At 37.7% G+C, this 57,671-nt stretch carries 45 protein-coding genes and 5 pseudogenes; 45 read left to right on the top strand and 5 right to left on the bottom strand.

The annotated features are described in order from the left end of the window. Positions 1–297 precede the first annotated feature (297 nt). The 8 genes from solA to rpiB all read left to right on the top strand — a co-directional run bounded on the left by solA (position 298) and on the right by rpiB (position 8,718). On the top strand, positions 298–1,437 hold the full coding sequence (gene solA, locus BALCAV_RS03095; protein WP_003321748.1) for an N-methyl-L-tryptophan oxidase: 1,140 nt from the start codon (positions 298–300) through the stop codon (positions 1,435–1,437). 465 nt (positions 1,438–1,902) lie between these two features. Beyond that, on the top strand, positions 1,903–2,874 hold the full coding sequence (gene alsB / locus BALCAV_RS03090; protein WP_003321749.1) for a D-allose transporter substrate-binding protein: 972 nt from the start codon (positions 1,903–1,905) through the stop codon (positions 2,872–2,874). Between the two features lie 29 nt (positions 2,875–2,903). Beyond that, on the top strand, positions 2,904–4,415 hold the full coding sequence (locus tag BALCAV_RS03085; RefSeq protein ID WP_003321750.1) for a sugar ABC transporter ATP-binding protein: 1,512 nt from the start codon (positions 2,904–2,906) through the stop codon (positions 4,413–4,415). Positions 4,416–4,429: 14 nt separating this feature from the next. Beyond that, on the top strand, positions 4,430–5,380 hold the full coding sequence (gene alsC, locus BALCAV_RS03080) for a D-allose ABC transporter permease (protein ID WP_003321752.1): 951 nt from the start codon (positions 4,430–4,432) through the stop codon (positions 5,378–5,380). Positions 5,381–5,408: 28 nt separating this feature from the next. Beyond that, the gene (alsE, locus tag BALCAV_RS03075) at positions 5,409–6,095 is read left to right on the top strand and encodes a D-allulose 6-phosphate 3-epimerase (protein ID WP_003321753.1); all 687 of its coding nucleotides are present in this window, start codon (positions 5,409–5,411) and stop codon (positions 6,093–6,095) included. 77 nt (positions 6,096–6,172) lie between these two features. Continuing rightward, positions 6,173–7,111 carry an allose kinase gene (alsK, locus tag BALCAV_RS03070; RefSeq protein WP_003321754.1) on the top strand — a complete coding sequence of 313 codons (939 nt, stop codon included), beginning with the start codon at positions 6,173–6,175 and terminating at the stop codon, positions 7,109–7,111. Positions 7,112–7,225: 114 nt separating this feature from the next. Then, positions 7,226–8,209: a LacI family DNA-binding transcriptional regulator gene (locus BALCAV_RS03065; protein ID WP_003321755.1), complete on the top strand. Its 984-nt coding sequence runs from the start codon at positions 7,226–7,228 to the stop codon at positions 8,207–8,209. Positions 8,210–8,280: 71 nt separating this feature from the next. After that, positions 8,281–8,718, top strand: coding sequence for a ribose 5-phosphate isomerase B (gene rpiB / locus BALCAV_RS03060; RefSeq protein ID WP_003321756.1), 438 nt, complete (start codon positions 8,281–8,283; stop codon positions 8,716–8,718). Between the two features lie 164 nt (positions 8,719–8,882). On the opposite strand, the gene BALCAV_RS03055 is transcribed toward rpiB, so the two are convergent. The 3 genes from BALCAV_RS03055 to BALCAV_RS03045 all read right to left on the bottom strand — a co-directional run bounded on the left by BALCAV_RS03055 (position 8,883) and on the right by BALCAV_RS03045 (position 12,249). Beyond that, entirely contained in the window at positions 8,883–9,236 is a 354-nt protein-coding gene (locus BALCAV_RS03055) for a hypothetical protein (protein WP_003321757.1), read from the bottom strand. A gap of 40 nt (positions 9,237–9,276) precedes the next feature. After that, on the bottom strand, positions 9,277–10,683 hold the full coding sequence (locus BALCAV_RS03050; RefSeq protein ID WP_003321758.1) for a hypothetical protein: 1,407 nt from the start codon (positions 10,681–10,683) through the stop codon (positions 9,277–9,279). A 507-nt stretch (positions 10,684–11,190) separates the two neighbouring features. Next, positions 11,191–12,249, bottom strand: coding sequence for a helix-turn-helix transcriptional regulator (locus BALCAV_RS03045; protein ID WP_003321759.1), 1,059 nt, complete (start codon positions 12,247–12,249; stop codon positions 11,191–11,193). A 144-nt stretch (positions 12,250–12,393) separates the two neighbouring features. Between BALCAV_RS03045 and BALCAV_RS03040 the strand changes: the two genes are divergently transcribed. From BALCAV_RS03040 to BALCAV_RS23490, 10 genes and pseudogenes are all read left to right on the top strand, one after another. After that, entirely contained in the window at positions 12,394–13,503 is a 1,110-nt protein-coding gene (locus tag BALCAV_RS03040; RefSeq protein WP_003321760.1) for a class II histone deacetylase, read from the top strand. Positions 13,504–14,250: 747 nt separating this feature from the next. Beyond that, positions 14,251–15,383, top strand: a pseudogene (tnpB, locus tag BALCAV_RS23365) (IS200/IS605 family element RNA-guided endonuclease TnpB). Positions 15,384–15,878: 495 nt separating this feature from the next. Next, positions 15,879–16,103 (top strand): hypothetical protein, encoded by a 225-nt coding sequence (locus BALCAV_RS03030; protein WP_003324695.1) that lies wholly within the window; start codon positions 15,879–15,881, stop codon positions 16,101–16,103. 1,146 nt (positions 16,104–17,249) lie between these two features. Beyond that, positions 17,250–18,203, top strand: a complete 954-nt coding sequence (locus tag BALCAV_RS03025; protein ID WP_003323719.1) for a type II toxin-antitoxin system SpoIISA family toxin — start codon at positions 17,250–17,252, stop codon at positions 18,201–18,203. A gap of 53 nt (positions 18,204–18,256) precedes the next feature. Further along, positions 18,257–18,442, top strand: coding sequence for a hypothetical protein (locus tag BALCAV_RS03020; RefSeq protein ID WP_003323718.1), 186 nt, complete (start codon positions 18,257–18,259; stop codon positions 18,440–18,442). Between the two features lie 105 nt (positions 18,443–18,547). Continuing rightward, the gene (locus BALCAV_RS23015; protein WP_268746790.1) at positions 18,548–18,673 is read left to right on the top strand and encodes a hypothetical protein; all 126 of its coding nucleotides are present in this window, start codon (positions 18,548–18,550) and stop codon (positions 18,671–18,673) included. Between the two features lie 277 nt (positions 18,674–18,950). After that, the gene (locus tag BALCAV_RS03015; RefSeq protein WP_003323717.1) at positions 18,951–19,136 is read left to right on the top strand and encodes a hypothetical protein; all 186 of its coding nucleotides are present in this window, start codon (positions 18,951–18,953) and stop codon (positions 19,134–19,136) included. Beyond that, the gene (locus tag BALCAV_RS03010; RefSeq protein ID WP_003323716.1) at positions 19,136–19,321 is read left to right on the top strand and encodes a hypothetical protein; all 186 of its coding nucleotides are present in this window, start codon (positions 19,136–19,138) and stop codon (positions 19,319–19,321) included. Before BALCAV_RS03015 ends, BALCAV_RS03010 begins: the two co-directional genes overlap by 1 nt. A 70-nt stretch (positions 19,322–19,391) precedes the next feature. Further along, positions 19,392–19,568 (top strand): annotated as a pseudogene (locus BALCAV_RS23360) (IS200/IS605 family element RNA-guided endonuclease TnpB); the annotation flags it as partial. Continuing rightward, positions 19,489–19,779, top strand: coding sequence for a zinc ribbon domain-containing protein (locus tag BALCAV_RS23490; protein ID WP_081939199.1), 291 nt, complete (start codon positions 19,489–19,491; stop codon positions 19,777–19,779). The pseudogene BALCAV_RS23360 and the gene BALCAV_RS23490, both read left to right, overlap by 80 nt. A 139-nt stretch (positions 19,780–19,918) precedes the next feature. Here BALCAV_RS23490 and BALCAV_RS03005 read toward each other — a convergent pair whose 3' ends face one another. Together BALCAV_RS03005 and BALCAV_RS23350 are read right to left on the bottom strand one after the other, a co-directional pair. Continuing rightward, a complete protein-coding gene (locus BALCAV_RS03005) occupies positions 19,919–20,419 on the bottom strand; it encodes a sigma-70 family RNA polymerase sigma factor (protein ID WP_040323462.1) in 501 nt (166 codons plus the stop codon). 236 nt (positions 20,420–20,655) lie between these two features. Further along, a complete protein-coding gene (locus tag BALCAV_RS23350; RefSeq protein ID WP_136446168.1) occupies positions 20,656–20,733 on the bottom strand; it encodes an LPXTG cell wall anchor domain-containing protein in 78 nt (25 codons plus the stop codon). A gap of 475 nt (positions 20,734–21,208) precedes the next feature. On the opposite strand from BALCAV_RS23350, the gene BALCAV_RS03000 reads away from it, so the two are divergent. From BALCAV_RS03000 to BALCAV_RS02865, 27 genes and pseudogenes are all read left to right on the top strand, one after another. After that, positions 21,209–22,312 carry a Fic family protein gene (locus tag BALCAV_RS03000; protein WP_003324708.1) on the top strand — a complete coding sequence of 368 codons (1,104 nt, stop codon included), beginning with the start codon at positions 21,209–21,211 and terminating at the stop codon, positions 22,310–22,312. 433 nt (positions 22,313–22,745) lie between these two features. Next, positions 22,746–23,207, top strand: a pseudogene (locus BALCAV_RS02990) (RNA-guided endonuclease InsQ/TnpB family protein); the annotation flags it as partial. Between the two features lie 41 nt (positions 23,208–23,248). After that, a complete protein-coding gene (locus BALCAV_RS23345) occupies positions 23,249–23,590 on the top strand; it encodes a type II toxin-antitoxin system PemK/MazF family toxin (RefSeq protein ID WP_081939198.1) in 342 nt (113 codons plus the stop codon). Positions 23,591–23,753: 163 nt separating this feature from the next. Further along, complete coding sequence (locus BALCAV_RS02985) at positions 23,754–24,005, top strand: hypothetical protein (RefSeq protein WP_003324699.1); 252 nt, start codon at positions 23,754–23,756, stop codon at positions 24,003–24,005. Beyond that, entirely contained in the window at positions 23,995–26,718 is a 2,724-nt protein-coding gene (locus tag BALCAV_RS02980; RefSeq protein WP_003324698.1) for an MBL fold metallo-hydrolase, read from the top strand. Before BALCAV_RS02985 ends, BALCAV_RS02980 begins: the two co-directional genes overlap by 11 nt. A 259-nt stretch (positions 26,719–26,977) precedes the next feature. Then, positions 26,978–28,675, top strand: a complete 1,698-nt coding sequence (locus BALCAV_RS02975; protein ID WP_003324697.1) for a SulP family inorganic anion transporter — start codon at positions 26,978–26,980, stop codon at positions 28,673–28,675. Positions 28,676–28,775: 100 nt separating this feature from the next. Then, a complete protein-coding gene (locus BALCAV_RS23340) occupies positions 28,776–28,883 on the top strand; it encodes a putative holin-like toxin (protein WP_235836304.1) in 108 nt (35 codons plus the stop codon). Positions 28,884–29,437: 554 nt separating this feature from the next. Further along, the gene (locus BALCAV_RS02965; protein ID WP_040323481.1) at positions 29,438–30,343 is read left to right on the top strand and encodes an ABC transporter permease; all 906 of its coding nucleotides are present in this window, start codon (positions 29,438–29,440) and stop codon (positions 30,341–30,343) included. Positions 30,344–30,361: 18 nt separating this feature from the next. Beyond that, on the top strand, positions 30,362–31,264 hold the full coding sequence (locus BALCAV_RS02960) for a carbohydrate ABC transporter permease (protein ID WP_003324015.1): 903 nt from the start codon (positions 30,362–30,364) through the stop codon (positions 31,262–31,264). Positions 31,265–31,318: 54 nt separating this feature from the next. After that, positions 31,319–32,887 (top strand): extracellular solute-binding protein, encoded by a 1,569-nt coding sequence (locus tag BALCAV_RS02955; RefSeq protein WP_003324016.1) that lies wholly within the window; start codon positions 31,319–31,321, stop codon positions 32,885–32,887. A 181-nt stretch (positions 32,888–33,068) separates the two neighbouring features. After that, positions 33,069–35,303 (top strand): helix-turn-helix domain-containing protein, encoded by a 2,235-nt coding sequence (locus BALCAV_RS02950; RefSeq protein WP_003324017.1) that lies wholly within the window; start codon positions 33,069–33,071, stop codon positions 35,301–35,303. A 91-nt stretch (positions 35,304–35,394) separates the two neighbouring features. Beyond that, positions 35,395–36,438 (top strand): Gfo/Idh/MocA family protein, encoded by a 1,044-nt coding sequence (locus tag BALCAV_RS02945; protein ID WP_003324018.1) that lies wholly within the window; start codon positions 35,395–35,397, stop codon positions 36,436–36,438. 1,017 nt (positions 36,439–37,455) lie between these two features. Continuing rightward, positions 37,456–42,270 (top strand): S8 family serine peptidase, encoded by a 4,815-nt coding sequence (locus BALCAV_RS23485; RefSeq protein ID WP_052044331.1) that lies wholly within the window; start codon positions 37,456–37,458, stop codon positions 42,268–42,270. Between the two features lie 652 nt (positions 42,271–42,922). Further along, positions 42,923–44,057: pseudogene (tnpB, locus tag BALCAV_RS02930) on the top strand (IS200/IS605 family element RNA-guided endonuclease TnpB). A gap of 163 nt (positions 44,058–44,220) precedes the next feature. Next, positions 44,221–44,583: pseudogene (locus tag BALCAV_RS21445) on the top strand (glycerol-3-phosphate responsive antiterminator); the annotation flags it as partial. A 147-nt stretch (positions 44,584–44,730) separates the two neighbouring features. Continuing rightward, the gene (phoU, locus tag BALCAV_RS02920) at positions 44,731–45,378 is read left to right on the top strand and encodes a phosphate signaling complex protein PhoU (protein ID WP_003320971.1); all 648 of its coding nucleotides are present in this window, start codon (positions 44,731–44,733) and stop codon (positions 45,376–45,378) included. A gap of 102 nt (positions 45,379–45,480) precedes the next feature. Beyond that, positions 45,481–46,290, top strand: a complete 810-nt coding sequence (locus BALCAV_RS02915) for an HAD-IIA family hydrolase (RefSeq protein WP_003320972.1) — start codon at positions 45,481–45,483, stop codon at positions 46,288–46,290. A 137-nt stretch (positions 46,291–46,427) separates the two neighbouring features. Further along, positions 46,428–47,168: a Na/Pi cotransporter family protein gene (locus BALCAV_RS02910; protein ID WP_040323458.1), complete on the top strand. Its 741-nt coding sequence runs from the start codon at positions 46,428–46,430 to the stop codon at positions 47,166–47,168. After that, positions 47,155–48,024, top strand: a complete 870-nt coding sequence (locus BALCAV_RS02905; RefSeq protein WP_040323456.1) for a Na/Pi cotransporter family protein — start codon at positions 47,155–47,157, stop codon at positions 48,022–48,024. The genes BALCAV_RS02910 and BALCAV_RS02905 overlap by 14 nt, the downstream gene beginning before the upstream one ends. A 439-nt stretch (positions 48,025–48,463) precedes the next feature. Continuing rightward, positions 48,464–50,056 (top strand): glutathione ABC transporter substrate-binding protein, encoded by a 1,593-nt coding sequence (locus BALCAV_RS02900; protein WP_040323455.1) that lies wholly within the window; start codon positions 48,464–48,466, stop codon positions 50,054–50,056. 29 nt (positions 50,057–50,085) lie between these two features. Next, positions 50,086–51,009 (top strand): ABC transporter permease subunit, encoded by a 924-nt coding sequence (locus tag BALCAV_RS02895; RefSeq protein ID WP_004427235.1) that lies wholly within the window; start codon positions 50,086–50,088, stop codon positions 51,007–51,009. Between the two features lie 12 nt (positions 51,010–51,021). Further along, complete coding sequence (locus tag BALCAV_RS02890) at positions 51,022–51,915, top strand: ABC transporter permease (RefSeq protein WP_004427233.1); 894 nt, start codon at positions 51,022–51,024, stop codon at positions 51,913–51,915. Between the two features lie 13 nt (positions 51,916–51,928). Next, complete coding sequence (locus BALCAV_RS02885; protein WP_004427232.1) at positions 51,929–52,903, top strand: ABC transporter ATP-binding protein; 975 nt, start codon at positions 51,929–51,931, stop codon at positions 52,901–52,903. Next, a complete protein-coding gene (locus BALCAV_RS02880) occupies positions 52,903–53,877 on the top strand; it encodes an ABC transporter ATP-binding protein (protein WP_004427231.1) in 975 nt (324 codons plus the stop codon). Before BALCAV_RS02885 ends, BALCAV_RS02880 begins: the two co-directional genes overlap by 1 nt. A 27-nt stretch (positions 53,878–53,904) precedes the next feature. Continuing rightward, the gene (locus BALCAV_RS02875) at positions 53,905–54,822 is read left to right on the top strand and encodes a sugar phosphate isomerase/epimerase family protein (RefSeq protein ID WP_004427229.1); all 918 of its coding nucleotides are present in this window, start codon (positions 53,905–53,907) and stop codon (positions 54,820–54,822) included. After that, positions 54,819–55,853, top strand: a complete 1,035-nt coding sequence (locus BALCAV_RS02870) for a Gfo/Idh/MocA family protein (RefSeq protein WP_004427227.1) — start codon at positions 54,819–54,821, stop codon at positions 55,851–55,853. The genes BALCAV_RS02875 and BALCAV_RS02870 overlap by 4 nt, the downstream gene beginning before the upstream one ends. A 162-nt stretch (positions 55,854–56,015) precedes the next feature. After that, a complete protein-coding gene (locus tag BALCAV_RS02865; RefSeq protein WP_004427225.1) occupies positions 56,016–57,176 on the top strand; it encodes an ROK family transcriptional regulator in 1,161 nt (386 codons plus the stop codon). Positions 57,177–57,671 lie beyond the last annotated feature (495 nt).

Genomic DNA, 57,671 nt, shown 5'->3' with positions numbered 1-57,671 from the left:
TAAATGATTTTCCGTTTTCTTGCTTGCACGATTTTTCCTTGATGTTATTTGTGGTACATTCTTATTGAGTGTAATCAATTGTCATCTAACAGTTACATTGTATTTTCCGCTGATTATGATCAATGAAATATACCACCTCTGACATAGTTTTTACCACCGAATGACAGACTGTTTACCACCGCCATTCATCTGGTGATCAAAGATAGAAAACCATACTTTTGAGAATCAAAATGTTATAATGCCTATTATCATTTATGAAAACTTGAATAATTAGAATTTTTATGGAGGTTTAAGAATATGAACTATGATGTAATCATCATTGGTGCTGGTTCAATGGGCATGGCAGCAGGTTATTATTTATCTAAGAGTGGAAAGAAAACTTTATTATTAGACTCCTTTAACCCACCACATAACAAAGGGAGCCATCATGGGGGGACAAGAATTATTCGATATGCCTATGCGGAGGGGGAGGAATATGTACCCCTTATTCTAAAAGCTCAGGAATTATGGAGAGATTTAGAAAGGGCTAGCGAAAAGGAATTATTGATTCAAACAGGAGTGTTAGGGGTTGGAAAGGAACAATCCGATTTTATCCAAAATATTATCACGAGTGCTAACAAATATTCGTTACCACTGGAGGTTATGGATTCAAGTGAAGTTCAGCGTCGGTGGTCTGGAATTTCGTTACCTAACGATTCTGTTGGTTGCTTTGAACCGACATCAGGTGTCTTAAAATGTGAGGAAAGTATTAAAGCCTATCAAGAACTTGCCGAAGTACACGGTGCTACGATCGTTACAAATAGCAAGGTAAGAGAAATGTCTGTTGAAAGGGATCGTGTGACAATCAAGACGGACGAACAGACCTTTTATTCGGAAGCGTTAGTCGTTTCTGCAGGAGCAGGGTCTAGGAATCTACTAGCTATGCTCGATTTAGATCTTCCGCTTACACCAGTAAGAAAGACGTTTGCTTGGTTTGATGCGAATGAAAAAATCTATAATCATCAAAGCTTTCCAGCTTTTGCATTTGAGACATCTCACGGAATCTATTATGGTTTTCCGAGTATTGATGGGGCAGGGATCAAAGTAGGTCGTCATGATGGCGGAGAGAAGATAAATCCAGATATTTCAATGAAAGAATTTGGTGAAGTCTCAGAGGATAAAGGAGATTTGGTCCAATTTTTGAAACAACATATCCCGGAGATTGATCAATTGAAATACGGAAAAACATGTATGTACACCCTTACCCCAGATGAAAAATTTATCATAGATTTACATCCGAAATATTCCAATGTTGCGATAGCAGCAGGCTTCTCCGGACATGGATTCAAATTCAGTAGTGCCGTTGGACAAGCCCTAAGTCATTTAATTATGTCAGGTAAGAATGACATCGATCTTTCTCCGTTTTCCATTAATCGATTTTTGGATGAAGAAAAATAATTAACATAACAAAGTCACTGCTGCACAAAGATTCGATTCAATAGAAATAGCTCTTCCACAATTGGAGCGATTGCGGAAGAGCAAAGCTTATTTTCTCGTTAAAATAATGTTTATGACCCTGCTCAAAGATACTGTTCATCACACAACACTCACTCCGAATGTCAGCCAACTTTTCTTTTATTTAGAATTTTCTTAAATTAACAGTTGACACAAATAAACGTTTACCGTTATTATGAATCTTGTAAAGGGTTACATTTTGGATGATTGATTCCTAATTTACTAAATAGCTCGGCAATATTGGTTAATCGATTTCTCAAATAAACAAAGTAATGGTTAATCGATTACCTTGATTTAGTAGTAAATGTAATCAATCGAACAAATTAGGTTTGGTTAATCGATTTCTCAAAAGGGAATCAACATGATTTGGTTTTGAATTAACAATCAAAAATGAAAAGGGGAATTTAAATGAAAAAATTTAGTCTTATGTCAATTGCTGTCCTGTTTTTTATGCTTTTAGTTGGATGTAATTCTTCTGCAACGAGTACGGATGAAGTAAATGCAGATAGTTCGGAAAAACCAATTAAAGTCGCCGTCGTTTTGAAAACGTTATCAAATCCGTTTTGGACAACAATGGAACAAGGTATTTTAGAAGAGGCGGAAGAGCTTGGTGTTGAAGTGGAGATTTTAGCTTCGCAATCAGAAGAAGATTCTCAAGGGCAACTTCGCATTTTTGAGGATTTAATCAATAAAGAGTATGACGGCATTGCTTTTGCTCCATTATCTCCAGTGAATCTAATTTCACCAACCGTGACAGCAACTAGAAATGGAATTCCAACGGTCAATATTGATGAAAAGGTAGATATGGATGAACTGCACAAAGCGGGTGGAAATGTGAATGCTTTTGTAACGACCGATAATGTTCAGGTTGGTGAGCAAGCAGGAACGTTTATTGTTGAAACGATTGGTGAAGGTCAAGTGGCGATCGTTGAGGGTCGATCTGGGAATGCGTCTGGTGAAGCGAGAAGAAGCGGAGCGGCATCTATTTTTGAAAGTACGGATGGGATTGAACTTGTCACAAGCCAACCAGCTGATTGGGATCGAAATAAAGCACTGGATGTCGTTTCCAACATGATTCAAAGATACCCTGATTTAAAAGCGATTTATGCAGCGAACGATACGATGGCTTTAGGTGCACTTCAAGCTGTTAATAATGCGGGATTACAAGAGCAAATCATTGTAGTTGGGACGGATGGACAGCCAGAGGCCATTGAGTCGGTGAAAAATGGTGGCCTTACAGCTACGGTCGCACAAGATTCATCTGAAATTGGGAAAGAGTCTTTGCGTCTTTTAGTTGAAGCGATTAAGAATAGTGAAATTTTAGATGCTGATGAAGAACCCGATTTTGTGACCGTCTCTTCGTATATTGTAAGTGAATAATACATGGAAAAAAGTTAGGAAGTGTTTTCATGAACTATCTAGTCAATATGGAGAAAATTACGAAGGAGTTTTCTGGTGTAACCGCATTAAAAGAGGTCGATTTTACTCTCTTGCCTGGAGAAGTGCATGTGCTATTAGGAGAAAATGGGGCCGGAAAATCTACCTTAATGAAAATATTATGTGGAGTCTATGAACCTACATCAGGTTCTATCACGGTTGATGAGAAGAGTTATAGCGCTTTAACTCCTAAAGATACAGGGAGTTTAGGAATCAGTATTATTTATCAAGAGTTAAGTGTCATTGATGATTTGTCCATTGCTGAAAATATCTTTGTTGGCAAACTCCCGACAAAAAAAGTACTAGGGATGGAACTGGTTGATTGGAAATATATGAAAAAAGTAACGATCGACCTTTTAGAACGTGTCGGTCTGAAGCGGAATCCTTTAGAGCTAGTAGGAGAATTATCAATCTCTGAAAAGCAACAAGTCGAAATCGTGAAAGCTCTTGCGACGGAAGCGAAAATATTAATTATGGATGAACCAACTTCTTCTTTAACCGATGGAGAAATCGCTAAGCTTTTTAAGGTTATTAGGCAATTAAAAAGTGAGGGTGTAGGCATTGTCTACATCTCTCACAAATTAAAAGAAATCAAAATGATTGGCGATCGGATAACAGTTCTTAAAGATGGCAAGTTTGTTGCGACTAGAGATTTAGCAACAATCGAAACAAATGAGCTGATTACGTTAATGGTTGGGCGTGAATTGCAATCAAAGTATACCGCAAGAAATCAATCACAAGGAACTTCTGAAGTGGTGTTGGAAGTAAAAAACTTCACGAGAAAAGATGAAAAGATTAAGGGTGTCAACTTTCAATTGTATAAAGGGGAAATATTAGGTTTTGCTGGTTTAATTGGTTCTGGTCGAACAGAACTCATGAATGCAATTGTAGGGTCTGCCCCTATAAAGTCTGGTGAACTTATTTTAAATGGCCAGCGATTAAAGATAAAAACGCCTTATGATGCGGTCAAAAATAAAATTGCTTATATCACAGAAAATCGGAGAGAAAGTGGCTTTTTCCCTAATTTTGAAATCTGGAAAAACATCTCGATATCTTCGTTAATTGCGAATTCGAATTATGGCGGTTTGTCCGGGTTATTAAATCGCAAGGAAGAGTTAAAGTGGGCTGAAAATCAAACAGAAAGATTAGCGATTAAATGCTCATCAATCTATCAAAATATCACGGAATTGTCAGGTGGAAATCAACAAAAGGTGATTATCGGAAGGTGGCTCGCAGCGGGTTCTAATTTATTCATTTTTGATGAGCCAACAAGAGGAATTGACGTAGGAGCTAAAAGTGAAATTTATAAAATTATGAGGGAACTAGCTGATAAAGGGGTTGGGGTCTTGGTTGTTTCTTCCGAATTACCTGAATTATTAGCTGTATGTGATAGGATTGCTGTTTTTCAGGAGGGAGAACTTCAAGGGATTCTCACAAGTGAAGAAGCAACAGAAGAGAATATCATGGCAAAAGCAACATCTTAAGGAGAGGGATTCAAATGAAAAGCAACCAATTTAATTCACTTTGGCAAAAATATGGTACTTTCGGAATACTTGTTTTGATCATATTTATATTAGGCATTATTTCACCACAATATTTCTTTACGGGTTCTAATTTAACACAAGTTATTTTACAGAGTTCTATTAACATCATTGTTGGTGTGGGAGAGTTCTTCCCGATTTTAATTGCTGGAATTGACCTGTCAGTTGGTTCAATTATGGCCTTAACAGGCATGATTACAGCGAAACTTTTAGTAGCTGGTGTGCCGGTCGTTCTTTCCGTCCTAATTGGTGGGCTTGTCGTTGGTGCCTTGCTTGGTTTTATTAATGGATACCTTGTCGTGAAAACGAATTTGCACCCCTTCATTATTACATTAGGGACATTATCGATATTTAGAGGGTTAACGCTCATCATCTCGGATGCCCGTCCGGTATACGGGTTACCGATTGAGTTCACTCAAGGGATTGCTGGTTATATTTGGTTTATTCCTATACCAGTCATTATTGCCCTATCCTTGGCGATTGTCTTAATCTTTGTCACAAACAAAACAAAGCTTGGAAGAAATATATATGCTATTGGTGGAAATACGCAAGCGGCTTGGTTCTCTGGCATTAATGTGAAGTTATATACGATTGTTGTTTTTATGATATCAGGAGTTTGTGCTGGGATAGCAGGGGTTGTGTTAACCGCTCGTCTAGGTGCGGCCGAGCCACTTGCAGGTACGGGGTTTGAACTTTTTGCGATTGCTGCGGCGATTATTGGAGGTACTAGTTTCTTTGGTGGTAAAGGTAGAATCATTGGTGTCGTAATGGGAGCTTTAATTATCGGCGTTATTAATAATGGATTAAATATTTTAAATGTCCCGACTTATTATCAACAAATTGTCATGGGTTCCTTAATTATTGGAGCTGTTGCTTTAGATAGATTTTTTGCTAATAAGAAAAGTTGAAAATTCAAAAAAGAAAGAAGGAGTTTACATGTATAAGTTTTCACCGTCATTAATGTGTATGGATTTATCGAGGTTCAAAGAACAAGTGGAGGTATTAAATGATAAAGCTGATTTTTATCATGTTGACATTATGGATGGTCATTTTGTTAAAAATATCACGCTCTCCCCCTTTTTTATTCAAGAATTGAAAAAAATTACGGACGTTCCGATTGATGCACATTTAATGGTAACGAATCCGGCCGACTTTGTCGAAATGACGATTGACGCGGGTGCGGACTATATTAGCTTACATGCAGAGACGATTAATGGGAATGCTTTTCGTTTGATTAATCAAATTAAGGAAAAAGGGAAAAAGTTTGGAGTTGTCCTCAATCCAGCCACACCACTAGAGTCGATAAGACATTATATTCAGCACGTTGATAAGTTAACGATTATGACAGTGGACCCAGGATTTGCAGGTCAGAAATTTGTAGAAGAAATGATTGGAAAAATAAAAGAAGCAAAAGAATTAAAAGAGAGAAATGGCTATAAGTATTTGATTACAATCGACGGCTCTTGTAACAAAAATACTTTTAAAAAGCTTGTAGAAGCTGGTGCGGAAGTATTAATTGTTGGATCTTCAGGGTTATTTGGACTAGATGAAGATGTCAATATTGCCTGGGATAAAATGATGGATACGTTTCATCTTGAAGTTAAAGACATTTCACAAGTCTGATAGCTTTTTCCAATCTACTCTAATCTTTTAACCTACTTAAAAATGGTTGGAAGCAAAACTAAGGTGAGGAAATTCATATGGAGATAAAAAAACAAAAGTATGTCATAGGTGTGGATATTGGTGGTACGCATATTCGGATAGGAGCAGTCACTCACGAAAATAATCTTTTCTACTACTTTAAGAAAAAAGTAGTTGATGTGATTAATGTTCATGAGCCAATTGAATCTTTAATTCGATTTTTAGAAGAATATATCCAAGAGCATATGGGGATTAAACAAGTTATGGCTATTGGAATGGGGTTTCCATCCGTTATAAGTAAGGACAAGAAGAGTATTCATTCCACTCCGAATTTAGAGTGTTTAAGTAATACGAATATAGTAGACGATCTTCAACATTATTTTAAGATACCGATATTTATTGAGAAAGACGTCAATTATTTATTACAATATGAACTCTCTAAAAGAACGATTTCAGAAGAGGACATCGTTTTAGGATTCTATATTGGAACAGGGTTTGGCAATTCAATTTACTTAAACCAAAATTTCCTCAGGGGTAAAAACGGTGCCGCCGGAGAACTAGGGCACATACCCGTAATGGGAGATGAAAGTTCTTGCCAATGTGGCAATTCTGGTTGTATTGAAGTACATGCATCTGGAAAAGCGTTAGTCTCTCTTTATCAACAGTATTTTTCGGATGTTCCATTTGAACAAATTTTTGTGAAATATTCAGAGGATAAGCGTATACGTGATTTTATTCGGACGCTTTCAATACCCATAGCTACTGAAATTAATATTTTCGATCCAAATATCGTTATTCTTGGTGGAGGGGTTTTGGGAATGGTCGATTTCCCTAAGAAACAATTAGAAGAGTCTATCTTTCATTACACAAGAAAGCCATGGCCTGCTAATGGATTAACGATTGAGTATGCAGAGGATACAGATGCTGCAGGTATATTAGGAGCAGCAAGGAGTATATACGGAAGACTCTATCTGAATAAAGGTAACCTAGTTTGTTAAGCCTTTGATATTTTTTAATGCTTTCGCTAAGATGTTAACTATCATAATTGATTTGATTATGAATGAGGTTTATAGTTGTAATATATATTCTAATTTAGAATCGGAGCAATTGAGATGGGAAAAAAATTAACGATCAAGGCTATAGCAGAGATGGCAGGAGTTTCAAGTGCAACAGTATCAAAAGTACTGAATAACACGGGTCGATATTCCGAAGAAACAAAGCAAAATATACTTGATATTGTTAAGAAATATGATTATCGTCCAAATGCTGTCGCAAAAAGTTTAAGAACGAGTAAATCCAAAACAATCGGTGTCATTGTCCCTGACATTACGAATGAATTTTTTGCTCAAATTGTTTTAGCGATAGAAAATCATTGTGGTGAACTTGGATATTCTGTTTTTATTTGTAACTCAAATGAAAATGAAGAAAAAGAATTGAAGTACTTTGAAGAGTTGGAATTGAAAGGTGTAGACGGCTTAATCTATTTATCGGCAAGCGATCAACTTTTTCAAATGAAAACACAATTACCAATCGTCTGTATTGATCGAAAACCTAAATTGCACAATGTGGCAATTGTAACATCTGACAATTTTAATGGAGGAAGTATAGCAGCGAGAGAGTTACTACAAAAAGGTTGCAAAAATTTATTAATCATCAGTGATTACCGTGACGTTTTTCCAACAATGGAAAGATTAAGAGGTTTCCAGAAGGTTATGGAAGACAATCAAATACCGTTTAGTCATGTTAAAGTGGAAGTAGGAATTAAACAAGCACAAAAGGCGATAGATTTTTTGATTAAAGATCAAGGGTTTCAATATGACGGTATCTTTGCTACGACGGATTGGTTAGCATTTGGTGTAAAACTAGCTTTAGAGCATCATCAAATAAATGTGCCCGAGAAAGTTAAAATCATTGGCTACGATAACATTAGTTTAGCTGAATATATGTCGATTTCTTCTATTGACCAAAATAAAGTCGCTTTAGGCACGTTAGCAGCTAAAAAGTTACTAAATATGATTGATAATGGTGTGAGTGTCGATAAAGAAACAACGATTCCAGTAAAATATATTGAGAGAAATTCAACTCTTAATTTTTAAATTAGAGATTTTTTGTTGGAATATATCAGGTTAATCGATTACCCGAAATCAAAAAAAGGCAGGTATTTTTTATGAAAGTAGCCATTGCATGTGACCATACCGCTTTACCGATGAAGGAAGAAATAAAGAAGCAATTAGAAGAACTGAAAATTACAATTATAGATTTAGGAGCTTATTCAGAAGAGCGAGTGGATTATCCAGATTATGCATTAGAAGTTTCTGAACAAGTCACAACAGGAAAAGTAGATAGAGGAATACTCATATGTGGAACAGGTATTGGGATGTCTATTATGGCCAATAAAGTTAAAGGTATCCGCTGTGCCCTCGCCCATGATACCTTTAGCGCAAAATACACTCGTCTACACAATAACAGTAATGTATTAGCCTTAGGACAAAGAGTACTAGGGAATGGATTAGCTCGAGAAATAGTGAAAGTTTGGTTAGAAACCGAGTATGAAGGCGGACGTCATGAGCGACGAGTTTGTAAAATAGCAGAGTATGAGAATTAGTGGTAGTAACTGTCACTTGTCGGTATTTGTTAGAATATGACGAAAAGCATCCTCGTAGTGAGGGTGCTTTTCGGTAAAGTTCGAGGATTGACAGGCACCGACCTAAACTTCTGCTCAAAAGTCATCCAAGACACTACTATATTCAGAGTAAGAAAGATAACTATTTACATTCCGAGCACTTTCGAAAGAATATTGACAATCAATCCCGCATTAACTCCCGTTGCTATATCATATAAAAGTTTTGATGCTTTGTTTTTTAGGTCATTAGTAATTTCCTTGATTGTACCTTCACCAGATAAATTAAGTAAGTCATACATATCTGATACTAGTATCTTTTCTTCGGTACTTTTGATTTCTTTTTTCACTAGGAAGTCTACTATTGATTTTATCTCTTCTTGTAATTTTTGAATATCCATTTCATACGAATGCATATTGTTCACGGTAAGACTAATATTATTTAATTGATTATTGTCGCCAACAACAGATACTTGAGAGTTAGTTATTTTATATTTCTCCATTTAGTGGTCTCCTATCATCAGTTCATTATTGAATTTTATTTTAATTATCTACTTTGATGTTCGGGTTTTCGAGATGATTATTATGCCCAACTGTCATTATATTACTGTTGGTTATATGAACTCCATTTGTTTTTTCACTCTCTCTTTTTTTTATAATCTCCTTAACTTGCTCTTTCGTAAGTTTAACAGACTCAATAAAATTAGTATTATTTTGTATGGAGAGTTTAAAATACTCAAGTACATCGTAAATTTCCTTATGGGATAATTTATCTAACAAGATGAATTCTACTTCTGTTCCGAACTTTTCCCATACGAAAATGGCTGGTAACGTTACATCTGCTCTTTGGAAACTAGGTTGTAACTGATTTAATCGTTTATACCCACTAACATTAGTTTTGAAGTCTTCTTCTGTATAATAGATGTCCATAATATCGTGAGTCATATGATGAATATCTTCCCAATATAGATTTAAAAATTCAGATAGTTTATTGTGTTTTGGAAATAAAATAAGACTGTGCGCTTTAGGGAGATTCACTCTATCGAAATCAAAATCGGTTCCTTTTTTGTTACGATTCCATAATGATAATATTTTACTAAATAGATTGTCTTTTTTATTAATACTTTTAGCAAATTTAGTGAGGGGTGCCTTTTTTTGACCTGTTTCGTTACAGTACATTTCAACATATCTCATTAAAGCGGGGTAAGTTAAATGTTTATTGATATTAATATTATGTCCTACAAGGTAATGTAAAAAATTAATATACTGAAAGTCATCATCAGGTTTAATGATATCACGAGATATTAAATTTTCAGAAATTTCATCGCGTGGAGTATAAACTAAATGTCGTAATCTGATGCGTCTTTCATCAAATGAAAAAAAATTTGTCGAATCACCATTGTAAGGGGGGGTTGATAATTGTTCTCTTTTATGGCTTCTCCAGTTGTTAAAATCATAATAATAATGGTGATAGTAAGTATTACTCATGAATTTATTGAAATAAAAAGAAAGAATAGTAGAATATCTTTTTGTAACTGCATTAAACCAATTGTCCAAACCTAGATTACGATGGTAACTTTCAGTAGCCATATGGATGAAATAATCGTTAATAACCTTATAATCAACCTCGTTTTTCATCAAGTACCAAAATTGAAGTAAATAAGGATTTAAGTAAGGTCTTTTGTTAATGCTCTCAGGTGAAATGAACTGTAAAGAATCTGAGTTGGTGCAAAAATCTTCAAATAATTCTATTAGAGGTTTATTTTCTTGGTCTGTTCTCAAAAGGAAATCTTGGAATAACTTCAGGAAAAATTTCAAATCCCAACTCTTACAATTGTATAATAAATAATCTTCAATGATTTTTTCTGTATTAAAATTAGAGTTAGTCCTTTCCGATTTTTCAACAAATCTTATAAATGATATTTCTGCATAATCATTAATTCTAATCATTTGTCCTCCTCAAAGTAGTATATATAAAATATCCAATAGTTGTATTTGTAATCATAATACCTAATATATAACTTTTTATCCAATCTATTTTTATTTAGTAACAACTCTTTAGCTTTTTCGCTATATTACGAGGATTGACAGGCACCAAAAAACAAAGATTAGTTAGTCCTTCAAGTTGTTTCTTTAATCCGACAATCGATAGTTTCCGTTCACTTGTCGAATAGTAAGGTGATGCTTCCTGAGATCTGTTTGATAGTTTTGGTGCCAGGAACGACCTGAAGATTGCTGGTTTTTATCGGACAGATTAAGTTAGTTAGAGGCTGTTATTTTTAAGTATCGCTTGGCTCTGCTAGGCTATTTATATCCACTACATAAGCTGGTGGGTGGTTGGCACTTCCTAAGGAAAGAGGGGAATAGTATGGTGATATATGAAGCAATGAAAGGAAGCATGAGAACCGTCCCCGTGCTTCCCCTTATTTTTTTCGACCATAGGTTTAAAAAACTAGCTTATTGTAACAGCAATTGCAATGAAGCTCTACTGTTAACGTTTGTTTTTTGATAGATATTTTTGATATGCTTTTTCACCGTATTAATACTTATATACAGCTCTTTCGCTATTTCTTCATATCTGTATCCTTTACAAAGGAAATAAGTAACTTCTCTTTCGCGACTTGTTAAATGTAAAACTAAATTTTTATTTGTATCACAATCATGCGAAGATTCCTTTTCTATGATAATTGCAAAGCGATCAATATGAGAAAGGGAGTTATCAAATTGAGATACTAATCTAACGCTGTAGCTGTCAAGAGCCGAAGTGTACAGCTTAGAGCTCCCTATAACAGAATGTATATCTTTGTTCAAAAGTTTTTGTAAAAAGCCATTTAAATCATTATTTCTAGTTGTCATTCTAAAGATGTCCCATGCAGCATTATTCATATACTGAATGGAATAATTTTTATTAAGTAAAATTAAACCTGCTTCACTTTTATTAGTAAAATCCTCAAAAACTTTCCTCTCATAACGCTCTTCTTCTTGCTCTTTTTCTATACATAAAAAATTGGCTATAATAGGGGCTAGAGCTTTAAACCGGTGACAATCGTTTTCAGAAAAACCTTCTTCAGCTTCCTCACGAGTCACCCCAAGTACCCCTACAAGTCTTTGTTTAAAGTAGAAGCTCACAACCATTTCATGATAATAGTTATATTTTTTCATGAATTCTTTATAATAAGTAGATTTTCTATAGCGTTCGAGAGGGATAATATCTTCAAGCCTTAGAGCTATTTTATTCTTAAGTAATTGACCTTGATTATTTGGATGTAAATAATCAAGGTGATGATAATCTCTTAAATATTCCTCTATTGAATAGTCTGACAAGCGATGAGTTTGAGGTGAATTTAAATTTTCATTATCATCCACTTTCCATAAAACTGTAGAATGGTACCCGAAAATTTCAGATAACTTACATTGTAGTTCTCTCGATATGTTAATGGAAGGGGTCGATAACGAAGATACTAGCTTCATCATCTCGTTATAATCTTTCTTATTTAAACTGTGTCCTTGAACCATTCTATATCACCTCAAATATCAAGTTGGTACCCTTTTGGGTACTTTTTCTTTTATAAAAAGAACGAGTTTGTGTAATTGCTGTAAACGCTTGCAACTAACATAATAATATCATGAATATTAAAATAATTTAGAGGGGGATTTCCAATGAAAACAGGTTTTATTTGTGACGAGAGTTATTTTTGGCATGACACCGGTAATGGGGCATTATTTTTATCACCAGGTGGATGGGTAGAAAGTGACATTCATTCAGAGAATCCAGCAACTAAACGTCGCTTTAAAAATTTACTAGAGAGAAGTGGACTATTAAAGCAAATGAAATCCATTGCACCACGCCCTGCCACTGAAGAGGAAGTTGCTTTATTTCATACAAAAGAGTTAATTCAGAAAACGAAGGAAGTGAGTGATAATGGTGGAGGAGAAACTGGTCCTCTGGCGATTGTTGGGCCAGGCTCTTATGAAATAGCTTTATTGTCTGCTGGAGGCGCATTAACTGGTGTTGATGCAGTAATGAATGGGGACGTTAAAAATGTCTATGCACTCACTAGACCTCCTGGGCATCATGCTGAAGCTCATGAAGGAAGCGGTTTTTGCCTATTTAATAATGTTGCAATCGCTGGTAAGTATGCTAAAGCAAAATATGGTTTAAAACGGGTATTGGTTCTTGATTGGGATGTACACCATGGAAATGGTACGGAGTCAGCCTTCTATGAAGATAATGAAGTGCTCTTTATATCGCTTCACCAAGATAGATATTACCCTGCAGACCGAGGGTTTGCTGAACACGTTGGAAAAAATGGTGCTGAAGGATATACAGTTAATATTCCACTACCTGCAGGGACTGGTAATGCTGGATATATGTATGCATTCAAAGAAATTGTAGCACCAATTGTAAATGAGTTTAAACCAGAGTTAATCATCGTTTCAGCAGGACAAGATCCTAGTTTATTTGATCCTCTAGCTCGAATGATGGTTACTCGTGATGGCTTTTATCAATTTGCAGAAACAATGAACGAGCTTGCAAAAAACCATTGCGATGGAAAACTTGTTTTATGCCATGAAGGAGGTTACAGTGGTGCTTATGTACCTTTTTGCTCCTTAGCTATTGTAGAATCAATTAGTGGTATCTCAACTAATATTGAAGATCCTTTTGCACCCGCATTCCCAGGATTACCAACTAATGAACTGCTTACCTCTCAAAAAGAAGCAGTAGATCACGTAAAACAGATTCAGTCATCTTACTGGAATTTATTATAGGAAACTGCGAAATTTTATACTTCGTATCTCAAGAAAAGTCCTAGCGATTACCGGCGTTACGTCTATGCAAGACATGAGACGAGTAATTGCAGAAGCAAACAAGCCATCGTTGCCTTGTAGTGGAGTTTGGATATGTTTAACGAACCGAAGTTAAATTCGGTCCCTGTCACCACTCGAATTTTGTTAGGTTTTGTTGAGAGAGTAATTGATGGAAATGGAACTAAACTGAATTTGATTTGAATCAGAATTTGTTGACAGTTATATGTGCCTAAATCAAGAACAACGAAAAGCATCCTCATCACGAGGATGCTACTTTTCGACATTTAATATCGGGTGCTTGTTATTAACCGAATTTAAAGCGACCTAGCAGGCTCATTTCCATTTAGGGGGGCATTTTTTACGTTCTATAAGGGATCATCTGTCTTTAGTCTTTACAAAGGGATACAGAGCGGTTATTGAAAAGTGAACTGAGCGATATAGTGCACTATATATAGTAAAAAAGTAACAACAATAAATTTTCAAGCACATCCATTGAATAAAATTGTGGTATAAAACATACATCGTAAGCTCGTTAATCCTGGGTGCAGGTCTTCCAATTTTTATCATTTCCCGACAGAAGACTCCCTCTTCCATCGTGTGAAGGGAGAAGCCCAACGATAAGGGGGAGATGAATGGCGGTTGGTGGTAGCCAAAGAGATTCTTGTTAGGGTATAATAGGAACATATATTCTTATCGGAGGTGAAAACAATGCTCATCAACAAAGCGTACAAATTTCGTCTCTATCCAACCAAAGAACAGGAAACCTTCATTGCTAAAACAATCGGATGTAGCCGTTTCGTATTCAATCGCTTTTTAGGGAAATGGAACGATACCTACCAAGAAACAGGCAAAGGGTTAACGTATTCTTCTTGTTCGGCTGAATTAACCCAACTAAAAAAGGAATTCGTATGGCTAAAAGAAGTGGACAGCATTGCCCTTCAATCCTCCCTGAAAAACCTTGCTGATTCCTATACTCGATTCTTCAAGAAACAAAATAAAGCGCCGCGTTTCAAGTCTAAAAAGAATCAGGTACAATCCTACACCACGAAAGTAACAAATAGCAACATTGCCATAGTAGACAACAAAATCAAATTGCCGAAGCTGGGTCTTGTTCGCTTGGCCAAAAGTCGTGAGGTTGAAGGGCGTATTCTGAACGCTACAGTCAGACGAAATCCAAGCGGAAAGTTCTTTGTATCCATTCTAGTCGAAACAGACGTACAGCCCTTGAAAAAACGGATTCATCTATCGGTATAGATTTAGGCATCACGGACTTTGCGGTTTTTTCGGATGGTCACAAGATGGACAATCATACGTTCACAGCCAAAATGGAAAAGAAATTAAGACGTGAACAGCGAAAACTTTCCAGACGTGCCTTACAGGCTAAAAACAAGGGGATGAACCTTCTTGATGCCCAAAACTATCAGAAGCAAAAACGCAAAGTGGCTAGATTGCACGAAAGAGTCAGGAACCAACGTGACGATTTCCTTCACAAATTAAGTACAGACATCATCAAAAACCACGATGTGATCTGTATCGAAGATTTGAACACCAAAGGAATGTTGCGTAATCATAAATTAGCCAAATCGATCTCGGATGTATCTTGGACTGCTTTTGTATTAAAATTAGAATACAAAGCGAAATGGTACGGGAAAACCATCGTGAAAATAAGCAGGTGGTTTCCCTCTAGTCAAATCTGTTCCGAATGTGGACATCAAGAGGGCAAGAAATCTCTTGAAATAAGGGATTGGACGTGTCCTATTTGCCATAAACATCACGCTCGAGATATCAATGCCAGCCAAAATATTCTAGCTGAAGGGGTAAGAACCTTCAACTTGGCTTAAACAACAGACAGAACCGTAGGAATCGACGGGGATAGCTTGGTCCATAAGAGAAGCCTCTGTTGGCAAAGAAATCCGCTGGCAAGTACGCTCTGTTCCCAAGAATCTCCCACTTCAAGCGTTAGCTAAGTGGCGAGTAGTTCAAGCGTATGTTCCACAATCACCTTAGTAACTACTATTAAGCAAAATTCAACAAGTCAAATAATGTTATTTGGTACGAAAAATCATATCAACATAATGAGAAGTATCTAAAGTATTTATGAAGTGCGGGGGACGGTTCTCGTGCTTCCTTTTTCCGAACAAGGCCACGGTTTAGTCCTACCTCTTTGTGTAAAGCAGCGATTATTCATAGATTAGGGCATGCACTTAATTGCCATATGATACATTTTTAAAATGCCATAAACAAACTCACTTGGTATAAAAGTGATTGCTATTTTTCTGAATCTTTCTGTGTTAAATATTCGTATATAGTAAGGAAACGTGAAGGAGGTGGGGAGAATGTCAATAAGTGTAGAAGATGTCCTAGGAAAGATACATTTCGGTATCGGCAACCTCACGGAAAGTGATTATGAGGTTTTGAGAAAGGATGTAAAACATACAAGTGAATGCATGTTAAAGAAGGTAGAATTGCATGGAAGGTATCTTGAAATGAATAACATTGAAACAGAAATGTATCACAAATCTTGTATAAACGAGATAATAAAGCTTGAAGAACTTTTATAATTCATGAATTACTTTATTAGGTGACTCTTTCCTTCTATGTTCTCTATATCAGTATAAAGCCTGTTCCCATTCCGAAATCGAAATACACAATAGGCGGTACATTGCATTTGTTTTTCTAATGTGGAGAATGAAATTGGATCGAGTAAGGTTTACAGTTAGTGGGAAGTGCGGTTCTCATGTTTTCTATCAGCAGGAATGACAAACTCCTTCTATAATAAAGCGGAAACAAGCGAGTTTCTCATTTATAAAGAGGGTTTCTTTACGATTTTATATCTGAATATTCAACCTTTTTGTTTGCCCGCTTTTATCCAAACCTTAAATTAACGTTTATGTTCTCGCTACTAGCTAAAGAGACGTGTCAAATTTGAAAAATATAGGTAAGGAACAGGCGTTAACTTTAGCTGGAGTTATGGGGGTAGAGGTGAAGCAGGTGCTCTATCTGTGTACTAATAATTTTATAAAGGATACCCTCTATTTTTGTCGAATCATATTAAGACAAAAGAAGGGGGTATTTTTTTGTGAGAGGAATTGTTATTGCGCCAAAGTATATTCTTAAAAACAACGGAGAGAGTATATATTTTCCTGGAAGTACTGGAATTGAGGATATTGATTTAATGTAGAATTAGGCTATTCATTAAAGCTTAAAAACTTACCAAATGATATAAGCGCGTATGCTTATTAATATAATGCACAGTGAGAACATAATTAGCATTCCTGTAGGATATTTTTTATCATTTCCCGACAGAAGACTCCCTCTCCAATCGTGTGAAGGGAGAAGCCCAACGAATCAGAGCCGCAAAGGGAATCAAAGCCTATCAATGATTCCAAAAGCAATCGAATAAGAGCCGCAAAGGGAATCAAAGAGCCTCAATGAAGTCAAAAGCGATTTAATAAGAGCTGCAAAGGGAATCAAAGCCTGTCAATGAAGTCAAAAGCGATTGAACAAGAGCCGTAAAGGGAATCAAAGCCGGCCAATGATTCCAAAAGCAATCGAATAAGAGCCGTAAAGGGAATCAAAGAGAGCTAGAGAACCATACTCATGCTTGACAAGTTAGGCAGACACCGTATTTTTGGAGAAACAAGTTGGATATAAAGATATGGGTACTTTATATTTAGAGTAGTAATATGGAGGGGGAACTGAAAAAATTGAATTTGAAAGATGTATTAAATACGAGTAGAAATCGGATGAAAAAGCTTTTTAACCTTAATGTCTTATCCTTTTTAGGAGTTTTTGTAGCTCTGCTTCTAATACCAATAACTGTATCAATTACTTTAATCTATCATTCCGATATTTCCTTTTTATTTCTTTTATTAGGAACTACTTCAATTATGTTAATCTTTATATTGGCCTATTACTGGATTAATAGTAGGGGATTTTATAATAATTTAGGAAGGATAAGAAGAACTTATTATACAATGTTTATTGTCCTTATAGTGGTAGGTTTTATTTTTAAAGAAATTGAATTTAGCAATTGGATTATGCTTATTCAATTAACTTTTTTTGCAATATTTATTGATCTAGCGGTGTTTCAGAATCCGAATATATTAAAAATTTGGAATGCTGAATTAAAGCATGAGGATGAAATAAGAGAGGCTTTGTTAGAGAGTAAAGAAATAATTGTTAAAAATTCAAAGAAGGTAGAAAAGTTTTCAGATGTGATTCAAAAAACAGATAGTTACTTACTTGAGAGACCGATCCCTAAAGATTCAAGAGAATATGAAGAGCAATTAAAAGAGTATACACTTCAATATTCCAGCAGTTTAGGGTTTAAAACAGGTTTATTTTTGTTTGAATCAACTGAAAATCAGGAAACTAATAAAGAAAACATAGATAAGAAATTTCAAGATATTTGTGTTAGACATGGCAATGATGTATCTCAAAAAAACAAAAATGATATGGTTGAGACGTTGTTAAGTGGTCAGACTATCATATTAAAAGAAAATAAATTAATAGCAATCCCATATTATGGGGACATCTATAGTATGCTCATAACGATTGAAGGAGTTGACGTAGTTGTTGATGGTGTAGATGCCTCACATATTTTAAATATGATTGTCATATTTGATTGGTATATGATTGATGCTACTGATGACTTATAATAATCTATTTATGGTATAATTGAATTAAATCTGATAATAGAGAGGGTGGTTTTATGACCGAAAAAACGGTGACTACTTCTAGGGGTACAGCTAGTCTACGAACAAGGCGGAAAAGTTCTAAAGCAGTGACTAGTTATAAAAGCGTAAATCGAGCAACAAAGGTTCGTGTTGTAGACGGATTTAAGGGCGTTCTCTCTGATAATGAAAAGGCAATTGATATAACTTATAATAGACAGTGAATATGATTCTACGTAACGCTAAAATATAGATTTTCGTTTTATTTGTTTGAAACGGTTACTTCCTGGGGAAGATGGATAATAATTTACCTTCAGGAGGTAGTAGTAATGGGCTTAAAAAGAACTAAAAAGAGAAAAACAAATCACCCTTACACAAAAGTATCAAACTTTGGATTTGGAAAGACATTAAATAAGGTTGATAAAGCAATTAAATTATTAGAAAAGAAGAGATAAGAAGCAAGGGGACGGTCCCCTTGCTTCTTTTTGCTTCGTCCTTCATCCCTATTCTCTCTACTTTGTATATGATTCTAAAGTCGCCTTTTTCCTTTTGTATTATTTCGGGGAGTGACAGGTACTAAAATATGCTTAATTTACTTCGTTTGTCAATAGTTATTTATTGCTTTTTTTAGAGCCGTGTTATAATAGCTGTAATCACTGGATAAGCTTCTAACAGAGTCTTTAAGTTCTGTTAGGTGATGAAAAGTGTGAGTAAGAAAGAGGAGGGGAAAAAATGAGAACTCCGACTAAAAGAGACATGAAGCCAATTGATATTGAATTTGAAAGTGAAAGAGAATATGAAAAATTTAAACATTGGGCAGAATGTACCGAACGTTCTAAAAACCCTAAGATGAATAAAGTGCACAGAGGAGTCAATGAAGCAGCAGAGATGATTAGAAAGGGGAAATATAAATTCTAATGGATGTGAGACCGATTCCAATTACATTAGTGGATCATGAAGCGATCGAAGCATTTGATTGTAATGATGCTAATGTGAATAATTTCTTTCATGAAGAAGCTCAAAGAATGCATCATAGCAATTTAGTTAAAAAAGACAATGAATTTATTATCATGGCATATAAAATGAGCAGTGATATTGCATAATACTTGAAAATTTATAATTTTATTTATTAAATTCTGAATATTAAGTCTTTATTCTACGGACAATCGCCTCCATTCTTCTTGTTCGGCCCAATTAACCCAACTAAAAAAGGAATTCGTATGGCTAAAAGAAGTGGACAGCATTGCCCTTCAATCCTCCCTGAAAAACCTTGCTGATTCCTATACTCGATTCTTCAAGAAACAAAATAAAGCGCCACGCTTCAAATCAAAAAAGAATCAGGTACAATCCTAAAGCAAAATGGTACGGGAAAACCATCGTGAAAATAAGCAGGTGGTATCCATCTAGTCAAATCTGTTCCGAATGTGGACATCAAGACGGCAAGAAATCTCTTGAAATAAGGGATTGGACGTGTCCTATTTGCGATAAACATCACGATCGAGATATCAATGCCAGCCAAAATATTCTAGCTGAAGGGTTAAGAACCTTCCACACGGCTTAAAACAACATCCAGAACCGTAGGAATCGACGGGGATAGCTTGGTCCATAAGAGAAACCTCTGTCGGCAAAGAAATGCGCTGGCAAGTACGCTCTGTTCCCAAGAATCTCCCACTTCAAGCGTTAGCTAAGTGGCGAGTAGTTCAACTCTCTTCGTTAACTAAAATCATACGTAGTTTTTTTAAAGTTGATTTTCTCCAGGATGATACGGTGTTTTTGGAGACTCCGTATTTGGTGGCGATTTCTGAGAGCTTCATGTCTTGATAGATGGTTTCGGTGAGCCATGTTTGTTCTCGGTTTGACAGGAGGTGGTAGTAGGGGGTGAGGAAATCTTCAGTTGCTTCTACGTTTGTTGTGCTTAACTGAATCGTTTGCTCGGTTTGGTGGTCGACTAATTCGTAACGTTCCTCGTATTTATGTTCTTTTCTTAATTGGTCGATTAAGTCGCCGCGCACTCGTTGTAGGGCATAAGCGGCAAAGTGACCTTTTGTCGGGTCGTAATGCTCGTAGGCTTTCCATAACGATATTTGGGCGATTTGGTAATACTCATCAAAGTTTTTGTAAATAAGCAATTTCTTGATTTGTCCTTTGATTAACGGTTGAAAATCTTCCAAAACAGATTGAAACGAGTCTTGATACAACATGATATACCCTCAATTTAGAAAGCTAGCTTTCTCTTTATTCCGCGGTACATACAATGTAAATCAATTGTATCGTGCCGTCATATAACCATTTCGACAAATCTAGTCTTTCGTTAAGGCTTGTTTTAAAGAAATGATGATCAGGAAATGACCGTTTTCATAGTTGGAACAAGTCGATATCGAGAAAATGCTTATTTTTAAGGAAGCACGAGAACAGTCCCAGTGCTTCCCCATGTTTCTTACATGATTAATTGCTTTCTTCTTGCAATAAAGAACACAGTTGCACCTATTAATAATAACAGTCCACCAATGACCATGTAATTATACAGAGTCGTACAACAAGCAATCTCAATAATTCGTAAAATATCAAGTAGGTTTCTAGAAAAAAATTTTGACTAAGTTCTACAATCAAATCAATTTAGTAGAAGATTATAAGGAAAGCATTCAAAAGAAAGGGGAGCTATAAAAAATGAACTTATTGCTTTGTACTGTGGTTTCATAATAATCGGATTTGTTGCTCTCATTTCTATGAAGGAAGGTATGGAAAGTAAGGTTGCTTTTAATACGGTGCCTGTCACTACCCGAATATTGTTGGAATATGTCGATTGTTAATGAGTAAATAAATTCATAAACAACGAAAAGCATCCTTGCTGTGAGGATGCTTTTTCGACAAATTTCAGGTGGGATTTGTTGAACTTAATACGATATTTTTATGTGGATAAATATCGTATATTTTAATATAAGCTTATTTGGGGTATAATTCTAATAATAAATATTATAGGGGGGAGCCTCATGAAGAAACCTTATCATTTGCCGTTATTGCCAATTGAATTTAATACAGAGGCAGAACTTTCTTTTTATAAAAAGGTCGTTCAAGCAACAGCTGGCCTTGAAAAGTTGAAGCAGAAGTTACGATATTCCCTCGTAAATGAATCTTTTATTCAATTAATGACCTTACAAGAATCTGTGCAGTCTACACGCATAGAGGGGACGCAAGTGACATTTAGTGAAATGCTTGAAGACCATATTGAGCAAAAAGAGGATTTCGAAAGGGTAGAAGTTCGTAATTACCAAGAGGCTTTACGTCATGGTGTTGATATTGTTCATTTAGGTTATCCGATTACAGAACGTCTTATTAGAGACTTGCATAAAATTTTAATGAAAAATGCACGTGGTTCTACGAGTGCAGCTGGAGAGTACCGTAAGATTCAAAACTTTATTGGTCCGACAACGAATATTAAAGATGCGTCGTATATTCCGCCAGAGCCCCAGATGATGGGTGACTATATGCGTAATTTAGAGTTCTATATCAATGGAAATCCATATGAAAAGGCTGAGGTTGAAGAGTTGCATCCACTTATAAAAGCGGCCATTGTTCATGCTCAATTTGAATCGATTCATCCGTTCTTAGATGGAAATGGAAGACTTGGACGTATTTTAATCGTGCTATATTTGTTGGAAGCGAATTTAATTGATTCTCCTCTGTTTTTCTTGAGTGAAGAATTGGAAAAAGAGAAGTTCAAATACTATACAATGCTTAATGGTGTTAGAGCGATTGGAAGAGCTGAGCCAGACTGGGAAAGTTGGATTCTATTCTTTTTAGATGCAGCGATAAGAATGGCCAAACAACAATATGAAAAGCTAGATCGAGCTGAAGTCTTGTATCAAGAAGGCATTAAACGCCTAGAGCAACCATCACATCATAAGATTTGGAGAGCTCTTTTTACTTATCCTATTACGACAGTTCATCAAATTGAACAAGCAACGGACCTAGCACCATCAACCATTCGTAAAGGGCTCAATCACCTTGTCGAGTTACGCATGGTCTACCAGGATGATCGCAAGCGGAATAGACGTTACTTCCACTACGATTTGATACAGGCGATGAATGGCTAAATAGATGGTACCTGTCACTCCTCTCAGTTTGGAAGAATTTGTTGAAAAATCGGGCGGTGCCAGGCATTTGTCCATGTTATATTTACTATAATAAATAAATGCGTGGAGTTGATTAAGATTGAAGAAATCTTAAAACAAATCCTAAACGAGATGAAAGGTTTAAAAAACGATGTTAAAGAACTAAAAATGGATGTCACTGAATTAAAAACGGATATTGAGTATCTAAGTTCGAAAACAGGTAAGCATGACACAGAAATTAATAATATAATGCACAGACTTAGAGGCTAGCATTCGGGTTGCCTGTCACTAGCCGAGGTTTGCTAGCCCTAAATTTTGCTGAAACTTAAAGGAATTCCAATCCCTTTATCGAATAGAACAAATACCCCATTTATCCGTCATTCGCTTTATTCCTTTATTTAACTTACTTCCGAAAGAAGTCTCCCGTAAACTTTCTCGTAAAAAGAAAGGCTCTTCGAACTGGAATAAACAACGAATTCGTGTAGCTAAAATGCAAGAGAAAGTCGCAAATCAACGCAAAAACTTTCTTCACCATCAATCAAAAAAAATAGTAACTAACTATGATGCGGTTGTGATGGAAGATTTAGATATGAAAGGGATGTCAAAGGCTCTAAAGTTTGGTAAAAGTGTCACTGATAATGGGTGGGGAATGTTCACTTCTTTCTTACAGTACAAACTAAAAGAACAAGGGAAACAGCTTGTGAAAATTGATAAATGGTTCCCATCTACAAAAACTTGTTCGAGATGTGGCTCAGTAAAAGAAATCAAATTATCAGAACGTACGTATCAATGTACTTGTGGACTAAACCTTGATAGAGACTACAATTCAGCACTCAATATCAAAAAAGAAGGCATGCGCTTATTAGAAAGTGCCTAATGATACGATAAACTCTTGGAACAAGAGGGTTAGCTTGGTCCATTTCGTCAGCTACCAAAAGTGGTGATTACCCAAGAAGCCCCCACTTCAAGCAACCCGTAAGTGGTGGGAGTAGTTCACGAAAGCTCTCATTTTTCATTACTTATTACCAAAAAACGCCATTTACAATTGTTTGTCCGATTACGTCCAATAAAAAAGGGAATATCTTTGAAGTATTATTACCAGAAAGTGATGATGAACATAAAGTCCAAGGTGTTGTCCTCGTTCACCACGTAAAAAGTCTCGATCTTATGTCAAGAAAAAGGAATGTACGTGTGGTAGATGAAGCTCCTAATGAAGTAGTACAGGAAGTATTAAATAAACTAAAACCTTTGATAACGTGAAGCTGGTGCGTGTCACGACTCGGAATTTGTTAGAATATGTCGGCAGTTAATAGAATCATGAATCGAAAAGCATCTACGCTGTGAGGGTGCTTCTTCGACATAAATCGGGGAGTGACAGGCACCAAAACCAGATTAAGATGAAAACGGGGTTATTCCCGGAGAAATGTGGGAAGACGGAAGTGGTGAATATTCCCCAAGTATTCATACAAGGGTTTATCAGTTAAGTGTTCCCGCTTTGGCGGATAATCTAATAGCTGATTTAATTAAAAGATATAGCTATGAATATAGAGCTGATGATTTTGTCGAAACGAATCATCCAGAAATGGAGAGTTTGATTGTTTATGAAAATGAGCATTCTAAAGAAGTATTTGCTTCTAAAGAAAAAACGGGGGGAGTAGAGGGAAATGAAGATTAGTATTTTAGGTGGAGGAAGTGAGGTTGGGGCTTCCTGTTTGCATATCGAAGTAGCTGATACGAATATATTAATTGATGCGGGGATGCGCATGCATGGCGACGAGCCATTACCTGCGCTTGGGATGTTAGAAGGTTTAGCTGCTCCAGAGGTGATACTTGTCACTCACGCCCATGCCGATCATATCGGGGCTCTTCCAATTGTTCACTCGTTTTATCCAAATACGCCGATATATACGACACCACCTACTGCCGATTTGATGCGAGTTATGATGAAGGACTCTTATAAAATTTTAGAACAACGCTCAAGCTTACACCAGACACTTGTTCCGTATACAGAAGAACAAGTAAACGATTTGCTTGATTCACTACTTTTACTTCCCGCAAATGGTGTACTGCAGATTGGAAATGTTAAGATCACGAGTTTTCGTGCGGGCCATATTTTAGGAGCGGTCATGTTTCTAATTGAAGGCGGAGGGCAGAAACTATTTGTTACCGGTGATTTAAGTTTTCAAGCAGGTAGAACGATCCCGGGTGCTCATGTTCCACAGGATCTTGAGCCCGATGTTGTCATTATGGAGTCAACTTATGGAAATCGTACCCATACCGATCGGAATACAGAGGAACGTCGTCTTGCAAATGATGTGGCTAACATTATAGCTAATGGAGGGTTTGCCCTAATTCCAGCATTTGCACTTGGGCGAGCACAAGAGGTACTACTCGTTCTTCAAGATTACATGGATAAAGGGCTAATACCAGAATTTCCAATTTATGTTGATGGACTTGTGACGCCAATTAGTCGTATATACAAAAAATATCCTCATTTTTTGAAAGGTCCAGTCGCCTACCGAATTAAAAATAATGGTGATGCCTTTTTAACGGATGGGCGATGTAAGGCTGTCGGTTCCTCAAAAGAACGCGAGGAAGTTTTGCGAGGAAAACCTGGATGCATTGTTGCATCTTCTGGGATGTTAATTGGTGGTGCTAGCTCTTGGTATGCGGAAAGGCTTGTTTCGAATGAGAAAAATGCGATATTTATTACCGGCTATCAAGATGAGGAAAGTCCGGGGCGGAAGTTGCTACAAGTTGCAGAAGGGGTAGAGAACCAGCTTGAGTTAAATGGGACAAGCCATGAAGTGAAATGTCATATTGGGAAGTATGGCCTCTCCGCACATGCTGATGCTAATGAGATGAAGCGGTTTATTGAGAAGTTGAATCCGACCCATACACTTCTTGTTCATGGTGATGATGACGCAAGGAACCAGTTAGGGGCTCAAATCGATCCGATGTATCACCCGATCCTAGTAGAAAACGGGGAAACCTACCCGTTTGAAAAGAGAGCATCAGGTAATGGAATCAAAGGTAAACGAGTTCTGCAAAACCGTTCAAACATAGAACTACAAGATAAAGTAGGGTGTATGCTCCTTTATCAAAAGGATAATGGACAAGAGTTAAAACTGGCTCTTTGCACGGGAGTCCAGATGAAATCTAACATCTTATTATGTCAAACTCCTAAAGGGAAGTCATTAAAGTTACACTTGGGACAGGTAATTGAAACGATTGGTGGCTGGAACCGTGCAATCGACGAATTGGCTGATGCAGTCGCTCAAGCCTTTACTTTTAATCGTCCTTTTTTAGAAAAAATAAATTGGGCTAAGCTCCCGAATCGTTCCCTCACGATTCAAGAGATTTTTCAATTTCTGCAAATTAGCACGATTCAAGAACAATTAGCCGTAGTGATTGCTCTTCAAAGTTTATCTAACGAGAATCGTCACACGAACAACTTTGGATTTGGAATTTATACAGTCGATGAAAAAGTCAAAAATTCATTAATTAGTTTGACATTGCCGATTCAAGGACTTCAAGTTAATCCAGCACATGCGATGGAAGTTGTTCGTACTTATTTAGCTAGCAACCCAAGATTTATCAGATGCGGAGTAGAGGATTTAGGTTCGCCAAGAGAGAAGATTATAATTTATTTTGACTTTCCAGATGTTGTCCGAGATCAAGAACGTCAAGACATAATTCATTATGTAAAAGAAAACACAGGCTGGGATACCGACTTCTCGGCTTCGGTACGTCAAGATTTACTGCAAGCTAAGTTAGCCGGACTCATTGGTCATTCGACAGGTTCACCCTCTATCCATCTTCATGAACGTAAAGTAGTGATTACAGGGGGGGAACCTGATGACGTAAAAGGACTTAGCAGTCAGTTTAAGGAGGAGACGGGATTTTCTTTGCAATTTAAAGAAGGTTCTAAGAAAGCACCTGCCGAAGATGAACAAATTTATCGCTCGACTATTCATACAAAAAGAATGGAAAATAATCAAGCGATCGCAGAGGCAAAGAAATGGGCAGCAGACAGGGATATCATCATATTTAAGACGAGTATCAAACAACAAAACCAAGAACCATTGATGGAGGTCCATTTTATCTCACCTGAAATTGCGAAAAAGCATCTAATTGATTTAGAAGAGCTTTCTTTTCGTATTGGTATGCCGGTAACGTACGCCAAACATCCGAAGCAAAATGAAATTATTCGCCATACGCTAGAAGTACTCCCGCCAAGTTGGGAATTGAAGAAAAACCCTTCTATCCATATAGAAAAAGCGACCATTGCGATAAAAGTAACCACCCTTCCGCCCGAAGTCGAACTCAGTGAAATTAGAACGGTGATTGCCAAGAGCACAGGGTATGGATTAATGGTTGAGTGCTGACTTTCATCACCATCCATTAGGAGGCTAATAAAAGAAGAAAAAAGATAAAATAGATTGGGAGAGAAGAATGATGTCTAAATTAGGAACAAACCAAAAGCCCGCAACGGTTCACAAGAAGTGTTGTGGAAGGTAAACCAAGAGAACTAGGTGCCTGTCACTTGTCGAAAAGCATTCTCACAGCGAGGATGCTTTTTCGACATAAAACGGCAGGTGACAGGCACCACTCTCTCCTATAAAATTGGAGGGGGAGGGGTGTCTAGTGTTTAAAGATAAAATGGAAAGTTTAAACACCTTCTATCATCAAAAGTTGTTTCGGAGAGATTTACTTGCAGGACTTACTCTGTTTGTGATGCTTATTCCTCAAGGGTTGGCTTATGCGATGTTGGCAGGGCTTCCGCCGGTTATGGGTTTGTATGCGGCGACGATTCCGCTATTTATATATGCTTTATTTTCTTCTTCCAAACATTTGTCGATTGGTCCAGTAGCGATAACATCGTTGCTTGTTTTTTCTGGTGTCTCGACTTTGGCAGAACCGGGTTCTGGGCAGTACATTTCACTCGTTTTAATGTTGGCTGTTATGGTCGGGGCTGTTCAGCTTTTGCTCGGTATTAGTAAACTCGGGTTTATCGTCAAGTTTATTCCTCATTCGGTAATGAATGGTTATACCTCCGCCGCTGCGATCATCATTGGATTAAGCCAGATGAATCATCTGTTAGGAATCCAAGTTGGAAATCATTTGCAAGTTCATTCTATTCTTATCGAAATTTTTGAAAAGATACTCGATCTTAATTTTGTAACGTTGCTCATTGGAATCATTAGTATCCTTTTTCTACTTATCTTAAAACAGAAAGCGCCGAAGCTTCCTGGAGCGTTAATGATTATCGCTTTGTCGATCTTAATCGTTTTCTTTTTTCAGCTAGATAAAAGTGGTGTGCAAATAATTGGTGATATTCCTCAAGGCTTCCCACAACTTGTTATGCCTGAATTTACGTTGGAGGCGGCCAAGCTTCTTTTTCCAATGGCGGTGACGATTGCATTGCTAGGGTTTATGGAATCATTATCGATTGGAAAAACGATTGCGAAAAAAGAAAAATATAAGCTTAATCCAAATAAAGAGTTGAAAGCATTAGGACTTTCTAATATGATTGGGGCTTTCTTTCAATCGTTTCCGGTTAATGGTAGTTTTTCGAGAACCGCTGTTAATCATCAATCAGGTGGTGCCACCCAAATGACCTCTGTAATAACCGGTGCTTTGGTTATGGTGACGTTATTGTTTTTTACGTCTTTCTTTTATTATTTACCAAACGCTGTGTTAGCTTCGATTATATTAGTCGCGGTTTATAAATTAATTGACTTCAAAGAGATGAAACATCTTTTCCAAGTGAAGCCGTTTGAGGGTTGGATTTGGGTAACAACCTTTCTCGTGACCTTATTTGTCGGCATCCAATGGGGCATTTTGATTGGGGCGATTTTTACGTTAGTATTGTTATTAAATCGTAGTTCCAAACCAGCGATTGTCGAATTAGGCTATGTCAAAAGGGAGAAGACATTCCGAAACATTAAACGCTACCGAGAAGCAATTACGTCAGATGAAGCTGTTATTCTCAGAATTGATGCCAATCTTCATTTTGCGAATATCTCTTTTGTAGAAGAAAAAGTGAAAGAGGTGCTCAAAACAAGGAAAAAGGTGAAGTGGTTAATCATCGATATGTCAGGAGTTAACGATGTCGATACAGTTTCGGTGGATACGTTAGAGGAAATGATTAATTTTTACCGAAGTAAAGGAATTGTCACCTTGTTTGCAAGTATGAAAGGCTCAATCCGTGATACAGTCAATAAGGTACATTGGGATCAGAAGTATAAAGAACAGCGTAACCACTTGCCATTAGAACAACTTTTGAAAGATAAAGGGATTAGGATGGAGAAACAGGAAGAGTATTTGGATTGGATGATTTAATTCAAATTCGACAGGTGACAGGCACCTGTCGAATTATAATAAAAGGTAACTATATAGTAAGGTGGCGGTTGAACTCCCTTTTGAAAGGGGGTGAGGCAAATTGACGACATACGAAGCTTTCAGTTTACTAGCTCAGTTCAGCTTAGTTTTATTAACAGCTTTTACACTAATTATAACGATTGTCGTCCATTTGAACAAAAAGAAATAGCCACCTGACCTCCAAGTAAGGTGACTATTTCAAATTCAGTTTACTTAGGTCAGCCGTTCTTCATACGGCAATGTAGTTACATTGATCGAGTGTTAGCCGCACTCGATCTTTTTTAGTTTAACTTGATTATAGTCATATTATACAATATACCATGTAATTATGTACATGATACTTATAATCGGGGTATAAAAGTCAGAAAATTCAACCTTTTTAATGAGCGTATTTATTTTAACAAGGGTAATAGACTCGACAATTGACAGGTATTTGTCGGACTTATCAAACTATATTCAATTCTTGAACACTATTCAATATTTGAAAATTCAATAAATGAATGGTTTTTAGAAATGTGAGCGTTTACATAAAAACTCCTGAAAGATAATATTCTACTCATCACCACGACCTGGTTTGCAAACTAGGTGCTCATCATTTTGAAGATAGAGGGGGTTAATGAGGCTTTTGAATTAACAATCTTTTTTATAGAAGGGAGTGGATACTTTTTGTTAGAACGACCGATTAACGATAAGAAGAGCTTGACCTTAGAAAAAAAGAGCTTTATGCCTAGGTTAGTTAGCCATATTAAATTATATTATCAACTTTATCTAATGGTCTTACCTGCTTTTCTGATTATTCTCTTGTTTAATTATGTTCCAATGTATGGGCTACAATTAGCCTTTCGCGAATTTGATCCATCTAGAGGAATTACGGGTGGTGCCTTTGTAGGGTTAGAATACTTCCAAAGGTTTATCAATTCTCATCAATTTTGGGATTTAATGAGGAATACGTTTCTGATTAGCTTTTATTCTTTAATTGTAGGGTTTCCGATTCCTATCCTAATCGCGTTAGTATTTAATCAAATTAGGCATGCGGGTAGAAAGAAATTTATCCAGACGGTAGCGTATATGCCACATTTTATTTCGGTCATTGTTGTCGTAGGGATGATTATGATTTTCTTATCTCCATCATCTGGGCTTCTTGGCAATCTATTTAGCTTATTTGGACTAGAGCCTATCAACTTTATGGGGAAGCCGGAGTATTTCCGCTCGATTTATGTGCTTTCAGATGTGTGGCAGCACGCGGGATGGAATAGCATCATCTATATTGCGGCATTAGCTGGTGTCAATCCACAGCTTTATGAGGCCGCCAAGATTGATGGGGCCAGCCGGATGCAGCAAATTAGAAATATTGATATCCCGCATCTGCTCCCGACGATTATCATTTTATTGATTTTAAATGCTGGAAGTTTACTAGGAGTAGGGTTTGAAAAGATATTCTTAATGCAAAACGCTATGAATTTACCGGTCTCTGAAGTACTTGAGACCTACGTATACAAGATCGGGATTATGTCAAACCAAATCAGTTATTCCACGGCAATCGGCCTATTTAATACGATGATCAATTTCACGATTCTTCTTATCGTCAATAGAGTTGCTAAAAAAACAAGTGAAACCAGTCTTTGGTAGAAGGAGGGAATCTTATAAATGAATACGACCATTAAGGACTCTTCCTCCGATCTGTTTTTCAAAGTCATGCTCGCATTGATTTGTACGGGCTTGCTTATCGCAACTCTGTACCCTGTTTATTTTGTAGTAATTGCTTCTATCAGCAACCCTGCATCTGTTGCCAATGGGGATGTTTGGTTATACCCAAGAAATATCACGTTTGCTGGGTATCAGGAGATATTGAGTGATGAAAGGATTTGGAGAGGGCTCAAAAATACGCTCATTTATACAATTGGTGGAACGTTATTTAGTTTACTTTTTACGATTCCAGCAGGGTATGCCCTTTCAAGAGCGGATTTTAAACCAAGGAAATATTTAATGATATTCTTTGTATTTACGATGTTTTTTAGTGGGGGGTTAATTCCAACGTACTTAACCGTTCAGCAGTTTGGTTTAACGAATACGATTTGGGTGATGTTAATTCCCTTTTCTGTTAATGTCTTTAATCTAGTCATAACAAGGGTGTTCTTTCAAACAAGTATTCCAAAAGAGTTATTAGAGTCAGCAAAACTCGATGGCTGTTCCGATTTTCAGTTTTTTATTCGAATTGCTATTCCGCTTTCTAAAGCCCTTTTGGCTGTGATGATGCTCTATTATGCTGTTGGGTATTGGAATGAATATATGAAAGCGTTGATTTATTTAAATGATTCGAAGTTGTATCCATTACAATTAGTGTTAAGAGATATCCTTGTCATGAATCAGACATTTAGTAGTGGTTCTGGGGGAGCGATGATGAGTACAGGCGATGTGACCGCACAGCAAAAAGGAGATTTAATTAAATACGGGGTTATTGTCGTTTCCTCTGTGCCAATTATTGCGTTATTCCCGTTTGTTCAGAAGTATTTTGAAAAAGGCGTCATGATTGGCTCTTTAAAAGACTAATGAAATGTTGGCAAGGAAGCATATATAAAAAACATAAAAGAGAGGATTGTTTTAATGAAAAAATCTAAGAAAATGCTCACAACAATGTTAGCGGCTGTAATGACAAGTGCTTTGATTGCGGGATGCAGTCCATCTTCTACAGAGGGGAATACAGAAGGTGGAACAACTTCTGATGAAAAAACGAAGCTAGAAGTTTTGGCCGTCCTTAATTCGTTAACGAAGAATATGGATGAAATTCCTTATATCACGGATATTTCGGAGCAGGCTGGAGTGGAGATTGAATGGACAGAAGTTAGAAGTGGTTGGGATGAGCAGAAGAACCCGATTCTTGCTAGTGGAAATTTGCCTGATGTGTTTATAAGTGCAATTGGAAATGATGATATCGCGACTTTTAACAGTCAGTTCCTTCCTCTCGGTGATCTAATCGAAGAACATGCTCCTAATATTAAAAGGATGTTTGAAGAGATGCCAGAAGTGAAGGAGCTAGCGACAACGATAGATGGAGAAATTTATGGATTGCCCGCTGTTCTTCCGCATCGCCCATCAAGTAGTGTCATACCGATGATGAATCAAGAATGGTTGGATAACCTTGGACTTGAGGCACCAACGACTTTTGATGAATTTTATGAAGTATTGAAAGCGTTTAAAGAAGACGATCCTAATGGAAATGGAAAAGCCGATGAAATTCCTTTTGACTGGGCACCAGACCAAGGACCTTATAGTGCGATGGCATTAATCGGTGCATTTGGTAATTATGCTGCACATACAGATTGGTATAATACCGTTAAAGATGGCGAACATGTCTTTTTACCGGAAACAGAAGATTACAAAGAGCTTGTGACGTTTCTGCATAAACTCTACTCTGAAGGATTGGTGAATCAAGAGGTTTTCACCCAAGATTGGGCTCAGTTTTTCTCGCGTTCACAGAATACCGAAGCAGCCACAGTTGGTTTTACAATTGGCTGGTCGTTTGAGCAGCGTGTAGGGAACTGGAGTGAGCAATATGAAGTGGTCGCCCCTTTTGCAGCAGAAGCAGGCTTGGCACCATTATGGCCAGCAGATCCTTTAGGAATGAAAACACAAACCAACAAAGCGGTCATCACAGCAAGTGCAGAAAACCCAGAAGCAGCGATTAAATGGTTAGATGGCTTTTATTCCGAAGAAGCGTCTGCCCAAGGATACTATGGTTCTTTTGGAATTGGTGTAGAACAAAATGATAATCAATACACAGTTCTTGCCCCTCCTGAAGGTACGAGTGAGGACGAGTGGAAATGGACCAATGCTCTTGTTGATCATGGATTAATGTATGTTCCAGATGAATTAGATGAAAGAATTGCCGCACCACCAACCGTTGCGGAAAGAATGGAACAGGATCAAATTTTAACTTCCTATTATCCAGATGGAGACAATGTCCTACCTCCATTAAAGTTTACAAAAGAAGATGATAATGAATTAAGTATCATTCGAACCGATCTAGATAATTTAATCTCTAGTAAGTGGGCGGAGTGGATTAGTGCTGGTGGAATTGAAGCTGAATGGGATAACTATCTAGAAAACCTAAATAATATGGGATTAACTAGATATAAAGAAATCTATCAAAACGCTCTCGACAGCCAATATTAACAGTCAAGAAATAAGGGGCTCCCATAAGGTTATGCTGATGACCTTATGGAGTAGCTCCTTTTAAAATAGCGCTCAATTTTTAGCGAAATGAAAGAGTTTTCTCGCTTATAAATATAGTAAAATGAACGTATTAATCTGTTAAATAAATGCTGTGTGTGCAAAGTAGAAAGAGGGGGTATATTTGGAACTATGGAAAAGGTATAAAAATCAAAAGGGCCTTTTAAAGTATCTTGTTTCTTATATTGTTGTCTTTTTATTGCCTATCCTTTTTTTATTGTTTTACTTTTATCCCCAAACTTCTACTATTATTCAAGAGACTGCTATTGATAATTCGAATGCTATGCTCTCACAAACCGTTAGCAACATCGATAGACAGATGGAGATTTTTTGGAATTACCCGGATGCGATTCATAAAAATAATCACTTAAATAGCCAATTATTTTCTGAAGCTAATAGTTTTAATACGTATCATATTATGCAAGAGATGGAAAAAATGTTTGGTTATAATTCATTTGCTGAAAAGACGCTTTTATATAGTAAGGAATCGGGAATGTTCTATTCTTTTCCTGGAAGCTATAGTAAGGAAGAATTTAGTGAACGACAGAGTACCTACTATTATTCAGACTGGGATAAAGAAGAGATGTTGCGGGAATTGAATGAAATCAATGAAATTGTCATTCGACCAGCAGAACAAGTGAATGTCGGAGGGAGATTTAATAGTTCCTACGATGCGGTGACGATTATGATGCCGGTTCCGTATCAAAACCTCTACTCATATGCAGTTCTGATGTTGGTTATTCCTGAACAGAAGTTTTTCCTCAATCAGAAAGGGAAGGAAGATATTCAACCCGATTTTTTTGTGTTTGGAAAAAATGATGATCTACTAGCCATGTCTAATAGTGAAATCGAATTTACCGAAAATGATTTTATCAAAATATTAGCAGATACGAATCACTTGATTGAGCGTGTGACCATCTCTGGTGAGCATTATTTGGTCAATTTTCAAGAATCGAGATTATATGGTTTAAAGTTTATAAGTTTGACTCCATTAGAAAGTATTTTATATAAAATCAATCAATTGAAAACGGTTACTTTTTTGCTTGTTTTATTAATTCTAACAGTCGAAGCTATTTTAATCTTTCTGTTTATGCGTACCAATTATGCTCCTATTCGTAAGTTACGCCAAAAGGCTCTAGCATCGGTTCAATCTATGCCTTCTAAGGAATTAAATGAATTTGAAATCGTTTCTTATGCTTTTGATAGTTTGCATAAAGAGAACTTAGAGTTAGTCAGCAAAGTGATGTTGAATAAGAACATTTCAAAAGAATATTTTTTGATCCAGTGTTTGAATGGAACCTTGCCTAAGGATGACGAGATGATTCAGCAAGCACTTGATCACAATATTCAGTTGAGGAAAAAGGTGTGTTGTGTCACTTTTTATGCAGAAGACCGTAATATTATTTCGTTATTAGCACTTTTGAAAAGTATGATGGATTTAAATAGCGAGTTAGACCATACATTTAGTTATATGGTTAAGGGAATGAGGCATGAAGATTTTATCCTGATTTTGTCCTTTGATGAAGAGGAACGGATTAAACCTTATCATTATAAATTACATGAAGTGGAAGAAAATATTCGAGTTGGGATTGGAACAATTGAAGAGGTTGAGCTCCTGAATAATAGCTATATTCATAGTTTAGCAGCATTAGAGTCGGCTATATTAAACAAGGATTTAAAAGTAGTGGGCTACGATCATATCGATGTCAAAAGTTCCAATGTACTGAGTCAGCTGTTTGATATTATCCAAGTCATTGAATTGAGTATTACTCGCCGAGATGAAGATCAGTTTAAAGCCCAGTTAAATAAGCTTATCGATTTAATGAGCACAAAGGTTAGTAGTATTTTTATTTTAAAAGTTATCTTTATTAATACTTATAATGTATTGGCGAAAGAATTAAACAAATTTGGAGTCAAAGAAGAATATTGCTATGCGATGTCTGAAAAGGAATTAAACGTTGAACCACTTGAGGAAAAGCTCAGAAAAATGGGGCAGAAGCTTTCGAGCGAGTTGCAAAAAAGTGATCCTATTAAAGGTTCAGTAGATATAAAAGAAGTGCTTCATTATTTGGATCAGTATTATATGGAAGCGAGCATTTCCATGCAGAGACTTGCTGATGAGTTCAACTTATCCTACTCCAATTTCAGCCACTTTTTCAAAAAGAAGACGGGAGAGAACTTTGCGGCTTATTTAGAAAGACTTCGAATCAATAAGGCAAAGCAGCTGTTGGTTGAAGGGAAGGACCCGATTAAATTGGTTGCCGAACAGGTTGGATATATTAATGCTAATAGCTTTACACGCTCATTCAAAAAATTAGAAAACATGGCACCCGGAGAATACAGAAAAGCGCAGAAGTAGAGTGGGGTTAGGAGAGGTGCCTGTCACTTGTCGAAATATGTTTAGACAGGTGACAGGCACCACCCGAAATTTGTCGACAGGAGGAAGAGTTATGAAGAAGAATGATGTCATAAAAGTTGGGTTAATTGGTCTTGGAGGCATGTCAAATGCACATCGTCATTTTATTTCCGAAATAGACGAGCTCCAACTGGTTGCTATTTGTGATGTGAACCAAGAACAGTTAAATAAAGTTGGGGAACTAGAGAGAATTGGTTCAGAGAAGAGATTTCAAGAGATTGAAGACTTAATTGCCAATCCAGATGTCGAGGCAATTGTCTCGGTAGTGCCAAATAACTTGCATGCGAAAGTTATTGAATTATGTATTCGCTATCAAAAACCACTTATGACAGAAAAGCCCTTTACTTTAAACTTTGAAGAAGCAGAGAAATTAGCGGTTTTATATGAAAAGCAACCAATCCCGTGTATGGTCGGTTTTAGTTACCGTTATATTCCCTCTTTTCGTTATGCGAGAAATTTAATAAAAGAAAATAAAATTGGAACGATTCGTCATGTGGATATTCGTTATTTACAGTCTGGTGGAGCCGCCCTATTTGAAAGTCCCTATGCTTGGCGCTTTAATAAAGCGAGTTCAGGGACGGGGGCATTAGGGGATCTAGGGGCTCATATGATTGATAGTGCTAGATTTTTAATTGGCGAATTTCGTTCTGTGTCGGCATTAATGGGAACCTTTATTCATGAAAGAAGAGACCCAATCAGTGGAGAAATGAAAAAAGTGGATGTCGATGATTATGCGAGTTTTCAAGCCATACTAGAAAATAATGTTTTAGGTAATTTTGTAACATCGAGAAATGCGATTGGCTCGGGGAACCAACATGAGGTCATGATATACGGTGATTATGGGACGATTCATATTAACTGTGAACGTCCTGATGAGATCGAGCTTTGTATTAAAGAAGAGAATGAAGTAAGCCCCTCCTTTCGAACGAAGAAAGTTCCTGAACTATATCGAAAACAGCAATGGCAGGATTTTCTCGATTTAGTAAAGGGCAATCAACAAGAAGGAACACCGACATTTTATGATGGTTACCAAAATCAAAAAGTACTCGAGCAAATTATCGAATCAGCCGAAAGGTAATTTAAGTTCGACAAGTTCAAGTTCGACAAGTGAGCACAGGCACTTGTCGAACTTTTTTTGCTGTGAAGAGTGTTGATGAGCGGGATTGGTAATGAAAAAGTGGCCCTGAGGAAATTAAGGTGCGAAAAATGGAGGATAAGGAATGAAAATTCTCCCTGGTGAAAATAGGGTACGAAAAACGGAGGATAAGGAATGAAAAATTCTCCCTAGCCAAATTACGGTACGAAAAACGGAGGATAAGGAATGAAAAAGGCTCCCTGGCCCAAATATGGTGCGAAAAACGGAGGATAAGAAATGAAAAATTTGCGCTGTCGAAAATACGGTACGAAAAACGGAGGATAAGGAATGAAGAATTCGCCCTAGCCAAATTAAGGTGCGAAAAACAGGAGATAAGTAATAAAAATGTCGCTCTACCCAAATTACGGTGCAAAAAATAGGAGATAAGTAATAAGAATGTCGCTCTACCCAAATTAAGGTGCGAATAAATGGAGATAGGTAATAAAAAGTCGAAATGGCCAAATTAAGGTGCGAAAAATAGGATATAAGTAATAAAAAAGTCGAGCTAGTTAAATGAAAGTATGGTTTACCACAGTCTAGAATAAAAACCATATGAGTACCAATCATCAAATGAAAATTTACATAAATAACAAGAAACTCACAAAATTTCACATAGTGGCTCTAAAATTGATCATTATTCGACATAAATCGAGAGGTGACAGGCACCGGTCTAGAACTAAGTCTATCAACCTAGTTCTTTATAGTATTCTCTTATGTAAGCTGCTTTGACTGCTTTCATTAGTAAGTCACTTTATTATTGGAAAATAGGTAAATAGTATCTATTTTCTTTTTAATCAAAAGGTTATAAGTATTCTGAAAAAATATTTACTCATGTATTATCCATATGATACCATGTGATTGTTCTATTTTTTACCAATGTATAAAAATAGGGGAGGGGTCGGAAAAAGCATAAAACTAGCAGTATTTGTCATTAGTTTATATTTAAGAGGGGGAAGAGTTTTGTCGAAAAAGAAGTTTAGTAAACTATTTAGTAGTTTTTTAATCTTTACTCTATTATTAACGGTTTTAAACCCTATTATAGTATCAGCAAATGTTGATCGAGATGCTCGGGAATTTGTAGGTGTTGACGAAAGCATTTTGCAGATGAAAGAAATGATTGCTGAGCAGGAAGATATACTTGCACAGGTACCTAAGTTACACCCTGAACTAAAGGACTTAAGTGGGGACAAGGAAGTTGCGGTTATTGTTCAATTATCGGAGCCTCCAGTCGCACTAGAGCAGGGAAAAAAAGAAGTTGAAGGAGAAGTCTTCACAGTTGCTCAATCTGCAAGTGTTAAGAATAAAGTGGAAGCTCAACAGGATTCATTTGAAAAAGAATTAGCCAAAAAGAAAGTAGACTATAAAAAAGAGTTTACATATAACCAGACTTTTAATGGGATGTCCATGAAGGTGAAGGCGGATGAATTAGAAACTCTTTTAGAAGCTGAGGGCGTCGTAAGTGTACAGCCTGATTATGAAGTGCACGCATTAGAAGTGATAGGTGGAGATGAAACAGTAGAGGCACAGATGAGTGATAGTACTCCTCATTTAGAAGTACCAACGCTTTGGGATATGGGGTATGAAGGGCAAGGTGTAAAAGTAGCCGTGCTTGATACCGGAATCGACTACCATCACCCAGAATTTGAGGGTGTTTATAAAGGTGGTTATAATTTTGTCCCACATACAGGTAATGATTATGCCCGTGAAAGAGCAGATGATGATCCTTATGAGACATCACCATTAGATCGTCCTGATCATCGACCAGAGTATAACTCGAATGGTGGTTCTTTTTATACTTCTCACGGGACCCATGTAGCTGGTACGATTGCGGCTCAAGGGAATAATAGTTACGGGATTACGGGAATTGCTCCTAAAATTGAACTATATGCTTACCGTGTGTTAGGGGCATATGGAAGTGGTGCCACTTCTGGTATTATCGCAGCGATTGATAAATCAGTAGAAGAAGGAATGGATATTATCAATCTATCATTAGGTGGTGCTGATAGTAGTCAAACGGCACCAGGGTCGATTGCCGTTAACAATGCGGCTTTAGCTGGTGTGACAGCGGTCGTTGCAACAGGAAACAGCGGTCCAAATCGTGGAACAATCGGCAGCCCAGCCTCTGCGGCTTTTGCAATATCGGTTGGAAATTCAACTGTTCCAGAAACATTATTACAAGGTGAAGTAACCGTTGGAGCTGGAGATTACAGCCAAACGAGTGAACTGCCTATGTTTGGTTGGACATATGGTGATGATCCAAGAGATTCATTAACAGGAACTTACGAGGTCGTCGCTATTGATGGCATCGGTAATGCAGCTGATTTTGAAGGAAAAGATGTAGAAGGGAAAGTCGCCCTTATTTCTCGTGGAGAGATTCCGTTTGTAGAGAAAATTGCAGCAGCTAAAGAAGCCGGTGCAGTGGCAGCGCTTATTCATAACAATATAGAGGGAGAAGGTCCAGTACGCGCTTTTTTAAGTACTTCATTGGAGTTTATCCCTACGTTTGATATGTCGACAGCTGAAGGAAAGGCCTTAAGGGAGGCAATTACTGAAACGGACTCGCAAACAGGAACCGTCACTTTTGGTTCTTATACAGAGAGTACAACATCAGGAGATGAGATTAATTCGTCTAGTTCTCGTGGACCTTCAACACCTGATTTTGACATTAAACCAGATGTTGTAGCTCCTGGAACGAATATTATGTCGGCTATCCCTGCATACGAAAGAGATTATCCGGAAGCTGATTATACGAATGCTTACAACCGAGCAACGGGTACGAGTATGGCTACCCCGCACGTAGCAGCGATTGCCGCCTTATTGAAACAGAAAAATCCAGATTGGACGCCTTTTGATATTAAGGTAGCTATTTCGAATACGGCAAAACAATTAGATACAACTAGATTTGATGTCTTCGCCCAAGGGCCAGGTCTCGTTCAACCGGTAAAAGCAGCCACTACGAATGCTTTGGCTTATTCCCTAGGGACGACTGAATTTCAAGATGAAGAACACGATAACATTAAGGGGACAGTCACATTTGGAAAAGTGGAACCAGACCCTGAAAATGAAAGAACCGTCACGAGAGAAATTTATGTCAAAAATTTAGTAAGTACAGAGAGTGAATTTGATGTATCTGTTGAAGTGACAAAAAATGGGACAGGCGATATGGCTGGAGCGAACGTAACGGTCGATGCCAATTCCTTTACTTTATCGGATGAGCATTTGCTTACGGTTACGTTAAACGTTCCAAGTGGAGAAGGAGCTGCAGGCAATGAACTTCTCGGCTATATTCACTTAAAAAGTGACACAACTGAGTTACTTCTTCCATTTGCAGCAGAATTTTCTACAGAACAAGGCCCAACAGGTATCGCTTATTATGAGCTAGTAGATGATGTGATTTCACCAAATGGAGATGGGAAACGAGATACGACCTCTCTTGAATTTGAACTGTACAATGAGCACCCAGCCATGATTATTGAAGTATGGGATTTAGCAAACCCTCAAGGTGGTCCATATGGTGATGGGTATATTGGTTACTTAGCGAGTGGAAATATTTCAGCTGGGGCATGGACACTTCCGATTAATGGGACATTCTATGACTGGGAAGATGAAGAGTTAAAACCAATTCCAGATGGAGTCTATACAGTTGATTTCAATCAGTATTCATCGGGAGCACCAGATCTATTAGCGTGGGATGGCCCCTTATTTGTCAAAGCCTCTTCACCTGAAGTTGTCTTTGATACGGTCGACGAAGAAATCGAAGGAACGGAATATGAGCTAACAGGTACGGTTTTGGATAAGTTTGTTGATTTCGGAAATAACATTGATTGGGGCATGCATGGCATCCCTTATGACGTGAATGACATGATAACGGTGACTTACGAATTAGCAGATGGAGCCGGAAATGATGAAGGGAACGGAACGCTTGCTTTAGAACGAGATGGTACATTTGCGATTCCACTTACCGATTTAACACCAGGTGAAAAACAATTAACGTTAACGGTTTATGATGCTGGTGAAAATAGTACCGAAGAAATCATCACTTTTAATGTAAAAGAAGAAGAGGAAGAAGTGGTAGAGGACTTTACGGTTACCTTAACTCCTTCAACTACAGAACCAACAGAAGGTCCCGTGACGATTTCAATTGAAACCGATAGTGTAGTCGATTTGACAGAATTAAAATGGTTGCAAGGTGAAAAGACAGCGGGAGATTTTGCAGAAGCTGGAAATGCCATTGATTTTGACGCAAAATCGTTTGAAGTAAGCGAAAATGGAGCTTATACGGTTTATGCTAAAAATGAGCAAGAGGTAGAAGCGGTCAAAGTAATAGTCGTTGACAATATTACGGAGGCACAAGAGCCGGTAGCTGTCACGTTAACACCATCTACTGTTGAACCAACAGAAGGACCATTAACGGTAACTGTTGAAACTGACAGTACGGCTGAATTAGTCGCCATGAAATGGTTATTAGGTGAGAAAACCGTTGAAGATTTTGCTCATGAAGGAGAGAACATTTCTCTTGAGGAGAGTTCATTCGAAGTGACGGCAAACGGAACTTACACAGTTTTTGTAGAAAACAGCTTAGGAGTTCAAGCGGTTCAAACGATTACGGTCGAAAATATTACAGAGCCAAATCAAGAGAGCTTTTCAATTGATTTAACCGCTTCGACAAAGGAACTGACAGAAGGTCCCGTAACGATTACGGTTGATACAAACACAGAAGCAGAATTAGTTTCAATTAAATGGCTTCAAGGTGAAAAAGAAGTGCTGGACTTTGCAGAAGCAGGAAATGAAGTCGACTTAGATGCGAAGTCGTTTGATGTAACTGAAAATGGGACGTATACCGTCTATGTAAAAAATGACTTAGACGTAGAAGAAGTCCAAACGATTACGATTACGAACATTATCGATCCTAATTTGGCACCTGTAGAAGTGACGTTAACTCCTTCAACAACAGACCCAACAGAAGGACCGATTACGATTACGGTTGATACTGATAGTGAACTCGATCTTGTCGCGATGAAATGGTTACAAGGTGAAAAAGAAGTGGCAGATTTTGCAGAGGCTGGCCATACCATTGATCTAGCTGAGAAATCCTTCGAAGTAAGTGAAAATGGAACATACACAGTCTATGTGAAAAACAGTGCTGACGTTGAAGCCGTTCAAGTGATTGAAGTAGACAATATTACAGAACCAGCAGTAGAGCCAGAGCTAACATTAATTCCATCTACTGTTGAACCAACAGAAGGACCAATCACGGTAACGGTAGAAACAGACGCTGATGTCGAAGCATTAAAATGGTTATCAGGTGAACTTACCGTTTCAGACTTTGCCGAAGCAGGTCAAGACATTGACTTAGAAACAAAAGCATTCCAAGTAACAGAGAATGGAACCTACACTGTTTACTTGAAAGACGCTTTAGGTTTTGAAGTCGTTCAATCTATTACGATTAACAATATTAAGGAAGTAGAAGAAGATCCGGTAACAGAAGATCCGGATAAAGAAGATCCAGTGAAAGAAGATCCAAGTAAGGAAGATCCGGATAAGGAAGATCCAGTCAAAGAAGATCCGAAAACTGAATCTCCAACGAAAGAAGCTCCAAAAGATAAAGATTCTAATGTGAAGGATAAAGAAACAGGTAAAGACGTTTCTGGATCAGGTTCAGATAAAAAATTACCTGACACAGCCACGAACACTTATAATCTAATAGCACTAGGTGTGACGCTCTTATTAATAGGTGCACTAGCAATGAGCGTTCGCACTAGAAGAAGAGCTTAAAGTTCGAAACCTTAGTGATAAAACTAAAAATTAAACGAAAAGCATCCTCAGCTTGAGGGTGCTTTTTTGACGATCTAGGATGGGGGCAGGTACTTGGAATTATTAAAAAGCTAGGATAAGTAATGAAACTTTGAGATTGGGAGGATTAGGGTACGAAAAACTAATGATAGGTAATGAAAATCGAGATTAGCAGAAATTAGGGTACGAAAAACTGATGATAAGTAATGAAACTTTGAGATTGGGAGGATTAGGTTGCGAAAAACCGGTGATAAGTAATGAAAAAGTGGAATTTCCTGAATTAGGGTGCGAATTAATCGGAATAGGTAATGAAATTCGAGATTAGCAGAAATTAGGGTACGAAAAAGCTAGGATAAGTAATGAAAAAGTGGAATTTCCTGAATTAGGGTGCGAATTAATCGGAATAGGTAATGAAATTCTAGAATTGCAGAAATTATGGTGCGAATAAACAAGGATAAGTAATGAAACTAGTGGGTGTGAGTAATTTTATCACTTCCCGACAGAAGACTCCATCTTCAATCGTGTGAAGGGAGAAGCCCAACGATAAGGGGGAGATGAATGTCGGTTGGCGGTAGCCAAAGAGATTCTTGTTAGGGTATAATAAGAACATACATTCCTATCTGAGGTGAAAACAATGCTCATCAACAAAGCGTACAAATTTCGTCTTTACCCAACCAAAGAACAAGAAACCCTGATTGCCAAAACCATCGGCTGTTCTCGTTTCGTATTCAATCGCTTTTTAGGGAAATGGAACGATACATACAAAGAAACAGGCAAAGGGTTAACGTATTCTTCTTGTTCGGCCCAATTAACGCAACTAAAAAAGGAATTCGTATGGCTAAAAGAAGTGGATAGCATTGCCCTTCAATCCTCCCTGAAAAAACCTTGCTGATTCCTATACTCGATTCTTCAAGAAACAAAATAAAGTGCCACGCTTCAAATCAAAAAAGAATCAGGTACAATCCTACACCACGAAAGAAACAAATAGCAACATTGCCATAGTAGACAACAAAATCAAGTTGCCTAAACTTGGGCTAGTGAAGTTCGCTAAAAGTCGTGAGGTTGAAGGGCGTATTCTAAACGCTACAGTCAGACGAAATCCAAGCGGAAAGTTCTTTGTATCCATTCTAGTCGAAACAGACGTACAGCCCTTGAAGAAAACGGATTCATCTATTGGTATAGATTTAGGCATCACGGACTTTGCGGTTTTTTCGGATGGTCACAAGGTGGACAATCATACGTTCACAGCCAAAATGGAAAAGAAATTAAGACGTGAACAGCGAAAACTTTCAAGACGTGCGTTACAGGCCAAAAATAAGGGTATTCATCTATTTGATGCCCAAAACTATCAGAAGCAAAAACGCAAAGTGGCTAGATTGTACGAAAGAGTCAGGAACCAACGTGACGATTTCCTTCACAAACTAAGTACAGACATCATCAAAAACCACGATGTGATCTGTATCGAAGATTTGAACACCAAAGGAATGTTACGCAATCATAAATTAGCCAAATCGATCTCGGATGTATCCTGGTCTGCCTTTGTATCAAAATTAGAATACAAAGCGAAATGGTACGGGAAAACCATTGTGAAAATAAGCAGGTGGTTTCCATCTAGTCAAATCTGTTCCGAATGTGGACATCAAGAGGGCAAGAAATCTCTTGAAATAAGGGATTGGACGTGTCCTATTTGCCATAAACATCACGATCGAGATATCAATGCCAGCAAAAACATTCTAGCCGAAGGGGTAAGAACCCTCGACTTGGCTTAAACAATATATAGAACCGTAGGAATCGACGGGGATAGCTTGGTCTATAAGAGAAACCTCTGTTGGCAAAGAAATCCGCTGGCAAGTATGCTCTGTTCCCAAGAATCTCCCACTTCAATCAGACCGCAAGGTCGATAAGCGGGAGTAGTTCAATGGAGGTCTAGCTAGCAATAAAGATGGTATTCAATATTTAGCGAGAAGAATCAAACCACATGGGATTATCACCACTAAAAATCAATTAATTAAAATTGCTCGAGCAGAAGGGCTCTTATCGATACAGCGTACTTTTTTAATTGACAGTAGTGCTATTAATAAATCGATGTCCATGATAGCTGCGAGTAGACCTGATGCGATTGAGGTGTTACCAGGTGTGATTCCAAAGGTGATTGAGGATTTGACGGAACGCTCAGATCTTCCTATTATCGCAGGTGGATTAATTTCAGACAAAGAAGAAGTGATGAGAGCACTAGAAGCAGGCTCATTAGCTGTTTCTGGAGGGAATACAGAACTTTGGGACTTAGAAATATAATTTCGATCTTGTGAATATAACTTAATATAGGGCCGGAGATCTGATGAGAAGCCTACAACAAGTCATATAGAAGTGACTTTGTTGTGGGCTTTTTTTGACAGGTGACAGCATCTGTCGAAAACTTGTCGAACATGAGGAGGTTTTTAGATGAGGGATAATTTACAAACATTTACTCATGCCATCCATAAGGTAGAAAAGAAGATTATTAGAATGGCGGAGCTAACGAGAAGGGAGTTAGAGCTAGCGGTTGATTCTTTAGTATCGAAAAAGGAGGAGAAGAGTCATAAAGTCTTGGAATTGGATTTAAAGGTTGACGATTTCGATTATAAAATTCATTCTTCGATTTTGGAGTTATTAATGATACAACCTCCGTTGCCTAAAGAACTGCAAGCGTTAACAACGATGAATAGAATTTCTAGAGAATATGAACGGATTGGAGATCAAGCGGTCAACATTGCGGATTTAGGAAAAGACACGAGTATACGAGCCGATTCTCAATTATATATGGAATTGAAGGAAATGTGTCGTCTCACATGCTCGATGCTCAAAGGCAGTATGGAGGTAGTCCAAAATAAAAACCTCAGCCAAGCAAAGGAAATTGCTGAACAAGATGATATTGTTGATAACTATTTTCATCAAATCCACTTATATATTGTATCTGAAATGAGACGTAACACCGAGCAAATTGAATCTTTAGCTAATTTATTGTTAGTCACTCGCTATTTAGAGCGGAGTGCGGACCATGTTGTCAATGTCACTCGCCAAATAGAAAAAGTGACGTACTTGATTGAATGATAAATTTTTTAATTGAAGTATAAATGTTTTACTACTCGAGGGATTTCGACATTTTTGTTGGGAATATCATTTATGTTTGGAGGGTGTTTGGAGGGTGTTTGGATGACAAGGGGATTTATCTTTGATTTAGATGGAACGGTTTATTTAGGGGAAAAGGCGATAGAAGGTTCGGCTCAAACGATTAGTGAATTGAAGGAGAAGGGAGATCGTGTTTTATTTTTATCGAATAAGCCTATTGCTTCAAGGCATTCCTATGTTGAAAAGCTTTGGAAGATGGGGATTGTGACAACTTTAGACGAGGTCTTAAATTCTAATTACATTATGGCCAATTATCTTAAAGCGAATTTAGGTGAGGATGAGCGTGTTTTGGTTATTGGTGAGACCCCTTTATTTGCCGAACTAAAAGCTCTCTCCATTCCTATTACAAACAATCCTCTAAAGGCAAGCTATGTTGTTTTATCATGGGATCGCTCCTTTTCGTACGATAAGCTAAATTCAGCATATCAGGCATGGCGTAATGGAGCAAAAATTATTGCCACAAATCCAGATAGAACTTGTCCAATTGAAGGTGGAGAGATACCCGATTGTGGAGCGATGATCGGGGCAATCGAAGGAGCGACTGGTCAAAAGATTGACTTGGTTGTTGGTAAACCATCGACTTTGATGGCCGATGCAGCCTTAAAAAAACTCGGTCTTGAAAAGTCAAATTGTTATATGGTAGGGGATCGTTTAGAAACAGATATCAAAATGGCAAATGATGTAGGGATTTCAAGTATCCTCGTTTTAACTGGGATTACAACGAAGGATATGGCAGAAAAGTCGCTCGATAAACCGACTTTTATTCTAGATAGTATTAAAGATATTCCAAAGAATATATGTGGGAGTATAAATAATAAGTCTATTTTGAAATGAACAATTTCTGCCTGACATCCCTATCCTATTCAAATGGCTTTCTAAGAAAAGTGCTCTCTTAAATTAATGGAAAATGAAAGCGGGTTCAATATTGTTTATCCATTATTAGAGAAATGATTTTGAGAGGAGGGGTTTGTATGATTTGGCCAATGGTTATAGGGGTGTTAGGTGGGATTGGAATTTTTTTATATGGGATGTATATTGCGAGTGAAGGTTTGAAAAAATCAGCATCCCATCACTTGAAGAATTTTTTGAGTAAAGTGACGAAGAACCAATTCTTCGGTTCGCTTGCAGGTATAACGCTAGCCGCTGTTCTACAGTCGTCTAGTGCGGCTACTGTTATGGTCGTTGGTTTTGTTAACGCAGGCTTGTTAACGTTAAGGCAAGCGATGGGTCTTATGTTAGGCTCGGCAATCGGAACGACCATAACGGTGCAATTAATTGCTTTTAAAATAACGGATTATGCTCTTTTATTTATCGCACTCGGTGTGTGTATTTTTTTATTAAGTAAACAGCAGATGAAATCAATAGGAAGTATTGTGTTAGGTTTTGGCTTTGTTTTTTTTGGAATGGCGATTATAACCGATGCGATGCTGCCGATTCAGCATAATCCAGAATTGACAAATGCTTTTATCTATTTAACTGATAATCTTCTTTTGACGGTTTTAATTGCCTTAATTTTTACAGCAATCATTCAAAATAGTGCAGCGGCCATTGCGATTGCGATGACATTAGCCGCAAGTGGTTCACTGACCATTGAAGCTTCTATCGCTATTGTGTATGGGGCGAATGTCGGAACGGTCGTAACAGCGCTCATATCGAGTATTAGTTCATCAAAGGATGCTCAAAGAACGGCTGTTGCCCATGCGATTTTTTAAAATAATTGGTGTTTTACTATTTTTGCCGTTTACGCAACTGTTTGTTTATGGACTTGAGGCAGTTGGGGGAGGAATTGAACGTCAAATCGCCAATGCTCATACCATTTTTAATATCGTAAATTTACTTGTTTTATTGCCATTTTGTAATAAATTTGCCGATTGGATGGTCCTTTTGTTGCCGTACAAAGAAAAAGTAACGAAGCATATTAAGTACTTGGAGAATGAGAGTCTTGAAGTTCCAACGATTGCTCTTATTCAAACAAGGAAGGAATTAGGGAATATGGCGAAGTTGATTGATGAACATATGCTCCACCATTTTGATGATTTACTTGATGCCCACAACCCTGTGCATCGTCAAGCTGTAATTCGATATGAGGATAATATAGATGAAATATATAAAAGTATTTATCATTACTTGCAAAAAATAACTCAAAAAGACCTTACCGATGAAGAGTCGGAAGAAAGCTTAAAGTATCTTTATATTAACAATCATTTAGAAGGAATTTCGGATTCATTGCAACATATTGCTCTGACGACTACGAAGCTTGAAGGTGCCCAAACGAATTTAAAAGAATGGGAAGCAAAGGGGATCTCTCATTTATTTGAAGAAGTATCAACGAACTATCATATGGTCATAAACGCATTTGATGAAAATGATAGGGAGAAAGCGATAGAAGTCATTAATCGTAATCCAATCATCTTACGTAAAGAAAAAGACTTACGGTTCCAACATTTTAATAGTGGCAGTAATCAGAGCAGTCGACTTAGTTCTGTTTATGTAGATATTATGAATGAATTGATCATGCTGAATCATCATATTGTTAGTATTTCTTATACGTTAATTGGAATGGTGTAGATTCGCTAGGTGCTTGTGTCACCTAGCGAATGACGCAATGAATCCGATGGTGAGCGAAAAAGAGGCATAAAGGGAATCAAAGCCTCCCAATGAAGTCAAATGAACATTAATAAAAGCTGCAAAGGGAATCAAAAGCCGTCAATGATTCCCAAAGCAATCGAATCAAAGCCGCAAAGGAAATCAAAAGCGCCCCAAGCACACAAGAGCACAGGTACCGGTCACTTGTCAACTTTTGTCGCCAATATTTTAAACTGATGTTAAAAATAAGAGCTTGACTTATCTGTTAATTCTGAATATATTGTAATTATTATTACTTTTTGGGGGTGTTTTTTAAAAATTAGTGGTTGGCATTTAAATATTTTTTTCAGTGGTGTTAATAATTAACGCAGCTAAGCGTCAGTCCATCAGTCCATTTATCCAAATCAAAGGGGGAAATTTAATGAAGAGTAAGGTGCTTTCTTTACTATTTCTGTTTGTATGTATCGTTTTAGTGGCATGTGGGGGAGCGGATGATACGGCGAGTGACTCGGAGAATGTAGGTGAAGGCTCTAATGACGTGACGACGACTCAATCTGAGCGGTCAATTGTAATTGCAGTTGCACAAAATTTCTTGTCGATGGATCCTCAAAATACAGGAGATGCTAATTCAAGAACGGCCCAGCGTTCGATGTTTGAAGGATTACTTGGGTTGGATAAGGACGGAAATATTATTACTGTACTAGCTGAAGATTATGAAATCAGTGACTCTGGGTTGGAATATACGTTCCAGCTTCGTGAAGGGGTGACATTTCATGATGGAACACCATTTAATGCTGAAGTAGCAAAGGCGAATATTGATCGGATGGCTAATCAAGACAATGGAATTCGGGCTAATCGAAGCTTTGAGTTTGTCGATGAAACGGTTGTTGTCAATGACTATGAGATTAAAGTTATTTTATCGCAGCCGTACAGTTCAATGTTGGATAAATTTGCAACATCACAAATGATAAGTGGGGAGTCTTTGAAACTATCAGATGATGAAATATCGAAAAATCCAATCGGTACAGGTCCATTTAAGTTTGTTTCTTGGGATCAAGGCAGTTCCTTAGTGGTGGAGGCTTTTGAAGATTATTGGGAAGAGGGATTACCTAAAGTAGCTGGAGTAGAATACCGACCAACACCTGAAAATGGGACAAGGTTGGCCTTGTTAAAAACCGGAGAGGCTGATTTTATTTTCCCATATCCGGAACAAAATTTAGCTGAAGCGGATAGTACAGATGACTTTACGGTGGAGCTGACCCCATCAACGATTCAAAACTATGTCACGATGAACACAAATAAAGAGCCGTTTAATGATCCAAAAGTTAGACAAGCGATTAACCATGCGATCGATAATGAAGCATTTATTAATGTCGTGAAATCAGGCTTAGGTAATCCATTAGATTCGATTATTACAAAACAAACGAAACATTATGAACCACAAGGATTATATGAATATGATCCAGAGAAAGCCAAAGAACTGTTAGCAGAAGCTGGTTATGAAGACGGCTTTAACACGACCATTTGGGGAAATACTTCTTCGGATAATATGCGCGGAATGCAATTTATTCAACAGCAATTAAGTGTGGTTGGCATTGAGGTAGAAGTCATGTCGATGGAAGAAGGGACATTATCGGAAAAAATTTATGGGGTAGAGGATCCGGATGAGGCAGAAGTGGACATGTGGTATGTCACATGGGCGGCTTCTCCAAGTGATACCGATCATGCGATTAGACCGCTATTTTCAAGTCAAATGTTTCCTCCATCTGGTGCCAACTCGGCCTACTATGTGAACGAGGAAGTAACCGAATGGATTAATCAGGCTCGGACCTCAGCTGATGAAGCCGAACAAGTCGAGCTTTATCAAAAAATTCAAGAACAAATCTATGCGGATGCACCGTGGATTTTCTTAGCTGAAGGAGTTGTCAGTGGAGGAAAACGAGCAGAAGTGGATGGCATTTATAATTTATCATCAGGAGCGGTTGAAGTTCGTGAAGCTGAAATAAAGCCGTAACATGATTCAACAGGGAGGCGAATTGGACGGTGTTTGCATATATCGGTAAACGATTATTAGAAACGATTCCAATCCTGTTTGTTGTATCCATTTTAATTTTCTTCTTTACTCATTTGATTCCGGGCGACCCAGCCAGACTAGTGGCTGGCCCGGATGCTACATTAGCAGAAGTAGCACAAATAAGGGAGAATCTTGGTTTGGATCAGCCTGTTTGGAAGCAGTATGTTGATTATATGGCTGGCCTTTTAACAGGGAATTTGGGGCAATCGTTAGTTACGGGTCACGATGTTTCGTCCATGATTGGAGCAAGGTTTTTACCTTCCTTATATTTAACGATTGCTAGTATGGGATGGGCCCTTGTCTTTGGGTTAATTATTGGAACGGTGTCCGCTGTCTTTAAAAATAAATGGCCTGATTATGTGGGAATGATGACGGCTGTATCGGGGATATCCGTACCTAATTTTTGGCTTGGACTATTGCTGATTCAATTGTTTTCTGTACAGCTAGGCTGGTTACCAACAGGTGGTTTGGATTCGTGGAAAGGGTATGTTTTGCCATCAATTGCTCTTGGGGCAGGAATTATGGCGATGGTGGCTCGGTTTACTCGGGCTTCCTTATTAGATACGTTGAAATCAGATTTTATTCGGACGGCACGTTCAAAAGGATTAAAAGAAACGACGATTATTCCTAAACATGCTTTGCGAAATTCACTCATTCCAGTTGTCACGATTTCTGGTTTACAGTTTGGTTTCTTATTAGGTGGCTCTGTCGTAGTGGAAACGGTGTTCAACTTTCCAGGAATGGGTCGTCTCTTAATTGATTCAATTGGATTTAGAGATTATCCGACGATTCAAGCGTTATTACTCCTTTTCTCATTCTATTTTATTATGGTTAATTTGATTGTTGATTTACTCTATAGTTTATTAAATCCAAAAATCAAGTATGCGGCCTAAGGAGGGGTGTTGGTGAATCAAACTGAGTTGGAAAATAACCAAAACGCATTAATAAGGCAAACCCCTCGTTCTTCGCCGCTCAAGCAATTTTGGAAAAAATGGTGTAAACAGAAGGTGGCATTTGTAGCGGGTATATTTATTTTGCTCCTTGTCATCGTTGCTTTATTCGGCACTTGGATTGCTCCATATGATCCGTATGAGCCAAATTATAGCAATGTTCTAAGTGGTCCAACTTCAGAGCATATTGCAGGGACGGATGAGTATGGTCGCGATATTTTTAGTCGGTTAATTGTGGGGGCCAAAATATCTTTAGGCGTCGGCATTATTTCGATTGTAGCCGGAGGGGTTATTGGAACGATCTTAGGGTTAATTAGTGGTTATTTTGGCGGGAAATTGGACCGATTGATTATGAGACTCAGTGATATTATGTTTGCATTTCCAGATATTCTTCTAGCGATTGCGATTATTGCGATTCTTGGTCCAGGCTTAACGAATGTTGTCATTGCTCTTTCTATTTTTTCGATTCCAAGTTTTGCTCGTTTAGTTCGTGGGGCTGCTTTGGAGACGAAACAAGCCGAATATGTCGAAGCGGCTCAATCGATTGGTGCTTCAAGTGCCCGTATCATCTGGAAGCATATTTTGCCAAGTAGTATTGGTGAGTTATTGGTCTATTGTTCGATGCGAATGGGAAATGCCATTTTAGCAGCGGCTACTTTAAGTTTTTTAGGTTTAGGGGCAAGTCCAGAAACACCTGATTGGGGAGCGATGCTTAGTATGGGGCGTGATTATATTAGTAGTGCTTCTCATGTTGTTTTATTTCCTGGTCTCATTTTATTCCTAACGGTTCTAGCTTTTAATTTAGTGGGTGATGGTTTAAGGGATGTGTTTGACCCGAAATCGTCTTAAGGAGGGAAGGAAGATGGAAAAGATTTTGGAAGTCGATAAGGTGGCAACTCAATTTGTGCAAAATGATCAGCCTTTAACCGTCATACATGATTTAAGCTTTCATATTAATAAAGGGGAAGTAGTAGGACTAGTTGGAGAAAGTGGAAGTGGGAAAAGTGTCACGTCTCTTTCGATATTAAAGTTATTTAAGGGGACGACGGGCTCTATTATTAGTGGAGAAATTAAATATAAAGGAGAATCGATTTCTACTTATAATGAAGCAAAAATGAGAAAGCTTCGTGGCAAACAAATTTCGATGATCTTTCAGGAACCGATGACATCATTAAATCCGGTTATGAAAATTGGTGAACAGATTGAAGAGATCATCCGCTTGCATATGCCATATGGAAAGAAACAAGCACGGGAACATGCGGTTTCGATGTTGAAAAAAGTAGGAATTTCTAGAGCGGAAGATGTAATGAAAGAATACCCGCATCAGCTTTCTGGTGGTATGCGTCAACGAGTAATGATCTCGATTGCCTTAGCTTGTTACCCGGAGCTTTTAATTGCCGATGAACCGACCACCGCACTTGATGTGACGATTCAAGCCCAAATTTTAGAGCTAATGAAAGAAATTCAAAGGGATTTGGGGATGTCGATTTTATTAATTACTCATGACTTAGGGGTTGTCTCTGAAATGTGTGATCGAGTCATTGTGATGTATGCGGGGCGTATTGTGGAAGAAGCAAGTGTTGATGAGCTTTTTAATAACCCTCAGCATCCATATACGCAAGGTTTGATTCAATCAATTCCACAAATTGGACAACGGGTTGAAGCGTTATTTAGTATACCAGGCAATGTTCCTCAGCCATCAGATATGCCTCAAGGCTGTAATTTTGCCCCCAGATGTAATCAAGTGATGTCGATTTGTTCGACAAAAGAGCCACCACTAACAACGAAGGCTGATAGGAGACGATGTAGCTGCTGGTTATATGAGGAGGGGAGTTAATGGAGGATGTTTTATTACGAGTGGAATCATTAACTAAGTCATTTGAAATGAAGCGTGGACCCTTCAAGAAAAAAGAGAGGTTACGAGCTGTTTCGGATGTTTCGCTTTCTATAAATAAAGGTGAAACCTACAGCTTAGTAGGAGAAAGTGGATGTGGGAAATCAACAACAGGTCGGTTGTTAAATCAATTAATTACGCCTGATAGTGGGGAAGTATGGTTAGAGAAAACGGAAATTTCGAAGCTGTCTAAGAAGCAAATCAAACCTTTTAATCGTCGTATTCAAATGGTTTTTCAAGATCCATATGCTTCATTAAATCCAAGAATGAAAGTGTTTGATATTTTAGCAGAGCCATTGGATGTCCATTTAAATCTATCCAAAAAAGAAAAAGAAAAAATGATTATGGAAATGTTAGAAGTGGTCGGCTTAAATGAATATTCTGCCTACAAATATCCCCATGAATTTAGTGGTGGACAACGGCAAAGGATTGGCATTGCTAGAGCTCTTATCTTAAAGCCAGATTTAATTATTGCGGATGAGCCTGTATCCGCATTGGATGTCTCGATTCAATCTCAAATATTGAATTTATTTAAAGAGCTACAAAAGGAATTTAATCTTGCTTATTTGTTTATTTCTCATGACTTAAGTGTTGTCGAACATATTAGCGATAAAGTCGCGGTCATGTATTTAGGAAAAATTGTTGAAAGTGGTCCAAAACAAAAAGTGTTTGAAAGTCCAAAGCACCCATATACAAAAGCGTTATTATCAGCTGTACCTGTCATAGGGAAAAAAGGTCCAAAGAAAGAAAGAATCGTTTTAAAAGGAGATTTACCTAGTCCGGTTAACCCACCAACTGGATGTAGTTTTCATACACGATGTCCATTTGTAATGGAGATTTGCCAAAAGAAAGAGCCGTTTTTGCAAAGTGAGGTAAATCATGATCATCAAGTCGCTTGTCATTTAACAGAGCATTAATCATTTTAAAAGGGAGAGTGTTAGCAAATGAAAGTAGGATTAAGTTCGTATAGTTTAGTGAAGGCAATTAAAGCAGGAGATATTACGATTTTAGAGGCGATTCAGTGGGTGGCTGATAATGGGGGCAGTCATATGGAGTTGGTTCCTTATGGTTACTCGGTTGTGGATGATTTAGCTTTAGCTACCGAAATTCGAGAAAAAGCGGAAAGTGTTGGAATTGAATTATCGGCTTATTGTATGCCAGCTAATTTTATCCAACCGACAGCAGAGGAATTTGAACAAGAAGTCGCCCGGATCAAAAAACATGTTGATGTTGTCAATCATATGGGGATAAAAGTAATTCGTCATGATGTGACCGCCTTTACTTTGCCACCAGAGCAAATGACCGTTCATTATTTTGATGATCATTTTGATGAGATTGTAAAAGGCAGCCAGTTAATCGCCGATTATGCGAAACAATATGGGATGACAACGACGATTGAAAATCACGGTTTTAATGTTCAGTCTAGTGATCGGGTTCAAAGGGTTTTGCGTGCTGTTAACCGAGACAATTTCAAAACGACTTTAGATATTGGAAACTTTTTATGTGCAGATGAAGATCCGTTAGTCGGAATTAAAAAGAACTTAGCTCAAGCGGCGACGGTCCATTTTAAAGATTTTTACGTACGTCCTTATTATGAAAACCCAGGAGAGGGAGAATGGTTCCGTACGGTGAACGAAAATTATTTGAGAGGAGCGATTGTTGGCCACGGAGAATTACCGATTAGAGAAATCATCCGTCTATTAAAAGAACATGGTTATGATGGGCATATTGTCGTTGAATTTGAGGGAATGGAAGATTGTTTTGTTGGTTCGCGGATTGGAATGAATAATGTCAAAAGATTATGGGATGAAGTGACGGTTGATGGCTGGAAAACGGTAATAGAAGGGGTTGGAAAATCATGAAGTTACGAGTCGTTATAATTGGTCTTGGCACGATTTCAGAGATGCATGCCAAATCTTATCATGCTAACAAACAGGCAGAGCTGTACGGGGTATGTGATCGGAATGAAGAGCGTGCGATGACAGTAGCAGGACAATATGGAGTGGAGAAAATATACACAGATGCGAAAGAGGTATTTGCAGATGATCAAGTAGATGCGATTAGCATTTGTACGTGGAATAATTCACATGCAGAATTAGCGATTGCTGCCATTAAAGCAGGCAAACATGTATTAGTGGAGAAACCTGTAGCGATGACGGTTGAAGAAGCGGAAAAAATCAAGGAGGTCGTGGATCAAAACACAGCTATTTTACAGGTGGGTTATGTGCGCAGGTTTGGTGAGAATGCCCTCGTTCTAAAGAAGTTTATTGATAGTGATAAACTCGGCGATATTTATTATGCGAAAGCTTCCCTGCTCAGGAGAATTGGGAATCCAGGAGGGTGGTTTGCTGATAAAGCACGTTCTGGAGGTGGACCGCTCATTGATCTAGGTGTGCATATCATTGATGCGTGTTGGTATTTAATGGGACGTCCGAAAGTGAAGTCAATAACGGGACATGTGTATAGTTTGATGGGCAATCGTGGGAATATCGAGAATTTGTCTTTTTATAAAACGGCTGATTATGATGCAACGACGAACTCTGTTGAGGATTTAGCGAACGCTCTCATTACTTTTGAAAATGGGAGTTCGTTAATGGTGGATACTTCTTATTCATTACACTTGAAAAAAGACCAAATCGCTCTTCAAGTGTTTGGAACAAAGGGGGGAGCTGAATTAGAGCCTCATTTGACGATAGTAACGGAAGAAAACGATACGATCCTTAATATTGACCCACAAATCGATCAATCAACATTTGATTTTGATAGTGCCTTCCAAAATCAAATCGATGCATTTGTTCAGGCGTGTATGACAAATGGCCCATCTCCAGCCCCAATTGAAGATGGAATCGAATTAATGAAAATCATTCAAGGCATATACACGGCAGCAAGGTGAATGGGATGCCATTCGACAAGCACCTGTCGGTTGTCGAATACTGTTGAAAGGGCTGTCCCAATTAGGGCAGCCTTTTCGGGTTAGAGCCTGATTTTTTGACAGGTGCCTGTCACCTGTCGAATTATTCCGATATAATAGATAAATAACATAGGGTGGATTGGAATGAGGGATAAAATGCTAAAGCATGACCAACTTTATATAAAACAACAAAATAAGCAATGGGTATATGAATTAATTAAGACAAAAGAACCGCTCACAAAACCAGACTTAGTAAAACATACAAAAATGAGTCCTACTTCTATTAATCGAATTGTTAATGATTTAAATTCGGAAAATTTAATCTACGAAAAGGACAATGACACAAAAAGTGTTGGTCGGAATGCTGTTTTTTTGCAAATTAATCGTGATGCTCGTTGTTCAATTGGCTTAGAGTTTGATATGAATGTTATTCGAATGGGAGTCATTAATCTCAAAGGCGAGTTAACCTATATGAAAGAGGTTCCTTTCTCTGTCAGAGAGAATCCAGATTTAGCTATTGATAAATCAGTGAGTATGATGAATGAGATAATTCTGGAGCAAGGGATTGAGCGAGCAAAAATATTAGGTGTTGGGGTTGGTCTCCCTGGATATATTGATGATAAGAAGGGCAAGGTCATTCATTCAGATCAGCTGATTTGGAAAGATATGAACATAGCTCAGTTAATTTTCGATAAAACTGATTTTCAGACGGTTGTGGATAATGAATTAAAGATGCAAGCTGTTTCAGAAAAACATACATGGAAAGAAAACGAAGCAGAAACGATGGTTCTAGTCGGAATAGGCTCAGGGATAGGAGCAGCTGTTTTAATTAATGGAGAAATTTATAGAGGGAGCTCCAATACAGCAGGTGAGATAGGGCATAGCATCGTTAATCCTAATGGGAATGTTTGTAAGTGTGGAAAGGTAGGGTGTTTAGCTTCTTATATATCTGAGCGTTCTCTTATTCAGCAAGCAGCGATTGCTATGCAGGCCGAATCAATGGCTGATTTGGCTCATTATTATGAACAAGGTCAACCTTTAGTAAAATCGATACTGGAACAAGCAGTTATGTATTTGGCAATTGCGATTGGGAATATATTTACGACTTACGATCCGAAGCTGGTTGTCTTATCAGGCCAATTTTTTGAATACTTCCCACGTTTGAAAACAGAATTAGAAATCCGATTAAACCAATATAGCCAACATGATGATACAAAAAGAATAAAATACTCAACCCTTCAAAACAAAGGAGTCGTATTAGGGGCAGGAATTGTCGCCGGAGAACGATTCCTTGAATTGGGATAGAGGACAGGTGCCTGTCACCTTCTGAAGCATATGAATCAGAGTTGCAAAGGGGATTCAAGAGTGTCTATGAAGTCGAAAGCATATGAATAAGAGGGCGAAAGGGAATCAAAGGCTGGCTATGATGCCAAAAGCCGATGAATCAAAGCCACAAAAGGAATCAAAGGCCAGCAATGAAGCCAAAAGCAGGTGAATCAGAGCCACAAAGGGAATCAAAGAGAGTCTATGAAGCCAAAAGCAGGTGAATCAGAGCCACAAAAGGAATCAAAGCCTCCCAAAGAAGCCAAATGAACATTAATAAGAGCCACAAAGGGAATCATAGGGTGTCTATGATTCCGAAAGCATATGAATCAAAGCGTGAAAGGGAATCAAAGAGAGTCTATGAAGCCAAAAGCCGATGAATAAGAGCCACAAAGGGAATCAAAGGCCAGCAATGATTCCAAAAGCAGGTGAATAAGAGCCGCAAAAGCAATCAAAGCCTCCCAAAGAAGCCAAATG

It is taken from the genome of Alkalihalobacillus alcalophilus ATCC 27647 = CGMCC 1.3604 (genome assembly GCF_000292245.2).
Classification (GTDB): Bacteria; Bacillota; Bacilli; order Bacillales; family Bacillaceae_D; genus Alkalihalobacillus; species Alkalihalobacillus alcalophilus.
This window is presented reverse-complemented; position numbering and strand designations above follow the sequence as displayed.

What these genes read in the sequence shown, in the direction of transcription:
- solA (WP_003321748.1), top strand. Translation starts at nt 298, where the DNA reads ATGAACTATGATGTAATCATCATTGGTGCTGGTTCAATGGGCATGGCA.
- alsB (WP_003321749.1), top strand. Translation starts at nt 1,903, where the DNA reads ATGAAAAAATTTAGTCTTATGTCAATTGCTGTCCTGTTTTTTATGCTT.
- BALCAV_RS03085 (WP_003321750.1), top strand. Translation starts at nt 2,904, where the DNA reads ATGAACTATCTAGTCAATATGGAGAAAATTACGAAGGAGTTTTCTGGT.
- alsC (WP_003321752.1), top strand. Translation starts at nt 4,430, where the DNA reads ATGAAAAGCAACCAATTTAATTCACTTTGGCAAAAATATGGTACTTTC.
- alsE (WP_003321753.1), top strand. Translation starts at nt 5,409, where the DNA reads ATGTATAAGTTTTCACCGTCATTAATGTGTATGGATTTATCGAGGTTC.
- alsK (WP_003321754.1), top strand. Translation starts at nt 6,173, where the DNA reads ATGGAGATAAAAAAACAAAAGTATGTCATAGGTGTGGATATTGGTGGT.
- BALCAV_RS03065 (WP_003321755.1), top strand. Translation starts at nt 7,226, where the DNA reads ATGGGAAAAAAATTAACGATCAAGGCTATAGCAGAGATGGCAGGAGTT.
- rpiB (WP_003321756.1), top strand. Translation starts at nt 8,281, where the DNA reads ATGAAAGTAGCCATTGCATGTGACCATACCGCTTTACCGATGAAGGAA.
- BALCAV_RS03055 (WP_003321757.1), bottom strand. Translation starts at nt 9,236, where the DNA reads ATGGAGAAATATAAAATAACTAACTCTCAAGTATCTGTTGTTGGCGAC.
- BALCAV_RS03050 (WP_003321758.1), bottom strand. Translation starts at nt 10,683, where the DNA reads ATGATTAGAATTAATGATTATGCAGAAATATCATTTATAAGATTTGTT.
- BALCAV_RS03045 (WP_003321759.1), bottom strand. Translation starts at nt 12,249, where the DNA reads ATGGTTCAAGGACACAGTTTAAATAAGAAAGATTATAACGAGATGATG.
- BALCAV_RS03040 (WP_003321760.1), top strand. Translation starts at nt 12,394, where the DNA reads ATGAAAACAGGTTTTATTTGTGACGAGAGTTATTTTTGGCATGACACC.
- BALCAV_RS03030 (WP_003324695.1), top strand. Translation starts at nt 15,879, where the DNA reads ATGTCAATAAGTGTAGAAGATGTCCTAGGAAAGATACATTTCGGTATC.
- BALCAV_RS03020 (WP_003323718.1), top strand. Translation starts at nt 18,257, where the DNA reads ATGACCGAAAAAACGGTGACTACTTCTAGGGGTACAGCTAGTCTACGA.
- BALCAV_RS23015 (WP_268746790.1), top strand. Translation starts at nt 18,548, where the DNA reads ATGGGCTTAAAAAGAACTAAAAAGAGAAAAACAAATCACCCTTACACA.
- BALCAV_RS03015 (WP_003323717.1), top strand. Translation starts at nt 18,951, where the DNA reads ATGAGAACTCCGACTAAAAGAGACATGAAGCCAATTGATATTGAATTT.
- BALCAV_RS03010 (WP_003323716.1), top strand. Translation starts at nt 19,136, where the DNA reads ATGGATGTGAGACCGATTCCAATTACATTAGTGGATCATGAAGCGATC.
- BALCAV_RS03005 (WP_040323462.1), bottom strand. Translation starts at nt 20,419, where the DNA reads ATGTTGTATCAAGACTCGTTTCAATCTGTTTTGGAAGATTTTCAACCG.
- BALCAV_RS23350 (WP_136446168.1), bottom strand. Translation starts at nt 20,733, where the DNA reads ATGGTCATTGGTGGACTGTTATTATTAATAGGTGCAACTGTGTTCTTT.
- BALCAV_RS03000 (WP_003324708.1), top strand. Translation starts at nt 21,209, where the DNA reads ATGAAGAAACCTTATCATTTGCCGTTATTGCCAATTGAATTTAATACA.
- BALCAV_RS02985 (WP_003324699.1), top strand. Translation starts at nt 23,754, where the DNA reads ATGTGGGAAGACGGAAGTGGTGAATATTCCCCAAGTATTCATACAAGG.
- BALCAV_RS02980 (WP_003324698.1), top strand. Translation starts at nt 23,995, where the DNA reads ATGAAGATTAGTATTTTAGGTGGAGGAAGTGAGGTTGGGGCTTCCTGT.
- BALCAV_RS02965 (WP_040323481.1), top strand. Translation starts at nt 29,438, where the DNA reads ATGCCTAGGTTAGTTAGCCATATTAAATTATATTATCAACTTTATCTA.
- BALCAV_RS02960 (WP_003324015.1), top strand. Translation starts at nt 30,362, where the DNA reads ATGAATACGACCATTAAGGACTCTTCCTCCGATCTGTTTTTCAAAGTC.
- BALCAV_RS02955 (WP_003324016.1), top strand. Translation starts at nt 31,319, where the DNA reads ATGAAAAAATCTAAGAAAATGCTCACAACAATGTTAGCGGCTGTAATG.
- BALCAV_RS02945 (WP_003324018.1), top strand. Translation starts at nt 35,395, where the DNA reads ATGAAGAAGAATGATGTCATAAAAGTTGGGTTAATTGGTCTTGGAGGC.
- phoU (WP_003320971.1), top strand. Translation starts at nt 44,731, where the DNA reads ATGAGGGATAATTTACAAACATTTACTCATGCCATCCATAAGGTAGAA.
- BALCAV_RS02915 (WP_003320972.1), top strand. Translation starts at nt 45,481, where the DNA reads ATGACAAGGGGATTTATCTTTGATTTAGATGGAACGGTTTATTTAGGG.
- BALCAV_RS02910 (WP_040323458.1), top strand. Translation starts at nt 46,428, where the DNA reads ATGATTTGGCCAATGGTTATAGGGGTGTTAGGTGGGATTGGAATTTTT.
- BALCAV_RS02905 (WP_040323456.1), top strand. Translation starts at nt 47,155, where the DNA reads ATGCGATTTTTTAAAATAATTGGTGTTTTACTATTTTTGCCGTTTACG.
- BALCAV_RS02900 (WP_040323455.1), top strand. Translation starts at nt 48,464, where the DNA reads ATGAAGAGTAAGGTGCTTTCTTTACTATTTCTGTTTGTATGTATCGTT.
- BALCAV_RS02885 (WP_004427232.1), top strand. Translation starts at nt 51,929, where the DNA reads ATGGAAAAGATTTTGGAAGTCGATAAGGTGGCAACTCAATTTGTGCAA.
- BALCAV_RS02880 (WP_004427231.1), top strand. Translation starts at nt 52,903, where the DNA reads ATGGAGGATGTTTTATTACGAGTGGAATCATTAACTAAGTCATTTGAA.
- BALCAV_RS02875 (WP_004427229.1), top strand. Translation starts at nt 53,905, where the DNA reads ATGAAAGTAGGATTAAGTTCGTATAGTTTAGTGAAGGCAATTAAAGCA.
- BALCAV_RS02870 (WP_004427227.1), top strand. Translation starts at nt 54,819, where the DNA reads ATGAAGTTACGAGTCGTTATAATTGGTCTTGGCACGATTTCAGAGATG.
- BALCAV_RS02865 (WP_004427225.1), top strand. Translation starts at nt 56,016, where the DNA reads ATGAGGGATAAAATGCTAAAGCATGACCAACTTTATATAAAACAACAA.